57 protein-coding genes (2 of these 57 cut by a window edge) are annotated in these 55432 nt (G+C 64.2%); 35 read left to right on the forward strand and 22 right to left on the reverse strand.

Features of this window, described 5'->3' with window-relative positions; genetic code table 11:
- Together dhaL and dhaK are read left to right on the forward strand one after the other, a co-directional pair.
- Window positions 1–359 carry the 3' portion of a dihydroxyacetone kinase subunit DhaL gene (gene dhaL, locus ACZ2GY_RS03620; RefSeq protein ID WP_277356892.1) on the forward strand. The gene continues 280 nt to the left of window position 1, outside the view, so the window shows 359 of its 639 coding nt (coding positions 281–639); its start codon lies beyond the left edge, outside the window; it ends in the stop codon at window positions 357–359.
- Between the two features lie 52 nt (window positions 360–411).
- Window positions 412–1407: a dihydroxyacetone kinase subunit DhaK gene (gene dhaK, locus ACZ2GY_RS03625; RefSeq protein ID WP_277356891.1), complete on the forward strand. Its 996-nt coding sequence runs from the start codon at window positions 412–414 to the stop codon at window positions 1405–1407.
- A gap of 108 nt (window positions 1408–1515) precedes the next feature.
- On the opposite strand, the gene ACZ2GY_RS03630 is transcribed toward dhaK, so the two are convergent.
- The gene (locus ACZ2GY_RS03630) at window positions 1516–2553 is read right to left on the reverse strand and encodes an ATP-dependent 6-phosphofructokinase (RefSeq protein WP_471673028.1); all 1038 of its coding nucleotides are present in this window, start codon (window positions 2551–2553) and stop codon (window positions 1516–1518) included.
- Between the two features lie 189 nt (window positions 2554–2742).
- Between ACZ2GY_RS03630 and ACZ2GY_RS03635 the strand changes: the two genes are divergently transcribed.
- From ACZ2GY_RS03635 to ACZ2GY_RS03645, 3 genes are all read left to right on the forward strand, one after another.
- Window positions 2743–4629 carry a LuxR C-terminal-related transcriptional regulator gene (locus ACZ2GY_RS03635; protein WP_277356889.1) on the forward strand — a complete coding sequence of 629 codons (1887 nt, stop codon included), beginning with the start codon at window positions 2743–2745 and terminating at the stop codon, window positions 4627–4629.
- Window positions 4630–4768: 139 nt separating this feature from the next.
- Window positions 4769–5989 (forward strand): NRAMP family divalent metal transporter, encoded by a 1221-nt coding sequence (locus ACZ2GY_RS03640; protein WP_277356888.1) that lies wholly within the window; start codon window positions 4769–4771, stop codon window positions 5987–5989.
- On the forward strand, window positions 5986–6786 hold the full coding sequence (locus ACZ2GY_RS03645; protein ID WP_277356887.1) for a putative hydro-lyase: 801 nt from the start codon (window positions 5986–5988) through the stop codon (window positions 6784–6786). The genes ACZ2GY_RS03640 and ACZ2GY_RS03645 overlap by 4 nt, the downstream gene beginning before the upstream one ends.
- 94 nt (window positions 6787–6880) lie before the next feature.
- On the opposite strand, the gene ACZ2GY_RS03650 is transcribed toward ACZ2GY_RS03645, so the two are convergent.
- The gene (locus ACZ2GY_RS03650; protein ID WP_346028547.1) at window positions 6881–7105 is read right to left on the reverse strand and encodes a hypothetical protein; all 225 of its coding nucleotides are present in this window, start codon (window positions 7103–7105) and stop codon (window positions 6881–6883) included.
- A 200-nt stretch (window positions 7106–7305) separates the two neighbouring features.
- On the opposite strand from ACZ2GY_RS03650, the gene ACZ2GY_RS03655 reads away from it, so the two are divergent.
- Together ACZ2GY_RS03655 and ACZ2GY_RS03660 are read left to right on the forward strand one after the other, a co-directional pair.
- Window positions 7306–8361: an NAD(P)-dependent alcohol dehydrogenase gene (locus tag ACZ2GY_RS03655; protein WP_471673029.1), complete on the forward strand. Its 1056-nt coding sequence runs from the start codon at window positions 7306–7308 to the stop codon at window positions 8359–8361.
- Between the two features lie 8 nt (window positions 8362–8369).
- A complete protein-coding gene (locus ACZ2GY_RS03660) occupies window positions 8370–9230 on the forward strand; it encodes a universal stress protein (RefSeq protein ID WP_471673030.1) in 861 nt (286 codons plus the stop codon).
- Here ACZ2GY_RS03660 and ACZ2GY_RS03665 read toward each other — a convergent pair.
- Genes ACZ2GY_RS03665 through ACZ2GY_RS03680 form a run of 4 tightly spaced genes read right to left on the reverse strand, consistent with a single transcriptional unit; the run spans window position 9220 to window position 14010 of the window.
- Window positions 9220–9900 (reverse strand): GntR family transcriptional regulator, encoded by a 681-nt coding sequence (locus ACZ2GY_RS03665; protein WP_471673031.1) that lies wholly within the window; start codon window positions 9898–9900, stop codon window positions 9220–9222. The genes ACZ2GY_RS03660 and ACZ2GY_RS03665 overlap by 11 nt on opposite strands.
- Before the next feature lie 2 nt (window positions 9901–9902).
- A complete protein-coding gene (locus tag ACZ2GY_RS03670; RefSeq protein ID WP_471673032.1) occupies window positions 9903–11642 on the reverse strand; it encodes an acetyl/propionyl/methylcrotonyl-CoA carboxylase subunit alpha in 1740 nt (579 codons plus the stop codon).
- Window positions 11639–13228, reverse strand: coding sequence for a 5-oxoprolinase subunit B/C family protein (locus tag ACZ2GY_RS03675; protein WP_471673536.1), 1590 nt, complete (start codon window positions 13226–13228; stop codon window positions 11639–11641). Before ACZ2GY_RS03675 ends, ACZ2GY_RS03670 begins: the two co-directional genes overlap by 4 nt.
- A 23-nt stretch (window positions 13229–13251) precedes the next feature.
- Complete coding sequence (locus tag ACZ2GY_RS03680; RefSeq protein WP_471673033.1) at window positions 13252–14010, reverse strand: LamB/YcsF family protein; 759 nt, start codon at window positions 14008–14010, stop codon at window positions 13252–13254.
- A gap of 115 nt (window positions 14011–14125) precedes the next feature.
- Between ACZ2GY_RS03680 and ACZ2GY_RS03685 the strand changes: the two genes are divergently transcribed.
- Together ACZ2GY_RS03685 and ACZ2GY_RS03690 are read left to right on the forward strand one after the other, a co-directional pair.
- On the forward strand, window positions 14126–14494 hold the full coding sequence (locus ACZ2GY_RS03685) for a serine/threonine protein phosphatase (protein WP_471673034.1): 369 nt from the start codon (window positions 14126–14128) through the stop codon (window positions 14492–14494).
- A 47-nt stretch (window positions 14495–14541) separates the two neighbouring features.
- Window positions 14542–15237 carry an LmeA family phospholipid-binding protein gene (locus tag ACZ2GY_RS03690; protein ID WP_471673035.1) on the forward strand — a complete coding sequence of 232 codons (696 nt, stop codon included), beginning with the start codon at window positions 14542–14544 and terminating at the stop codon, window positions 15235–15237.
- Window positions 15238–15324: 87 nt separating this feature from the next.
- Here ACZ2GY_RS03690 and ACZ2GY_RS03695 read toward each other — a convergent pair whose 3' ends face one another.
- Together ACZ2GY_RS03695 and ACZ2GY_RS03700 are read right to left on the reverse strand one after the other, a co-directional pair.
- Entirely contained in the window at window positions 15325–15759 is a 435-nt protein-coding gene (locus ACZ2GY_RS03695; protein WP_277359551.1) for a DoxX family protein, read from the reverse strand.
- Between the two features lie 92 nt (window positions 15760–15851).
- Window positions 15852–16427 carry an NADPH-dependent F420 reductase gene (locus ACZ2GY_RS03700; RefSeq protein WP_471673036.1) on the reverse strand — a complete coding sequence of 192 codons (576 nt, stop codon included), beginning with the start codon at window positions 16425–16427 and terminating at the stop codon, window positions 15852–15854.
- A gap of 91 nt (window positions 16428–16518) precedes the next feature.
- Here ACZ2GY_RS03700 and ACZ2GY_RS03705 point away from each other — a divergent pair, with 91 nt between their 5' ends.
- Window positions 16519–16998 (forward strand): MarR family winged helix-turn-helix transcriptional regulator, encoded by a 480-nt coding sequence (locus tag ACZ2GY_RS03705; protein ID WP_471673037.1) that lies wholly within the window; start codon window positions 16519–16521, stop codon window positions 16996–16998.
- A gap of 165 nt (window positions 16999–17163) precedes the next feature.
- Here the strand turns inward: ACZ2GY_RS03705 and ACZ2GY_RS03710 are convergent, their stop codons facing one another.
- Window positions 17164–17940: an SDR family NAD(P)-dependent oxidoreductase gene (locus ACZ2GY_RS03710; RefSeq protein ID WP_277359554.1), complete on the reverse strand. Its 777-nt coding sequence runs from the start codon at window positions 17938–17940 to the stop codon at window positions 17164–17166.
- Window positions 17937–18524 carry a FadR/GntR family transcriptional regulator gene (locus ACZ2GY_RS03715; protein WP_471673537.1) on the reverse strand — a complete coding sequence of 196 codons (588 nt, stop codon included), beginning with the start codon at window positions 18522–18524 and terminating at the stop codon, window positions 17937–17939. Before ACZ2GY_RS03715 ends, ACZ2GY_RS03710 begins: the two co-directional genes overlap by 4 nt.
- Before the next feature lie 65 nt (window positions 18525–18589).
- Between ACZ2GY_RS03715 and ACZ2GY_RS03720 the strand changes: the two genes are divergently transcribed.
- Window positions 18590–20122 carry a GntP family permease gene (locus ACZ2GY_RS03720; RefSeq protein WP_471673038.1) on the forward strand — a complete coding sequence of 511 codons (1533 nt, stop codon included), beginning with the start codon at window positions 18590–18592 and terminating at the stop codon, window positions 20120–20122.
- A 45-nt stretch (window positions 20123–20167) separates the two neighbouring features.
- Here ACZ2GY_RS03720 and ACZ2GY_RS03725 read toward each other — a convergent pair whose 3' ends face one another.
- The gene (locus ACZ2GY_RS03725) at window positions 20168–21307 is read right to left on the reverse strand and encodes a hypothetical protein (protein WP_471673039.1); all 1140 of its coding nucleotides are present in this window, start codon (window positions 21305–21307) and stop codon (window positions 20168–20170) included.
- A 139-nt stretch (window positions 21308–21446) separates the two neighbouring features.
- On the opposite strand from ACZ2GY_RS03725, the gene ACZ2GY_RS03730 reads away from it, so the two are divergent.
- The 3 genes from ACZ2GY_RS03730 to ACZ2GY_RS03740 are packed head-to-tail and all read left to right on the forward strand — an operon-like array spanning window position 21447 to window position 23947.
- Window positions 21447–21899 carry a DoxX family protein gene (locus tag ACZ2GY_RS03730; RefSeq protein ID WP_471673040.1) on the forward strand — a complete coding sequence of 151 codons (453 nt, stop codon included), beginning with the start codon at window positions 21447–21449 and terminating at the stop codon, window positions 21897–21899.
- Window positions 21900–21920: 21 nt separating this feature from the next.
- On the forward strand, window positions 21921–22910 hold the full coding sequence (locus ACZ2GY_RS03735; RefSeq protein WP_471673041.1) for an AEC family transporter: 990 nt from the start codon (window positions 21921–21923) through the stop codon (window positions 22908–22910).
- A gap of 17 nt (window positions 22911–22927) precedes the next feature.
- On the forward strand, window positions 22928–23947 hold the full coding sequence (locus tag ACZ2GY_RS03740) for a threonine ammonia-lyase (RefSeq protein WP_471673042.1): 1020 nt from the start codon (window positions 22928–22930) through the stop codon (window positions 23945–23947).
- Window positions 23948–24024: 77 nt separating this feature from the next.
- Here the strand turns inward: ACZ2GY_RS03740 and ACZ2GY_RS03745 are convergent, their stop codons facing one another.
- Entirely contained in the window at window positions 24025–24516 is a 492-nt protein-coding gene (locus tag ACZ2GY_RS03745; protein ID WP_277359561.1) for an FBP domain-containing protein, read from the reverse strand.
- A gap of 329 nt (window positions 24517–24845) precedes the next feature.
- Here ACZ2GY_RS03745 and ACZ2GY_RS03750 point away from each other — a divergent pair, with 329 nt between their 5' ends.
- From ACZ2GY_RS03750 to ACZ2GY_RS03760, 3 genes are read left to right on the forward strand one after another with little or no spacing between them, the layout of a single operon-like run.
- Window positions 24846–26864, forward strand: coding sequence for a beta-galactosidase (locus tag ACZ2GY_RS03750; protein ID WP_471673043.1), 2019 nt, complete (start codon window positions 24846–24848; stop codon window positions 26862–26864).
- A gap of 5 nt (window positions 26865–26869) precedes the next feature.
- Complete coding sequence (locus ACZ2GY_RS03755; RefSeq protein ID WP_471673044.1) at window positions 26870–29269, forward strand: glycoside hydrolase family 95 protein; 2400 nt, start codon at window positions 26870–26872, stop codon at window positions 29267–29269.
- Complete coding sequence (locus tag ACZ2GY_RS03760) at window positions 29266–30738, forward strand: GH1 family beta-glucosidase (RefSeq protein ID WP_471673045.1); 1473 nt, start codon at window positions 29266–29268, stop codon at window positions 30736–30738. Before ACZ2GY_RS03755 ends, ACZ2GY_RS03760 begins: the two co-directional genes overlap by 4 nt.
- Before the next feature lie 184 nt (window positions 30739–30922).
- Here the strand turns inward: ACZ2GY_RS03760 and ACZ2GY_RS03765 are convergent, their stop codons facing one another.
- A complete protein-coding gene (locus ACZ2GY_RS03765; protein ID WP_471673046.1) occupies window positions 30923–31534 on the reverse strand; it encodes a TetR family transcriptional regulator in 612 nt (203 codons plus the stop codon).
- 96 nt (window positions 31535–31630) lie between these two features.
- On the opposite strand from ACZ2GY_RS03765, the gene ACZ2GY_RS03770 reads away from it, so the two are divergent.
- Together ACZ2GY_RS03770 and ACZ2GY_RS03775 are read left to right on the forward strand one after the other, a co-directional pair.
- Complete coding sequence (locus tag ACZ2GY_RS03770; protein ID WP_471673047.1) at window positions 31631–32263, forward strand: hypothetical protein; 633 nt, start codon at window positions 31631–31633, stop codon at window positions 32261–32263.
- 23 nt (window positions 32264–32286) lie between these two features.
- Window positions 32287–33228 (forward strand): lysostaphin resistance A-like protein, encoded by a 942-nt coding sequence (locus ACZ2GY_RS03775; protein WP_471673048.1) that lies wholly within the window; start codon window positions 32287–32289, stop codon window positions 33226–33228.
- A 256-nt stretch (window positions 33229–33484) separates the two neighbouring features.
- Here ACZ2GY_RS03775 and ACZ2GY_RS03780 read toward each other — a convergent pair whose 3' ends face one another.
- The 3 genes from ACZ2GY_RS03780 to ACZ2GY_RS03790 form a co-directional block, all read right to left on the reverse strand.
- On the reverse strand, window positions 33485–33763 hold the full coding sequence (locus ACZ2GY_RS03780; RefSeq protein WP_277359740.1) for a putative quinol monooxygenase: 279 nt from the start codon (window positions 33761–33763) through the stop codon (window positions 33485–33487).
- Between the two features lie 116 nt (window positions 33764–33879).
- A complete protein-coding gene (locus ACZ2GY_RS03785; RefSeq protein ID WP_056549063.1) occupies window positions 33880–34134 on the reverse strand; it encodes a DUF3072 domain-containing protein in 255 nt (84 codons plus the stop codon).
- A gap of 22 nt (window positions 34135–34156) precedes the next feature.
- Window positions 34157–34612, reverse strand: a complete 456-nt coding sequence (locus ACZ2GY_RS03790; RefSeq protein ID WP_471673049.1) for a hypothetical protein — start codon at window positions 34610–34612, stop codon at window positions 34157–34159.
- An 88-nt stretch (window positions 34613–34700) separates the two neighbouring features.
- Between ACZ2GY_RS03790 and ACZ2GY_RS03795 the strand changes: the two genes are divergently transcribed.
- Window positions 34701–35957: an MFS transporter gene (locus ACZ2GY_RS03795; protein WP_346028524.1), complete on the forward strand. Its 1257-nt coding sequence runs from the start codon at window positions 34701–34703 to the stop codon at window positions 35955–35957.
- Between the two features lie 42 nt (window positions 35958–35999).
- Here ACZ2GY_RS03795 and ACZ2GY_RS03800 read toward each other — a convergent pair whose 3' ends face one another.
- Window positions 36000–36743, reverse strand: coding sequence for a FadR/GntR family transcriptional regulator (locus ACZ2GY_RS03800; protein ID WP_346028523.1), 744 nt, complete (start codon window positions 36741–36743; stop codon window positions 36000–36002).
- Window positions 36744–36894: 151 nt separating this feature from the next.
- On the opposite strand from ACZ2GY_RS03800, the gene ACZ2GY_RS03805 reads away from it, so the two are divergent.
- From ACZ2GY_RS03805 to manD, 8 genes are all read left to right on the forward strand, one after another.
- Window positions 36895–38196 carry an ABC transporter substrate-binding protein gene (locus tag ACZ2GY_RS03805; RefSeq protein WP_235563298.1) on the forward strand — a complete coding sequence of 434 codons (1302 nt, stop codon included), beginning with the start codon at window positions 36895–36897 and terminating at the stop codon, window positions 38194–38196.
- Between the two features lie 126 nt (window positions 38197–38322).
- Window positions 38323–39246, forward strand: coding sequence for a carbohydrate ABC transporter permease (locus tag ACZ2GY_RS03810; protein WP_056549054.1), 924 nt, complete (start codon window positions 38323–38325; stop codon window positions 39244–39246).
- Entirely contained in the window at window positions 39243–40142 is a 900-nt protein-coding gene (locus tag ACZ2GY_RS03815; RefSeq protein WP_471673050.1) for a carbohydrate ABC transporter permease, read from the forward strand. The genes ACZ2GY_RS03810 and ACZ2GY_RS03815 overlap by 4 nt, the downstream gene beginning before the upstream one ends.
- A gap of 3 nt (window positions 40143–40145) precedes the next feature.
- Window positions 40146–40670, forward strand: coding sequence for a gluconokinase (locus ACZ2GY_RS03820; protein ID WP_277359754.1), 525 nt, complete (start codon window positions 40146–40148; stop codon window positions 40668–40670).
- Window positions 40660–41805, forward strand: a complete 1146-nt coding sequence (gene dgoD / locus ACZ2GY_RS03825; protein WP_471673051.1) for a galactonate dehydratase — start codon at window positions 40660–40662, stop codon at window positions 41803–41805. The genes ACZ2GY_RS03820 and dgoD overlap by 11 nt, the downstream gene beginning before the upstream one ends.
- A 43-nt stretch (window positions 41806–41848) precedes the next feature.
- Window positions 41849–42481 carry a bifunctional 4-hydroxy-2-oxoglutarate aldolase/2-dehydro-3-deoxy-phosphogluconate aldolase gene (locus tag ACZ2GY_RS03830; RefSeq protein WP_277359752.1) on the forward strand — a complete coding sequence of 211 codons (633 nt, stop codon included), beginning with the start codon at window positions 41849–41851 and terminating at the stop codon, window positions 42479–42481.
- On the forward strand, window positions 42478–43446 hold the full coding sequence (locus tag ACZ2GY_RS03835; RefSeq protein WP_471673052.1) for a sugar kinase: 969 nt from the start codon (window positions 42478–42480) through the stop codon (window positions 43444–43446). The genes ACZ2GY_RS03830 and ACZ2GY_RS03835 overlap by 4 nt, the downstream gene beginning before the upstream one ends.
- 38 nt (window positions 43447–43484) lie before the next feature.
- Window positions 43485–44714 (forward strand): D-mannonate dehydratase ManD, encoded by a 1230-nt coding sequence (gene manD, locus ACZ2GY_RS03840; protein WP_471673053.1) that lies wholly within the window; start codon window positions 43485–43487, stop codon window positions 44712–44714.
- A gap of 18 nt (window positions 44715–44732) precedes the next feature.
- Here the strand turns inward: manD and ACZ2GY_RS03845 are convergent, their stop codons facing one another.
- From ACZ2GY_RS03845 to ACZ2GY_RS03855, 3 genes are all read right to left on the reverse strand, one after another.
- Window positions 44733–45383 carry an NADPH-dependent F420 reductase gene (locus ACZ2GY_RS03845; RefSeq protein WP_471673538.1) on the reverse strand — a complete coding sequence of 217 codons (651 nt, stop codon included), beginning with the start codon at window positions 45381–45383 and terminating at the stop codon, window positions 44733–44735.
- A 68-nt stretch (window positions 45384–45451) separates the two neighbouring features.
- The gene (locus tag ACZ2GY_RS03850; RefSeq protein ID WP_471673054.1) at window positions 45452–46222 is read right to left on the reverse strand and encodes a class F sortase; all 771 of its coding nucleotides are present in this window, start codon (window positions 46220–46222) and stop codon (window positions 45452–45454) included.
- A gap of 46 nt (window positions 46223–46268) precedes the next feature.
- Complete coding sequence (locus ACZ2GY_RS03855; protein ID WP_471673055.1) at window positions 46269–46682, reverse strand: excalibur calcium-binding domain-containing protein; 414 nt, start codon at window positions 46680–46682, stop codon at window positions 46269–46271.
- A 241-nt stretch (window positions 46683–46923) separates the two neighbouring features.
- Here ACZ2GY_RS03855 and ACZ2GY_RS03860 point away from each other — a divergent pair, with 241 nt between their 5' ends.
- The 4 genes from ACZ2GY_RS03860 (at window position 46924) to ACZ2GY_RS03875 (ending at window position 51444) form a co-directional block, all read left to right on the forward strand.
- Entirely contained in the window at window positions 46924–48222 is a 1299-nt protein-coding gene (locus ACZ2GY_RS03860; RefSeq protein ID WP_471673056.1) for a GmrSD restriction endonuclease domain-containing protein, read from the forward strand.
- An 88-nt stretch (window positions 48223–48310) separates the two neighbouring features.
- Window positions 48311–49609, forward strand: a complete 1299-nt coding sequence (locus ACZ2GY_RS03865) for a plasmid pRiA4b ORF-3 family protein (RefSeq protein ID WP_471673057.1) — start codon at window positions 48311–48313, stop codon at window positions 49607–49609.
- Window positions 49610–49670: 61 nt separating this feature from the next.
- Window positions 49671–50684, forward strand: coding sequence for a GTP pyrophosphokinase (locus tag ACZ2GY_RS03870; protein WP_471673058.1), 1014 nt, complete (start codon window positions 49671–49673; stop codon window positions 50682–50684).
- Between the two features lie 136 nt (window positions 50685–50820).
- Window positions 50821–51444: a DnaJ family domain-containing protein gene (locus tag ACZ2GY_RS03875; RefSeq protein WP_471673059.1), complete on the forward strand. Its 624-nt coding sequence runs from the start codon at window positions 50821–50823 to the stop codon at window positions 51442–51444.
- A 4-nt stretch (window positions 51445–51448) separates the two neighbouring features.
- Here the strand turns inward: ACZ2GY_RS03875 and ACZ2GY_RS03880 are convergent, their stop codons facing one another.
- Together ACZ2GY_RS03880 and ACZ2GY_RS03885 are read right to left on the reverse strand one after the other, a co-directional pair.
- The gene (locus ACZ2GY_RS03880) at window positions 51449–51736 is read right to left on the reverse strand and encodes a GNAT family N-acetyltransferase (protein ID WP_471673060.1); all 288 of its coding nucleotides are present in this window, start codon (window positions 51734–51736) and stop codon (window positions 51449–51451) included.
- Window positions 51737–51739: 3 nt separating this feature from the next.
- Window positions 51740–51979, reverse strand: coding sequence for a hypothetical protein (locus ACZ2GY_RS03885; protein ID WP_277358648.1), 240 nt, complete (start codon window positions 51977–51979; stop codon window positions 51740–51742).
- A gap of 132 nt (window positions 51980–52111) precedes the next feature.
- Between ACZ2GY_RS03885 and ACZ2GY_RS03890 the strand changes: the two genes are divergently transcribed.
- The 3 genes from ACZ2GY_RS03890 to ACZ2GY_RS03900 form a co-directional block, all read left to right on the forward strand.
- A complete protein-coding gene (locus tag ACZ2GY_RS03890) occupies window positions 52112–52849 on the forward strand; it encodes a GAF and ANTAR domain-containing protein (protein WP_471673061.1) in 738 nt (245 codons plus the stop codon).
- Window positions 52850–53005: 156 nt separating this feature from the next.
- On the forward strand, window positions 53006–54817 hold the full coding sequence (locus ACZ2GY_RS03895) for a gamma-glutamyltransferase family protein (RefSeq protein WP_471673062.1): 1812 nt from the start codon (window positions 53006–53008) through the stop codon (window positions 54815–54817).
- Window positions 54801–55432: the 5' portion of a GntR family transcriptional regulator gene (locus tag ACZ2GY_RS03900; protein ID WP_277358645.1), read on the forward strand. Its footprint extends 97 nt past the window's final position; 632 of the gene's 729 nt are visible here — the first part of the coding sequence; the start codon lies at window positions 54801–54803; its stop codon lies beyond the right edge, outside the window. The genes ACZ2GY_RS03895 and ACZ2GY_RS03900 overlap by 17 nt, the downstream gene beginning before the upstream one ends.

Raw genomic sequence — 55432 nt, forward strand, 5'->3', positions numbered from 1 at the left:
TGACAGCCAAGAGCCTCGACACCATTGACGGCACTGCAGCCGTGGCAATGCTCCGGGCAGCGACCGATGGGATCAAGGCACGTGGTAATGCCGACCTGGGCGACAAGACGCTGCTCGACGCACTGGTGCCGGCCACCGATGAACTCGAGCGGCAGATCCAGTCCGGTGCAGGGGCCGCGGAGGCGCGCGCTGCCTTTGCGAAGACCGCCCGCGAATGCGCCGACGCCACGAGCAAGCTCGAGGCCAGGCGCGGCCGTGCCAGCTACAGCGGCGAGCGCAGCATCGGTTCACCGGATGCCGGTGCAGTGGCGGTTGCCATCATCATCGAGCGCATTGTCTCCGAGTGGTCGAACCGCTGATTTCTTTCGTCACACCCCTTTTCCCCAACCAGCACAACGATGTGGAGCCCCCATGAAGAAGTTCGTCAATGATCCGCAGCAGTTTGTTCCAGAGATGCTCGAAGGCCTTGCACTGGCCAACCCGGACACCCTGAAGTATGTGCCCGAGTACAACCTCATCATGCGCGCCGACGGCCCGGACGAGAACAAGGTCTCGATTGTCCAGGGCTCCGGCTCCGGCCACGAACCGGCGCACGTGATGATCGTCGGAAAGGGAATGCTCGACGCCGCGTGCCCGGGCGACGTCTTCGCCGCACCCCCGTTCGATTACGTGTATGAGACCACCAAGATGCTCGCCTCACCCAAGGGCGTCCTGCTGCTCGTCAACAACTACACCGGTGACAAGATGGTCTTCGAAATGGCCCAGGAAATGTCCTCCGCCGAAGGCATCAACGTCAAGACCCTGTTCATCAACGACGACGTATCGGTGGAGGACTCCACCTATACGATCGGCCGTCGCGGCGTGGCCGGCAACTTCTTCGTCATCAAGGCCGTCGCCGCTGCTGCCGAGCGCGGAGCGGATCTCGACGAGGTCATCCGCATCGGTGAAAAGGTCAACTCCGTCACCCGGACCATGGGTGTGGCGCTCACTGCCTGCACACCTCCCGCCAAGGGCAGTCCGCTCTTTGAGCTCGGCGAGGATGAGATCGAGATGGGCGTGGGCATCCACGGCGAGCCGGGACGCCGTCGGGCCAAGATGATGCCTGCCAACGAGATCGTCGATGAACTACTCACCCCCGTGGTCAAGGATCTTCCGTTCGGAGACGGCGACCGCGTTGCCCTCATGGTCAACGGCCTCGGCGGCACGCCCATCAGCGAGCTCTACCTGCTCTACGGCCAGGCCCACAAACGGCTCGCTGAGCAGGGCATCACGGTGGGCCGCAGCTACGTCGGTGAATACTGCACCTCCCTGGACATGGCCGGTGCCTCCATCACCCTGGTCAAGCTCGACGACGAAATCGAAGGGCTCCTGAACGACCCCGCGGAGATCCCCATCCGCGTGTTCTGACCAGCTGAAAGCCACAGCAGGGCCCGTCCAACCCCCACCGGACGGGCTCTGCTGTGTTTCTGTTTTGGTGCCGGTTCCCGCCCCGCTGCTTCCCCTCCGTGCTGCTGATCAGCCGAAAAGGAATGACGCTTCGTCGTAGCGCTCCTGCGGAACCGTCTTGAGGCGCCCGACTGACTCTTCCAGGCTCACCCGCACAATCTCTGTTCCCCGGCTGGCGACCATGGTGCCCCAGTCCCCGTTCTGGGCGGCGTCCACAGCGGCCCGGCCAAGGCGGGTGGCAAGGACCCGGTCAGCTCCGCTCGGAGCCCCGCCGCGCTGGATGTGCCCGAGGGTGGTGGACCGCGTTTCGATACCGGTCCGTTCCTCGATAATCGGAGCAAGCCGTTCGCCGATGCCGCCCAACCGCGGCCGGTTGAAAGCATCCAGCCCACGCTCCGAATGCGGCTGGGTCATCTCCGCGGAGACGAATCCCTCGGCGACCACCACCAGGGGAGTGCGGCCGCGCTCGAACGGCGTACGCACCCAGGCACAGATCTGGTCGAGCGTGGCTTCCTGTTCAGGGATCAGGATTGCGTGGGCGCTGGTGGCGATACCCGCATGCAACGCAATCCACCCGGCATGCCGGCCCATGACTTCGGCGATCATGCAGCGGTGGTGCGATTCCCCCGTCGTCTTCAGCCGGTCGATGGCCTCGGTGGCAATCTCGACCGCCGTGTGAAAGCCGAACGAGTAGTCGGTAGCGGACAGGTCATTGTCGATGGTCTTCGGCACCCCGACAATCCGGACCCCGTGCCGGCTAAGGATCTGGGCGGCGGCCAGCGTGCCCTCGCCGCCGATCACAATGAGCGCGTCGACGCCCGCCGAGCGCAGGTTCGCCTTGATATGCGCAGCTCCGCCGTCCTCACCGCGCTCGCCGAACGGGCTCGTCCGTGAGGTTCCGAGGATGGTGCCGCCCAGCTTGGCCAGCCCACGCACGCTCATCCAGTCGAGATCGATGAAATCGGCATCCACCAATCCCCGCCACCCGTCCAGGATGCCCACGAACTCCTGTCCGTGATCCCGGCTGCCACGCAGCACGCAGGCGCGGATCACCGCGTTGAGTCCGGGGCAGTCTCCGCCACTGGTCAGGATGCCGATGCGGCTCATTGAGCGTTCCACATCATCGTGTGTGTCTCCTCGATGGCGTTTGATGAGGTGCAGAACGAGTCCGCTCCACCCTTCAACCCAACCACTTGCGCCGTTCCGGCAAAATGAGGATTAACCCGAACGTTGCCATGAGGGAATACCCGCAGGGTGCCACCCGTTACGTGAGAACCGAGCGTCAGAGAGGACGTCATGGACCTAGTCGCGCAGAACCCCGTTACGCTGTACGGCGGATCGCACCGAATGACCGGTTTTCCCGAGGAACTTGATCCCATGATCGGGATCGCCAGGGACCTCGCCGGACGGTTCGAGATCCAGACGCTCCTCCAGCGGATCCTCGTCCATGCCACCTCCCTTCTCCACTGCGAGTCCGGCTCCATCGCGCTCGTCGACGAGGCCAAAGGTACGTACACCAAGAAGGTGGACATCGGCGTCGGCTGTCAGGAAGGGCAGACCTTCTCGCTTTCGGAGGGGCTTACCGGCAGGGTGGTCGGCAGCCGCTCAACTGTGGTGCTGGGAGCGTATTCTGAAATTGAGCGCGGCCACATCGCTGCCAATGATCCACGGTGGAACTGTGCGGTGATCGGTGTCCCGCTGCAGTGGGATGAGCAGATCGTCGGCGCGTTCATCCTTTTCAGTCCCGACAGCAGCCGCACCTTCACACGGGATGAGGCCCGCCTGGCGGAACTGTTCGCGGGTCACGCCGCCATTGCCTTAGGGAACTACGATCTCCATGCCCAGGCGGCCACCCGGGAACGCGAGGCCGCTGTAGCAGCAGAACGTGAACGCGCGGTGCGGGACGTGCATGAAACCCTCGGCCGATCACTCGCAGCACTGTTGCTCAGCCTTGATGATGCGGACAAGGCCCTGGCCGGGGTGAGCGAAGGCTCGGGCACTGACATCCGGAAAGCCTCCGCCCATATCAGCACGGCGAAAACCGTCGCCCACGATGCGCTGGCTGAAACGCGCCGGACGGCACTGGGGCTGGGACCGGCGTCGTTGGCTGGTAAATCGTTGGAGGAGGCCATCCGCGGGGAACTGGTGTGGGCGGAAGCGATGTCCGGTGCAGCCACCCGGTTGACCATCATCGGGGACCAGCTGCCGCTTGCCCCAGAGGTTGAGCATCAGGCGTTCAAGATCGTGCAGGAAGCCCTGAATAATGTCGTCCTCCACTCGCGTGCTGCGAGTGTGCGCGTCGGGCTGATATACGACGGCGGTTCCCTGGCCGTGGTGATTGAAGACAACGGGCGGGGATTTGACCCGGCCGCTGCGCACGGTGACCACTCGGCGCTGCCCACCAGTTGCCTTGGCCTGCACGGCATGACATCGCGGGCCATCCATCTCGGCGGAACCCTGCAGATCGACAGCGTTCCGGGATGGGGAACAACGGTCAAGGCGGTCCTGCCGCATGCCGCTCCTGGCCGTCGGGCAGTGCAGGAGCCGCGGTGGCGGATCCTCATTGCCCACGACGCCCCCGTAGTGAGCGCCGGGCTGGTGAGGCTGCTCGGCATCGCTGAGCCTGCCATCCAGGTCGGAGCCGAGGTCCACTCGGCGGACCAGCTGCTGGAAGCGTATGAACTGCTCCATCCCGATGTCGTGCTGATGGACCTGGACATGGTGCACGCGAACACCGCGCTGGTCGGCAGGATGAGGGAACTGGGTCCTGACGCCGTCGTCGTGGTGCTGACCGATAACCCGACCGTCGATCAGGTGCGCTCGGCGAAGCAGGTGGGCGTGCGCGGATTCATCAACCGCCGTGCCGGCGGCGAATCGATTGCCCGGACCATTGTGGCGGCTGGGCAGGGGCAGGCGTTGCTGGAAGGGGACGTGTTTGATCGTCTGCTGGACTCGTCCGGGGAGAAGGAGACGGACAATCTGACCACCCGCGAACGGGAGGTCTGCGCGATGGTGATCCGTGGAATGGCGGACAAGCAGATCGCGCGTGAACTTCAGATCTCGGTGAAGACAGTGGAGAAGCACGTCGGCTCTATTCTCCGCAAGACCGGTGCCCGCAACCGGACCATGCTCGTGGGGATGAGCGGGCGGACCGCCGACTCTTTGCTCCAGTTCGACGGGTGAGTTGCGAGCCGGCCGGGCTGGACCGGAAGCAATGATGAGAAGTTGTTGAACAATCTCTTGCCAATATTGTTCAACAACCTGTATCGTTCCTCGGGACGATAATTGTGACGCTAGTCACCCTGACGTACGGACGGACCCCATGGCAGAAGGCAGCACCAAACTCAATCTGAGCTCCTCAGCTCGGCGCTCAGCACTGCTGGGCGCGATGTTCCTGATGGCGACCAGCGCCATCGGCCCCGGCTTCATCACCCAGACAACGGTCTTCACCGCACAGCTCGGCGCGGCGTTCGCCTTCGCCATCCTGGCGTCCATCCTCATCGACATTGCAGTGCAAATGAACGTCTGGCGGGTCATCGGAGTTTCCGGGCTGCGGGCGCAGGAGCTCGGCAACCGGGTGGTTCCCGGCGTCGGCTGGTTCCTTGCGGGCCTGGTCTTCCTCGGTGGTGTGGTCTTCAACATCGGCAACATCGCGGGAACGGGCCTTGGCGCCAACGCGATGCTCGGCGTTGACCCGAAGATCGGCGGCGCCATTTCCGCCGTCATCGCCATTCTGATCTTCGTCAGCAAGCGGGCGGGCCTGGCGCTGGACCGCATTGTGGTTCTTCTCGGCGCCATCATGATCCTGCTGATGATCTACGTAGCCATCGTTGCGGCTCCGCCGCTGGGTGACGCGCTGAAAAATACGTTCCTGCCCGAGGAGATCGACTTCCTCATCATCACCACGCTGGTCGGCGGCACCGTTGGCGGCTACATCACCTACGCCGGCGCCCACCGCATGCTCGACTCCGGGGCCACCGGAATTGAACACGTTCAGCAGATCACGCGAAGCTCGGTGATCGGCATTATTGTCACCGGCGTCATGCGGGTACTGCTGTTCCTTGCGATCCTTGGTGTGGTTGCCGGCGGCACCGTCCTGAGCAGCAACAACATGGCAGCCGAAGCCTTCGGCGCAGCCGCCGGCGAGATCGGAATGCGGGTGTTCGGCATCGTCCTCTGGGCCGCTGCCATCACCTCCGTGATCGGTGCATCGTTCACCTCGGTCTCCTTCATCACCTCCTCGAAGACCCCTGAGCGCAAGCGAAACCTCATCACCGTCGCCTTCATCGTGGTCTGCGCCACGGTCTATCTCTTCCTCGGACAGGCACCGCAGCAGCTGCTGATCTTCGCCGGAGCGTTCAACGGTCTGATCCTGCCGGTCGGGTTCGGTGTGCTCCTGTGGGTAGCCTGGCGCCGTCGCGACCTCATGAACGGCTACAACTATCCGAAGTGGCTGCTGATCGTCGGTGTGGTGACCTGGCTGCTCACGCTCTTCCTCGGCTGGACCTCGATCATGGGGCTCGCGCAGCTGTGGTCCGCATGATCAGCTGGAGCCCGGAAGACCGCGCTGCCGCCACGCCGGCCGAAGCGCGGGAGGCCTTCCGCAACGGACTGGTGGTGCCGACGTCGGGCTGGTCCCGCGGTTACGCGCAGGCCAACGTGCTGGCCATCCCGCGTGAGCAGGCCTTCGACCTGCTCCTCTTTGCCCAGCGCAACCCGAAGTCCTGCCCCATTCTGGGCGTGCTCGAGCCGGGGCAGACCGCGGGACCGCTGCTGGCAGGCGGAGACATCCGAACCGACGTCCCGAAGTACACGGTGTACCGGAACGGCGAAAAGGTCGACGAGCCAACCGACATCGGGCGTTACTGGCGCGAGGACCTCGTTACGTTCCTGATCGGCTGTTCCTTCACTTTCGAAGCTGCGCTGCAGGACGGCGGCGTCCGGATTGCGCACATCGACCAGGGCGTCAACGTGCCGATGTATCGGACAAACCGGCAGTGCGCTCCCGCCGGCGCCATGTCCGGTCCGTTGGTGGTATCGATGCGCCCTGTCCCGGCGGCACAAGTGGCCGACGCCGTCCGGATCACGTCCCGCTACCCGGCCGTCCATGGCGCACCGGTGCACGTGGGCAATCCGGAGGAGCTTGGCATTGCTGACCTTGGCGCCCCCGACTTCGGTGAGGCTGTCCAGATCCCCGACGGACATCTGCCGGTGTTCTGGGCGTGCGGCGTGACCCCGCAGGCGGCAGTGATGCAGTCCCGTCCGCCGCTGGCCATCGGCCACGCACCCGGGCATATGCTGATCACCGACGCGAGGGACAGCGACTACCTGGTGCCGTAAGCCCCGAGTTCAGGGAACTTTTGCGCAGGTCTAGTGGCTTCCGACCCCATCGAAGCCACTGGACCTGCGCAAAAGTTCCAGGGGGTGGCGCGCTTCAGCGGCGGATTCCCCGGCTGAAGTACAGGATTGGTCCCAGGACGTTGAGGCCAATCCCTACCGCCCACAGGCTCTTACGTCCGTTGACCTGGCTCTCGGGCCGCCTGGCTAGGTCAACCCACGCGGTAGCCGCGAGCGACAACTGCACCGACGCAGCGGTCAGAACCGCTCGTTGCTGCGCGGGCGTCAGGTCGCTCCACTTTCTGGCCTTTATTGTCTTCATCACAGGTCACCGCCCGGTCTTGGTTCATTCGTCGCTGTGCAGCGATCCATCTGGTCACCCTATTTTATGGAACGGGCACAGGGCTCTACCGCGGGGCGCCCGAAGAGGGCACACTGGGGTCAACCGCTGCAATCGACGCGCTGACCCAGGAGGTATGTCATGGGAGACCCCGACCCACCCCGGCTTGTGGAGGAGTACTCGTGAGGGCGCTCCAGTACCGTGCTGTCGGCACCCCTCCGGAGGTTGTCGAGGTCGAGACGCCGGTGCCCGGGTCTGGGCAGGTGCTTCTGCGCGTCACAGCCGCGGGCGTGTGCCATTCGGACCAGTTCATCATGGACCTGCCCGAGGATCAGTACATCTATGGGCTGCCTCTTACGCTGGGTCACGAGGGAGCCGGTGTCGTTGAATCCTGGGGCGACGGGGTGAAAGGCCTTACCGTCGGCGAGCCGATGCTGGTCTACGGGCCGTGGGGGTGCGGACGCTGCTACACCTGCGCGCAGGGCAAGGAGAATTACTGTGAGGTAGCGGCAGAGCTCGAAATCAGGCCTCCCGGTCTGGGTGCGCCGGGGGCGATGGCGGAGTATCTGCTTATTGACGATCCTCGTCATCTTGTGCCGCTGGGAGATCTGGACCCTGTTGCCAGTGTGTCCCTGACCGACGCAGGATTGACCCCGTACCACGCCATCAAGCAGTCCCTGCCGACCCTGGTCCCCGGGTCGACCGCAGTGGTCATCGGTGTCGGCGGACTGGGCCATGTAGCCATCCAAATTCTGCGCACGCTGACGGCGAGCACCATCATTGCCCTTGACCAGTCAGAGCCGAAGCTGGATCTCGCCCTCGAAGTCGGCGCTGACCACGCGTTTGTGCCGGGTGAGGATGCGGAGAGGCAGATCCGGGCTCTGACCGGCGGCCGGGGCGCAACGGCGGTCTTCGACTTTGTGGGAGCACCGGCGACAACGGCCTTTGCATCACAAGTGGTGAGTGTCGGCGGTGAAATTGCAATTGTCGGCGTCGGCGTCGGAACGGTGGATGTCGGATTCTTTTCCACGCCGTGGGATGCCGCTGCACGGGCTCCCTACTGGGGATCGCGGTCCGAACTGATGGAAGTGGTGCAGCTGGCGCGGGCAGGAAAGATCTCCGTGGAGATTGAGACTTTCAGCCTTTCCGATGCGCCCGTCGCATATGAACGGCTGCGGGCCGGCACTATCCGCGGCCGCGCTGTCATCGTGCCCAAACAGCAGGAACCCGGACGGTGAGTGGTGCTGTGGGATCCGCTCACTCTCCGTCGCGCCGCATCGTCGTCGCATTCCGGGACGGGGAAAGGGGGCCGGCTATTCTACGGTGGTCAGCCGAGCGCGCCCGGCGCACCGGTCAATCCGTCACCCTGGTGCATGCGATTCCTGACCCGTCACTCGTCCTGCCGGTGGCTGCGGGAGGGACACCCTACCGCAGCCTGGTGGACGCGGCGCGGCAGTTGATGGATGACGAGGAAGCACGCGCGGAGCTGGAGTACCCGGATGTTCGGTTCGCCTCAACCGTTCACTGCGGTGAAATCGTCGACGCATTGCTGGGTATCGCGGAGAACGCGGCACTGGTGGTCGTAGGGGCTGACCGGGTAGACCGACGGACCGGGGAGTACCTGGGATCGGTCGGCCATCAGGTTGCGCTGGGAAGTGCCTGTCCCGTTGTGGTCCTTCCCCGTGATGCGCAGGCTCTTGACGGCGGCAGCGGGGGAGTAGTTGTGGGCGTCGATGGCTCGCCCGAGTCCCATGCAGCGCTTCGCGTGGCCGTCGTTGAAGCAGACCGTTCTGGTCACGCGCTGACGGTCGTCACTTCATCGAAAGGCACGGAAACCGCCGACGACGGTCCAACCGGTGATGCTGCTTCCCAGGAACTCGCGGACATGCTCGATGCCCTGCGCGCCAGTTACCCGGAGGTGCGGATCTCCCGGTTGACCGATCTGGAGCGCGCTCCAGACGAAGCGCTGAAGTACCGCGCCTCAGGCGCCTCCCTCCTTGTCATCGGGCGGCACGGCCGTGGGGCGAGGTCCGGAATCCAGTTGGGGTCCGTCACTCACAAGCTTCTGCTGGATCCGCAGTGCCCCGTTATGGTGATCACCGGTTAGGGGCCTCGCCCTCGAGGTGCCCCAGCAGCTCGGACTCGGCGGCGTCGAGGTAGGCCCGCAGGTCAGCGGCTGCACGCTCGTTCTCGCCCGCGCGTAGCTGCTCCACGAGCGCCGCATTGCGGTCCACGTAGTGCGTGTGAAAATCGGGCGCCGCGGACATGGCATGGAACACCAGCCGCATCTCCGCCAGGACCTTGTCCATCAGTTCCCGCAGCAATTCGCTGCCGGTCAGGCTGACGACAGCCTCGTGGAACGCCTGGTTCGCGTTGGCCATGTCGCGAACGGAGCCGGCATCACGTGCAGCTTTGGCCTTCCGGATGATGGCGTCCATCGCATCGAGCTGTGCAGGAGTGGGCCGGCCCCAGAGCACGGCCGAAGGTTCAATAGTCCGCCGGACCCGGTAGATTTCGCGTACTTCCTCCACACCGGGCGCTGCCACGAAAACGCCCCGGTTCGGGATGCGCGTCACGATCGACTCACCGGCGAGTGTGGCGAACGCCTGCCGCAACGTATTCCGCGAAACCCCCAGCGACTCCGACAGCGCCTGCTCCGACAACTTCGACCCCGGCGTCAATTGCCCCGCCGCAATCCGTGCGCGCAGTGTTGAGGCAATCCACGCCGTCGTATGGGCGTGCTCAGCTGCGGTTGTCGTATCCGTTGCAGTATTCATGGCTACTCAACCGTACCCAACACCTCACCACGTACGACGGCGGCACCCGGCTCCTGCCCGCCACGCCGGAAAGTGCCGGCGGACGATGCAGAGACCACGGTCTCCATCTTCATTGCCTCCACCACCACGACGGGCTGGTCCGCGCTCACCTGGGCGCCGTCGTCGGCCAGCCATTTCACGAGGTTGCCGCCCATCGGGGCGGTGATGGCGCCGTCGTCCGCTGTCTTTTCCTCCACAGCGGAAGGATGAACGACGGCGGTGCTTTCGCCGCTCATCAGCGCAGCGAACACCTGTGCCGGCAGGCCTAGTTGAACGGCCTTACCGTCGAGCTCCACCGTGAGCGTCTCCCGGCGGGCAACGGGGCCAGTGAGCCCGCTGTCGAGCGAGGCAGCGAGGCGCCCGGTGAACTCGGACTCGATCCACGTGGTGTAGACGCCGAGGCGGTCGGTCTGGGTGAAGTCCGGATCGCGGACAACCGCACGGTGGAACGGGACCACCGTGGGGAGCCCTTCGATCCGGAGCTCGTCCAGGGCGGTCCGCGCACGGCGCAGGGCCTGCGCGCGGTCCGCGCCGAGGACGATCAGCTTGGCCATGAGGGAGTCGTATTCGGCCGGAACGCTGGAACCGGAACGGACGCCGGTGTCTACGCGGATCCCGGCGCCGGTGGGGGCCTCGAAGACGTCGACCGGCCCGGGGGAGGGCAGGAACCCGCGGCCGGCGTCTTCGGCGTTGAGCCGGAATTCGATGGCGTGGCCGTGCGGTACAGGGTCCTCGGTGATGGACACGGGCAGGCCGGCGGCGATGCGGAACTGCTCACGCACGAGGTCAATCCCGGATGTCTCCTCGGTCACCGGATGCTCCACCTGTAGGCGGGTATTGACCTCAAGGAAGGAGATCACGCCGTCGGGCGCCACCAGGTACTCGACTGTTCCTGCACCGGTGTACCCGGCTTCGCGGCAGATGGCGCGGGCGGATTCGTGAATGCGGCTGCGCTCGTCATCGGTGAGGAACGGCGCGGGTGCTTCCTCCACAAGCTTCTGGTTGCGCCGCTGCAGCGAACAATCGCGGGTGCCGACAACCACGACGTTCCCGTGCGTATCCGCCAGCACCTGCGCCTCGACGTGGCGGGGTTTCTCCAGGAACCGCTCGACGAAGCACTCGCCGCGGCCGAACGCGACGGTGGCCTCGCGGACGGCGGAGTCGAAGGCATCGTCGATGTCCTCGAGCCGGTGGGCGATTTTGAGCCCACGGCCGCCTCCGCCGAAGGCCGCCTTGATCGCCACGGGCACACCGTGCTCCTCGGCGAAAGCACGGACCTCGTCGGCACTGGCAACCGGGCCGTCCGAGCCGGGGACCAGCGGTGCGCCTGCCTTCACGGCGATTTCGCGGGCGGTGACCTTGTTTCCCAAACTGCGGATAGCCTCCGGTGAGGGGCCGATCCACGTCAGTCCGGCGTCGAGCACTGCCTGCGCAAAGTCGGCGTTCTCGGAGAGGAAGCCGTAGCCGGGGTGAACGGCGTCGGCGCCGGCGCGGGCTGCAACGTCCAACAGCTTGGGGATGTTCAGGTAGGTGTCCGCGCTGGCCGAACCGCCGAGCGCATAAGCCTCGTCACTGAGGCGGACGTGCAGGGCGTCGGCGTCGGGATCGGCGTACACCGCCACGGATGTGAGCTCCGCATCGGCACACGCACGGGCAATCCGGACAGCAATCTCGCCGCGGTTGGCGATCAGGACCTTCTTCATGGCTGGGGCTCCATTTCGATGAAACGCACGGTGGTGCCCGGCGACAGTTGGGCGGCAATAGGCAAATCCTCCGGCACGACGACGCCGATCACCGGATAGCCGCCGGTGACCGGATGGTCGGCAAGAAAAAGAACGGGAAGGCCCGACGGCGGCACCTGCAGTGAGCCTGCCACCACACCTTCGCTGGGGAGCTCCTCGGTGCGTGCGCGTTCCAGGGGCCGGCCGTTAGTCGCCCCGAGGCGGACGCCGATTCGATTGGACTCAGCGGTCACCGTCCAGGGCTGTTCGGTCAGCGTCGCTTGCGACTCAGGGGTGAACCAGTCCTGCCGGGGGCCGGTGGTGATGTGCAGGGTGACCGTTTTCCGGTGCTCGAGAATGTCCGGCGGGAGAGGGGAAGTTTCGGGTGCGCCGACAGTGCGCCCATTCCCGACATCTCCCACAGGCAACACCGCCCCCTTTACGAGGACCGCCGGGCCGATGCCCGACATCAGGTCAGTCGAGCGACTGCCGAGCACCGGGGCAACGTCGATTCCACCGCGGACGCCGAGGTAGGTTCGCAGCCCCGACTCTGGGACGTCGAGGGAGAGTTGTTCGCCGTCGTGCAGGGCGAAGGGCGAGCACATCGGGACGTTGCGCTCGCCCCGCGGGCCGTCAATCTGCGCGGGCACCGATGCACCCGAAAGTGCCAGCGTCAGTTCCCCGTGAGCGCGGACGGCCAGTCCGCCGAGGACACTTTCGACGACGGCGTCCCCCGGCTGATTGCCGACCAGTCGGTTGGCCTGGCGGGCGCTCGCGGTATCGGCAGCGCCGGATGCTGACACGCCGAGGTCACCGAGTCCTGGCCGGCCGAGGTCTTGGATCAGCGACTGCGGGCCGGGGCTAAGTACCTCAAGGGCGGGGCCGGCAGCGGCAGGGAGGGTGGCGTCGTCGTCGTTCGTGTCCTGCGTGTCCGCAAGTTCGATCGCCTCCCGTACCGCGACATACTGCACCGGAGTGCCGGGGCGCAGCAGTGCGGGCTGTTCTCGGTCGAGGTTCCACATACGGGTGGAGGTGCGGCCGATCAATTGCCAGCCGCCGGGGGAGCGCCGCGGGTAGACGGCGGAGAAGTTGCCGGCCAGCGCTACTGATCCGGCGGGGACGGCGGTCCGGGGGCTGGTGCGGCGCGGGACGTTGAGGGATTCGTTTTCACCGACGAGATAAGCGAATCCCGGGGCGAATCCGCCGAAGGCAGCCGTCCAGATTTGTCCGGTGTGGGCTTCGATGACGCCATCAGCGCCGAGGCCGGTGAGGCGGCCTACCTCGGGGAGGTCATCGCCGTCGTACACCACCTCGATCCGGACCGGATCGGCGGAGGTCAGCGCGTCCTTCGTCTGGGCGACATCGAGCGCGGAGACGGCAGTGCGGGCAGCACGGGCGTTACCGCTCGAGTCGAAGACCGCGAGAACCGTGCGGGCTGCGGCGAGGACATCGACCTGGCCGCGCAGTGGATGGTCGACCAGTTGCGCATGAAGGGCCAGGACGGCGTCGAGCGATTCGAGTTCGATGAGCAGGGCGCGCGGCCCGGCCCAGTGAATTTCCGTCAGCATGCTGCTGTGAGGGGCGCCAGCGCTCACACGAAGCTCCGGATACCGACGCCGGCAGCCTCCAGTTCGCGGCGGACGGCGGCGGACATCGCTACTGCGCCGTCGGTGTCGCCGTGGAGGCAGATGCTTTCGGCGCTGGTGCGGATAGCGGAGCCGTCGCGGGCGATGATGGTGCCTTCGGTGGCGAGCCGGACCATGTTGGCGGCGACGGTGTCTTCATCGTGGAGGACGGCGTCGGGTTCCCGGCGGGAGACCAGGGTGCCGTCCGGGTTGTAGGCGCGGTCGGCGAAGGCTTCGGAGACTCCGCGGAGTCCGGCGGCTTCAGCGGTCTTGAGCGCGACCGAGCCCGGCAGGAGCAGCATCGGGAGGTCGCCGCCGAAGGCCTTGACGGCGTCGACTACTGCCTTGGCCTGGACCTCGTGGGTGACGATCGTGTTGTAGAGGGCGCCGTGTGGCTTGACGTAGCGGATGATGCCGCCGGCTGCGCGGGTAATCGCGTCGAGGGCGCCGATCTGGTACAGGACGTCGTCGGCCAGTTCTGTGGGGGAGCAGTCGAGAAAGCGCCGTCCGAAGCCGGCCAGGTCCCGGTAACCGACGTGGGCGCCGATGGTGACGCCGGCGGCAACTGCGTCGCGGCAGGTCTGGGCGATGGTGGACGGGTCACCGGCGTGGAAGCCGCACGCAACGTTGGCGCTGGAGACGGAGCGGAAGATGGCGGCGTCGTCGCCCATGGTCCAGTTGCCGAAGGACTCGCCGACGTCGCTGTTGAGGTCGATGAAAGCCATAGTGATCCTCGTCTCGTTTGTGGTCCACCCAGCATGCACGAGATTTGCGGATTGTTCAACAATATCCGCTCACTTTGGTGTCGGCTCTGGCTACGAGCGAACCTATAGTGGCCATATGACCAGCGCGCTACCTACTGAGAACACTTTCGACCACCGGCGGTCGTCCGACGGCGAGCATGTTGGCTACATCCATCTCACCGACGATGGCCTGTTCGCTCCGTTCGACCTTTTGCACCGTCCGGCCGGCGAAGCGACGGAGCTCGAGGAGGCGGAGAACCTCCTGGACGAACTCGGTCTTCGAATGTTCACCGACGACTGGTGGCTGGACCTTGATGGGCGGCGCGTCAAGGTGCTGATTCAGGAGGTTCGGCGGGACACCATTTCGGTTGCTCAAGCGATGGATGGACCGATCGCCAAGTCGGTCGATCTCCTGGCAGTGATCGAACTACCCCTTCCAACCGATCGACTGAGTCAGACCGCCTGACCGACGGGGTTCACCCATCCCGCGCTCGGAACCACCACACTGTTCATATGGAGTGGACGCGTGCAAAGGACTGGCTGATCGGTGCCGTTGGGATGATTCTTGTCCTGGGCATCACGATTGCCATCCTCTGGTGGGTGGTGAGCAGCCCAGCGGGTGGGTCCGGCGCGGAGCCAACGCCGTCGTCGACCGCGGATATGCCCGGCGACCTTCCGCTGCCTGCAGCTCCCGGCGATCTTGGCGAAGACGAGACGTGGCTCGCCGATCTTGAGCTGGACGCCGGAACAGTGGTGACCGCCGGCTCGACGCTTCGCGACGTACAGGCTGTCGGTCAGGATGTGGTCACGGGGCCGAACGGTTTGGTCGCGGCCCGGCTCTCCGTGGACGCCACGGTGCCGTTCGAGGTTGTCGCCGACGAATTGGGGGAGGGAACCGTGGTCCGTGCAGCGGAGGGGGGCCAGGCCGCCGTCGTTCGCACAGTGGAGGTGCTGGGTCGCGAACTTCGCGTCGTGGCCACCGGCACTGTCGAGGTCGAGGGTGGCAGTCTCGTGGTCGAACCCCGCTCGATCGACATTGGCGGCCCGGACTTCCTCTCGAACGCAATCGGCACCGTGGTGCGCAGCCTCGTGACCATCGAGCACGAGATTGAAGGTCTACCCGAGGGGCTTGTGCTGCAGGACGTCACCGTTCAGGAGGACGGTTTCCGGGCCAACCTGACGGGTGCGGACGTTCGTTTGGGTCCTTAGTGCCACCCGCTGCTGCGGGGAGCACTCCGGGCACGCAAAAGGGGAGGAAGCCAGTGCAGGCTTCCTCCCCTTTTCAGGTTTAAGTGCTTACGCGAGCACACTCACGCGTGAGTCGCGGCGGCCGAACAGCGCGTAGTCAGCCGAGGCGCGGCCCGGACCAACCAGTGCGAGGGTCAGCGCGGCGGCACCGAGCAGCAGCACTAGCTCGTAGCCGTTGTTCGCTACGAAGACGCCGGCGGAGACGTGCACCAGGATCAGCGCGCCCAGCATGTCGAGGGTCAGCAGCACCGCGACGGGGCGGGTGAGTAGGCCGAGGATCAGGGCGATTCCACCGACCAGCTCGAGCGTGGCAATCACGGGGGCGGCGATCTCGGCCATGGGGATGCCCATGTCACCGAACGCGGCGGTGGTGCCGGCAATGGTCCACTCGTTGAACTTCTGCCAGCCGTGTGCGGCGAAAAGGAAGCCGACGACGACGCGAAGCACGGTACGGGCAGTGGTGGTCAGGGTGGCGTTGTTCATGAAAGTCCGTTTCGGGGTTTGGGGCTGGGTAGAACGAGCGACGCCGGTGCGCAGTGGCTGAGCACCGGCGTCGTGCTGGTGATTGTGGCTGATTAGCGGACGAGAGCGAATCCGCTGGTCCACTGGATCTTCTCGCCGGCGGCGAGGGTCAGCTGCAGGAAGCCGATAGCTTCGAGCTCGCGGGCGCGGGCGAGGGAGCCGGCGTCGACGGCGTCCACCCCGCCAGCTTTGACGGCATCGGCGAGGGTGTTCTTGGCATCGGTGTCGTCGCCGGCAATGAGCACGGTTGTCTGGTTGGAGCCGACAGTCTTCGAACCGAGAGTGGCCGCAAAGTTGGTGTTGAAAGCCTTGACGATCTTCGACGACGGCAGTGCCGACGCGAGCTCAGCGGCGGCGGAGCTGTCAGCGGCAACCACGAGGGAATCGAAGGTTTCGAAGTTCAGCGGGTTGGTGATGTCGACGACGACCTTACCGGCCAGCTGATCGCCGTACTGCGCCACGATGTCCTTGAGTGCGGGGTAGGGGACTGCGAGAACGACGACGTCGCCGTTGACGGTGGCGCCGGTGCTGGAGGAGTCGATGTGCTCGACGGACGAGCCGCCTGCTGCGACAACGCTTGCGATGGCGCTGCCCATGTTGCCCTTGCCGAAGATGGTGAACGAAGTCATGTGGAGCTCCTTGTGAAAGAATTGCTTGCGGGTACAACTAATAAGTTAGCAGCGATTAGTTGTAGATGCAAGCATTACGTAGAATGGAGGCATGACGCGATGGCTCAGCAAGGATGAACAGGAAGTATGGAAGCGCATGGCGGCGGTGCTCGAGCTGCTGCCGGCGGCACTCGATGGGCAGTTGACGCGTGATGAGGATCTGACGCACTTCGAATACTTCGTTCTTGCGTCTCTGTCTGAGGTGCCCGGGCGTACCTTGCGCATCACAGCGTTGGCGTCGCAGACCAACGCCACACTTCCGAGGCTTTCCCGGGTGCTGACGGGGCTGGAAAAAAAGGCGCTGGTGGAGCGGAGCGAGTGCAGCGAAGACCGGCGTGCCAAGAACGTGACGCTCACCGAAACGGGGTGGGCCAAGTTGGTAGGCGCTGCTCCGGGTCACGTTGAGCATGTGCGCGGGATGGTTTTTGATCAGCTCACGCGTGAGCAGGTGTCGGAGCTGTCCGACATCACCACGCAGTTGTTGAAGAAGCTCGACCCCGAGGGGCGGATGTTCGCTTCGCTGGGCAAGTAGTTTTGGGGCGCTTCGGAACGGCCAGCGCTGATAGCATTCCCGCTTTCGGATAGCGTTCCAGCCATCGGATGGCGGTAAACGGCTATCCGATGGCTAAAGCGCTATCGGCGTGCATGTCAGCTAACCAGTCCGAGCGGTGGCTACGGCGGTTTTTGGGCAAGTTCGTCACGAAACCTGCAGGCCACCATTGATGTCGTAGGTAGCGGCCGTGATGAACCCGGCATCAGGACCCACCAGGAACGAGATGAGGGCGGCCATCTCATCGACGGTGCCCACGCGACCCACCAGGATGTCCTTCGACATATCCCGCTTGCGTTCCTCCGTCAGGGTTCCGCCCATGATGTCGGTGTCAACCGGACCCGGCGCAATGCTATTGACCGTGATGCCGTGCTCGCCCATCTCCCGTGCAAGAGCGCGGGTGAATCCGATGATGCCTGCCTTCGACGCACTGTAGGCCACCTTGGAATAGGTACCTCCACCACGCTGGGCGGAGATCGACGAAATGCTCACTACGCGCCCGAGCTTCCGCTCGATCATCCCGTGCAGCACCCGCTGCGTCACCAGGAAGGTGCCGGTCATGTTGACCGCGAAAACCCGCTCCCAGGCTTCCTTGGTTTCCTGCATGAACTCGGTGGGGGAGCTGATCCCCGCGAGGTTCGCCAGTGCCACAATGGGCGGCAGCTCGGCTTCAATCCGGCTGATCGCTGCATCAACGGAAGCCTCATCGGACACGTCGGTCGCCACACCGATTGCCTGAACGCCATGCCGTTGCGCGATGTCCGCCGCTGCCTCTTCGGCGGCGGCCCCGTCGATATCGAGAATCCCGATGTTCCAGCCCTCGCCGGCCAACCGATTGGCTGTTGCGCGACCGATTCCGCGCGCGGAAGCCGCGCCTGTGAGTACCGCTGTACGGCTTGAGGGGAATTCTGCTGGTTCGGTCACCTTTGCTCCTGATGCTGATCGTTGTGATGGATGAAGTGCTCGTAGTCGTCATAGGTCTGGTTGATGTGGGCCTGCATCGCTTTTCCGGCCACCTCGGCATCGCCAGTCCGGATAGCGTCAAGCACCAGCGCATGGTGCTCAAGCGCGTGCTTCTGAACTTCAAGGAACGACGACGTCTCCCGCCGCATGCTGTACAGCAGCTTGCCGAGGGGGCCCAGAATGACCGGAATGAACGGGTTCGCGGACGCCCGGAAAACTGCTTCGTGGAAGGCAAGGTCAGCGGTGGTCACAGCGTCGAGGTCTCCTGCCTGATGCGCAGCCTGCAGCGCCGCGTTTGCGTCTTCCATGCGGGCAAGGTCCTCGTCGGTGGCATGCAGTGCAGCGAGTTCAGCAGCCCCGATCTCCACCATGCGGCGGATTTCCAGGAGCCGGAGTGAGACGTCGGGCGGAGCGGACGCCGCGGTCGCGGAACGCAGGATCGCCTGCAGGTCCGTCCATTGGGCGCTCGGGTTCACGTACGTGCCGAGTCCGCGCCGAACCTGAACCACATTCTGGGCCTGAAGCTTCTTCAGTGCCTCCCGCACGGTCAACCGGCTCACCTCCGTCGCGGCCGCCAGTTCGCCCTCAGACGGAAGGAAGTACCAATCACGTGGACATACAACTTCTTTTGGCGCTGGTTCTTGGAATAGCGACCATCATCATCCTTGTGCTGAGAACGCGCCTCGACGCGTTTGTGGCACTGCTTATTGCCGCTCTGGTCACCGGTCTGGTAGCCGGTCAGGCACCGCTCGAGATCGTTTCGGCCATCACCACCGGATTCGGCAACACCCTCGCATCCATCGGGATCGTGATTGGTCTGGGCGTGGGAATCGGCAAGATTCTCGAGGTGTCAGGTGCCGCCAACTCGCTGGCTCTCGCCTTCCTGAAACTGTTCGGCAAAGGGCGCGAACCCTGGGCAATGGGAAGCGTCGGAGCGCTCGTCTCCATTCCCGTGTTCTGTGACTCCGGCTACGTCATCATGAATCCGCTGGCACGCTCCATCGCCAGAGTGAAACGCGCCGGTTACATCACGCTGGCTCTGGCATTGGGCTGCGGCATGACGCTGACGCACCATATGGTTCCGCCGACGCCGGGTCCCCTCGCTGTTGCCGGTATTCTCGGCACAGATCTTGGAGCTCTCATCCTTGCCGGGCTTGCGTTCACCATCATCCTGTTGCCGGTGGTCGTGTTCTACGCGAAATGGATCGGGCCGAAGATCGAGCCCGGCATGTCGGAGACCATCCGTGAGACCGTGTACGGCCGCGCCGCCACGCACCAGCATGGCCGGACAACCACCGCGCTCGCAGACCATGACGATCGTTCGTCAGGCGACACCGCTGCCCGGGCCATCGGTGCAACCGGGCCGACGGAGGATTCCGAGTACGGCTCCACCATCGACTTCGACAGTTCCGAACTGGGCACGCCCCCCGCAGGAGCCAAGCCGCACAAGGTTGGAGCCTTTGTTGCTTCCCTGCCGCTGGTGGTCCCGCTGATCCTCATCATTCTCAACACGGTGAGCGGTGCAATCGACCAGAGCAACCAGGGAGTTGTCGGTACCGGCGAGTACGAGCCCTCCGCGTGGGCCGTCCCACTGGCCTTCATCGGTAACCCCGTGGTTGCCCTCGTGATTGGCGTCATCCTCGCCGTGTATGTGCTGCTGCCCCGTTGGACTCCGCGTTCCAAGGTGCAGGGCTGGTTCGCTGATGCTGCTGCGTCAGCCGGGCTCATTCTCCTCATCACCGGTGCAGGCGGTGCCCTCGGTCAGGTTCTGCGTAGTTCAGGCGTCGGCGATGCCCTCGCTGAAGCCATCGCAGCGACAGCCCTTCCAGCCTTCCTGGTTCCGTTCCTGATCGCGACCCTGGTGCGCATCGCGCAGGGCTCCGGCACTGTCGCCATGATTACCGCGGCTTCGGTCACGGCTCCGCTGGTCACCTCGATTGGCGTTGACCCCCTGATCGCGGCGCTTGCCTGCACCGCTGGATCCATGGTGTTCAGCTACTTCAATGATTCCTACTTCTGGGTGGTCACCCGCTTCTCAGGGCTGGAAGGGACCGCGGCGCTCAAGGGATGGTCAGGAATTACGACGGCGGTGTGGGCCGGCTCGATCCCGCTCCTGTTCATCGCCAACGCAATTCTTGGCTGACCGCCTATCTCTGCCCAACTAGTGCTGTGCTGAGACGTGCCGGCGCTAACGGACTCTGATGTTGGATGGTTTTCCCGCAACGTCCCTGGGCTTCAGCCCGGCCTGTTCCGCCTGCAGCATGCACCACTTGCGCGGCTGCATGCCCACGAGTTTCTGAAGGGACCCGTGCTGGTTTTTGACTAGCGGAGACGCGAGACTGCCGAACAACGAGACATTGATTCCCGCAGGGCCGTGCAGTTGGGGGTCGGCGAGCGCCGCTAACCACGCTTGGGCGAGTGCCTTTGTGGCTTTCTCCCTGCTGCCATTCACATGCGCCAGCCGCGGAGCAAGATGCGTGCGCATACGCTCATGGTCGGTGACCTTCACGACCGGCTTCTTAGGGGCAGCAACTGCCGGCTGAACCTTTGAAAGGCTCCCCGCCGAGAGCATGGTCGGTGATCCCAACGCGGGTTTTGCCTCGGCGGCTCCCTCCGCAGCAAGCATCAGGTGTGCCAACTCGCGGTGAAGCTTCGCCATCTCACGATGGATCTCACTGATCCGGATGATGACGGCGGCGCGAGAGGCGGGTGGCTTCGCCGGGGTTGGCCGCAGCTTTGCCTCCACTTCAGCTGACATACTGCAGCGGAAGAGCGCGCATAGCGCGCGCGCCAGCTCCAGCCGCGCGCCGTCGTCGTTCAGTAGTAGGGGCGAGGGGCTCGGCAGAGTCTGCACTGCCGATGCGAGTGCAGAAAGCGCTCCGTGAACGCGACCGAATTGCAGCCGCTCTATGTCGGTGGCTTCGCCTATCTGCGGCGAGTAAACGCATTGAGCGATCTTGGCCTGTGCATGCCCGGTGAAGTGCTTAGGAAGGATCGATCGTTCAATCACCCTGCGCAGCGCCCGTTGTTGTTTGGTGACCTGCTCGATTGCATTGGGCACAGCGGAGCCGTCTGCGAGTACCCACGGCTCCCCAACGTCCGCCGCTACCGCCACCGACTTCGGATACCTCTTCCACTCGCTCAGAATCAGGCAGCCGGTGCGGGTGTTGTAGAAGAACCAGTCGACCTCGGCGACCGGGTACCCCGGCGCATCGACCCGGCAGTTGGCGAACGCCCAGACGTCATCGTCAAGCAGGGAATGCAGTCGGGTGACATCACGGTCGGCAGGACGATGCGCGGCCGAATTGGTGGAAGGAAAGTACAGCAACGTCTGGCCTTCGTGGGATCAGGGATGGTGAAGGCACCCCACCGCCCCCAACCAGCCGCGCAAATGCGCTGCGCTCATCCTAATCGAGGAGAACGCGTATCGACACGAACACGGTGCCGGTCCCGTTAGGCTGGACCGAATGGCCGCAACCCCAACCCCAGCGCGCACATCACTCCCCAGAACCATTGCGCGCATACTGCTCGGAGCAATCCTCCTGGCAGCAGGCACCGCCCACCTGACGGTCGCCCGCTCCGAATTCGCCGCGCAGGTGCCGTCCTGGTTTCCCCTGCCCACCGACGTCGTTGTGGTGGGGTCAGGCATCGTCGAGATTCTCCTCGGCGCTGCACTGATTCTCCTTCCGCGGTACAGGGTTCTCGTCGGTTGGATCGTCGCTGCGTTCTTCATTGCCATCTTCCCCGGCAATATCGCCCAGTACGTTGAGGGTGTAGACGCCTTCGGTCTGGACACCGACCGCGCACGGCTCATCCGCCTCTTCTTCCAGCCGCTGCTGGTCTTATGGGCGCTGTGGTCCACCGGTGCATGGCGCTACCGCCGATTGCTACGCTCCTCAGGTGAGCACCAACGCCACTAACGGCATGAGGCAAAGACCGCGATGGGACGTGGCGTCATCGACATAGACGTGGTCATCGCGCTCATCGGGGCCGTCATTCTCATCGGCCTGGGCTCGATCTTCCGACACTCCTTCATCACCGGCCCGGAGTTCTGGTCCGGACTGGAAAAGCTCGTCTACTTCGTGTTGCTGCCGGCACTGCTGGTGACCGGCCTTGCCGGAGCCGACTTCGCATCCATTGAACCCGGTCCCATGGTGCTTGTCCTGACAGCATCTGCGACCTTCTCTGCACTGCTCGCCTATGCTGCCCGCCGGCCTGCCACCGGAAGGGACGGCCCGGCCTTCACCTCGGTGTTCCAGGGAACCGTCCGCTTCAACACCTATATAGGAGTGACGACGGCGGCAGCCCTCTTTGGATCCAACGGCATCGCTATCGCAGCGCTCGCCAACGCGGTCCTCATTCCGTTCGGGAACCTCGCATCAACCATCGCGCTCGCACACTACGGACACCACAGGCTCCGCGGCTCCGCATTGATCCTGGCGGTATTCGGCAACCCGCTGATTCTCGCGTGCGCCGTAGGACTCGCCGCAAACCTCATCGGTTCCGCACCGGGTATGGGGGACTTCCTGAGCGCACCGGGGCCGGCCGTCGTCGTACAGCTCATTGCCGCGGTGCTGGGACTGCTCGGGGGAGCGGCACTTCCCATCGGCCTCTTCTGTGTTGGAGCAGGGCTGCGGGGGCGTGCTTTTTCCCGCGAATCCCTGCGGCCCGTGGCTGCCGCCCTCCTGCTTCGCTTCGTTCCGGTTCCGGCAGCCACCCTGGGACTGTGTGTCCTGCTGGAATTCTCCGGGCCGGCCGCCGTCGTCTGTGTGGTTTTTCAGTCACTCCCGACGGCAACGAGTTCCTACGTCTTTGCCCGGCGCCTGGGCGGAGACGCCGCGCTCATGGCCCAGATCACCGCCGCCCAGACCGTCCTCTCCGGCGTAGTGCTACCGGCCTGGATCCTCATCGCGCTGACGGTACTGCTGTAGGTCGCTAGGATCGATCCATGAGTATCAGCGAAGCCGCAACAAGCGAAGCGGCAGAGACCACGCTCGTCACCCTCAGCGACATCGAAGCCGCTGCTGAACGCATCAGTGACCTGGTTCTCCGTACACCGATCATCCAGCTGCCGCACCCGCAGCGCCCGGATGAGGTACTCCACTGCAAGGCCGAGTCCCTCCAGCCCACCAGTGCCTTCAAGCTGCGCGGCGCCTACAACACCATTGCTCAGGTGCTGGATCATGCCCGCGAACACGGCATCGTCGCCCAATCCTCCGGCAACCACGCCCGCGCCGTCGCCTGGCTGGCGCACCGGCTCAACCTGCGCGCGGTGATCGTCATGCCGGACGCCGCGCCGCTCCCCAAGATCGAGGCCGTCCGCGCGCTCGGCGCCGAGGTGGAAATAGTGCCTTCCGCCCTGCGTGACGTCCGCGCCCACGAGCTCGTCGCCCAACACGGGTACGTCCACGTGCCGCCCTACGATGATCCCCGGATCATCGCCGGACAGGGAACGGTGGGCCTCGAGATCATGCAGCAGCTGCCCAACGTCGACACCGTCCTGGTCCCCATTTCCGGCGGCGGACTCATTTCCGGTATTGCGACGGCGGTCAAGGCTCTCAATCCCGGAACCCGCGTGATCGGAGTGGAGCCTGAACTGGCCGCCGACGCCGCCCAGAGCTTCCGCGAAGGACGCCGCATCACCTGGGAGCAGGAACTCACGTACCGCACCGTTGCCGACGGCCTCCGCACACCCGCGCTCGGTGTCCACCCGTGGGAGCACGTCAAGCGCTACGTCGACGACGTCATCACCGTCACCGAAGAACAAATCCTCGCCGCTATGCGCCACCTCACCCTCGCCGGCAGGCTCGTGGTTGAACCGTCCGGCGCCGTGGCCACTGCCGCCTGGATGCATGACCTCGTGCCGTCCGGAAACACCCAGAACGACGGCGGCACAACGGCCGCCGTCGTCTCCGGCGGATCAGTGGATCCAGCCCTCCTGGCCAAGGTACTGCAGCAGGCGGGCTAGAGCCGTTCGAGGAATCTGGCGAGGATATCCACCCAGACCCGGCGGGCGGCGTCGTTCGCTTCTCCACGCACCGCCGACTATTCGGCCACTCGCGCCAGAAACTTCCGGATTCTCACGTTCAGCTCCGCTACCTGCCGCTTCACGACGACGGCGGGATCCGGGTTGATCTCATTGACCGGCGGCGCCTTGCGTACGTTGGCAGAACAGATGAAGTCGGCGCAGATCAGCGTGCCGACCGTGTTGCCATTCCTGCCTGACTGGCCGGCACGTTTGGCCACCCAGAGCAGGACGTCCTCCTTGGAGAACACATCGCGGCAGATCTCGCACAGTACCGAACGGTTTTTCTTAGGTCCGCCCTCCGGCGCTCGCAGGAGGACGCCGGTGATCCCGGTTTCATTCGGCACGATGAGATAACCGCGGAGCGGCATCTTCCCGTCACGCCAACCGAGGAAGTCGAGCTTGTCCCACTCGAGCGAGTCGAAGTTCGCTGGGAGATTGAGTTTGGCGGTTTCGGAGCGGGTGGCATTGATGAACGATGACCGGATGTCGCGGTCGCCGATTTTCTGCATGATGGATCGCCTTACAGATGGGTGTTCGAGGGCATGACACAGTGGCCCTCCACCTGCACAGGTTCGGCAGGGAAGGGCTAGTCGCGTTCCTCACAGCTGGCCACAGCGGCCGCCTCGCTTCCAATGGCCGCGCTGACCGGAGCGGTTAGCAGCATGTCCATTCCCTTGGATCCGTCGTCGAATGTCTCAATTTCCTACCGTTGCATCTTCGCAAAGTGACGCGCCAGGGGCAACGCAGACGCAAGGGTGTTGCGCGTCACGTCACTGGACCATACAGTTGTCGAAGCGCTTCGACAATATCGCATCCACATCGCTCAAGGACCGCCTCCATGCCCACTGATCAGCCCTTCCCGAAAACCGATGAGCTCGTCTTCGGCGGCGACTACAACCCGGAACAGTGGCCTGAATCGGTGTGGCAGGAAGACGTTCGCCTGATGCGGAAGGCACGCGTTAACCGAGTGACGGTCGGCGTCTTCTCGTGGTCTTCCATCGAACCGCGGGAAGGTCACTACGAGTTCGGCTGGCTGGACAAGGTCATGGATCTGATGGCGGAAAACGGCATCGGCGTTGTCCTTGCCACACCGACCGCCTCGCCGCCGCCCTGGTTCTCCCTGGCACACCCGGAAGCCCTGCCGGTCACTGCGGACGGTGTGCGGCTGATCCATGGAAGCCGGGACACCTACAACCCGGCGGCTCCTGCCTACCGTGCCGCAGCCAAACGCGTCACCACAGCCCTCGCCGAGCGCTACTCTTCCCACCCGGCGCTGAGGATGTGGCACCTCCACAACGAGTACGGCACGGTCTCCTACGGGCCTGAGACGGACACGGCGTTTCGTGGATGGCTCCGCGCGAAGTACGGAACCCTGACGCAACTGAACGCCACCTGGAACACCGCGTTCTGGTCCCAGGGCTACGGCGAATGGGACGAGATCTTCGCTCCCCAGGCTACCCAATACCTGCCCAATCCGTCCCACCTGCTCGATTTCAAACGCTTCTCAGCCGACCTGCTGAGGGATTGCCTGCGGGACCAGGTGGACATAGTCCGAGGCGTCCGCGCCGACGTTCCCGTCACCACCAACTTCATGCTTCCGAGCTGGAACCACTACGACCAGTGGGACTTCGCAGCCGAGATAGACGACGTCTCCGTAGACCACTATCCGGACACTCCGGGCATCGAAGGGAACATCCAGGTTGCCTTCGGCAGCGACCTCGCCCGCTCCTTCAACTGCGGCCGCCCGTGGGTGCTCATGGAACAGGCCACCACCATGGTCTACAACTACGACCAGGGCCGCATCCTCGCACGGGACCCGGGCACGCTGCTTTTCAGCACCCTCCAATACCTTGCACGCGGCTCCACCGGTTCCCTGTTCTTCCAGTGGCGGTCGCCGCGGGCCGGAGCCGAGTTCTTCCACTCGCCGATGGTTCCGCACGTCGGTGAAAACTCCCGGACCTTCCGCGAGATCGTCGAACTCGGCACCACGCTGTCCGCCCTGCCCGAACTTGCACCGGCCCCGGCCGAGGGGAGCCGCGTCAACCGGAACAGGGTGGCCATCGTCTGGGACTCCGCCGCGTGGTGGTCGACCGACACCAGCGCTCTGCCGTCCACCGACGTCGCTTTCCTCCCTGCTGTGAAGGCGGTCCACCGTGCGCTGTGGCTGCTGGGAATCAACGTTGACTTTGTCCGGCTCGATCAGGACCTCAGCGGCTACAACCTCGTCCTGGTGCCCAGCAAACTTGCCGCTTCGGACGCTGAAGCCGAAGCACTCCGGCGGTACGTCGCGGACGGCGGACACACCGCTATCTGGTACTTCTCCGGTAGCACGGATGAGAACCTCAATGTTCGGTCAGGCGGCTTCTCAGGAGCGTTTGCGGAGCTCCTCGGCATTCGCGTTGAGGAACACTTCCCGCAGCTCGCCGCCACCGCACTGAAACTCAGTGACGGATCCTCCGCAGACTGTTGGGCCGAAGCGGTGGAGCTCGCCGGTGCCGCCAGCATCGCAGACTTCACGGAGTACCCGCTCGCTGGACGTCCCGCAGTCACACAGCATGCGTGGGGCTCCGGCACCGCCCACTACATCGCTACCCGGCTGGGCGACGACGCGCTGCGCGACCACCTGCACCGCATCCTGAACGACGCCGGCGTCCACCCCGATCATCCGGCCGCCGGTTACGGTCTTGAGGCGGTCCGCCGTTACGCCGGCGACTTCAGCTACCTGTTCCTCCTCAACCACTCAGCGGAGACGGTCGAGGTTGACGTGCACGGTCATGACCTCCTCAGCGATACGCCGTTGAACGAGACCACCACCCTCGCCCCGGCAGCCGCACTGATTGTCCGGGAAGTCGGCTGACCACGGTGACCTCCCTCTTCTACACCAGCCCTGCGACCACCTGGCTGGAGGGCCTGCCTCTGGGGAACGGCAGGCTCGGAGCGATGGTGCTTGCGGGCGATTCGACCACCCGCCTGCAGATCAATGACAGCACCGCCTGGTCAGGCAGCACGGCCAGCGAACACCGGCATGGTCGCACCTCCGCCGAATCCGCCGCCACCGCGCTCGCCGACGCCCGGAGCGCCATCCTGGACGGGCGGCCGGTTGACGCCGAGCGGATTCTCGAGCAGCTGCAGTCCGGCTACTCCCAGTCATACCTGCCGTTCGCTGACATCACCCTCCAGCTGCACGACGGCTTACGGCTGCAGGAGCGCAGACTGTCCCTGGCCGACGCTACCCACCGCACTCTCGCGGATGGACCCGGCGGCAGCGTCACACAGGACACCTTCATCAGCGCCGTTGATGGAGTACTCGTGCACCGGTTGAGCTCCGGCAGCCCTGTGAGCGTCACCATCGCCGTCTCCACCCCGCTTCGGGAAACCGGCCGTACCAACCGGAGCAACGGCGTCGTACTGGAACTGAAGCTGCCCGCCGATGTGGCGCCCGGCCACGAACCCGACGAGCCGGCACTGCAATGGGAAATAGACGGCGTCGGTCCGCTGGAGGGGACGCTGTGCCTGGCGGCTCGCCACGATGGCTCAACTGCCCAGAACGACGACGGAGCAACAGTATTCACGGCGGTCACCGAGTTGCTCCTCGTGGTTGCCACCGGGACCACCTTCACGGCCATCGGCCGGGAGCCGGAAGGCTCGGCTGCGACGTGCGCAGAAGCGGCACACCGCTGTGCGTATACAGCGATCGAGAAGGGCTGGGACGCACTGCTCGCCGACCACATACGTGCGCACCGGAAGCTGTTCGATCGGGTGTCCGTCACGCTCACTCCCGGCCCGGACGCACTGCCGGATCGCGAGCACGTCCCCACCGACGTACGGCTGCGGGACGCGAACGCGCACGCAGCGGGCGTGCTGACCGCCGACCCGCAACTGGTTGCCCTGCTCTTCGACTACGGGCGGTACCTGCTCATCGCATCGTCCCGGCCGGGCACCCTCCCGGCCACCCTGCAGGGGATCTGGAATGAGGACCTGCGCCCGCCGTGGTCGTCCAACTACACGCTGAATATCAACGCCCAAATGAATTACTGGGGAGCGGAAGTCGCCGGGCTGTCCGAGTGCCACGAGCCGCTCCTGGACCTTGCGGAAGCGTTGGCCGAACGAGGGTGGAACACCGCCGCGACCCTCTACGGTGCCCGCGGCTGGGTAGCGCACCACAACTCAGATGCGTGGGCGTTCAGTTCCCCGACCGCCGGCCAGGCGAGCTGGTCCCAGTGGCCTCTGGCTGGCGCATGGCTGATCCGCCACCTCGATGAGATGCGCCGTTTCGGGTCCGCAAACCCGGAGCAGCTGGAGCGGCTTTGGCTCCTTGCGGTCGGTGCCGCCGAATTCGCCTGTGACTGGTTGGTTGACGACGGCGGCGCCCACCTGAATACCCGACCGTCCACATCACCTGAAAACTGCTACCTCAGCGCCCAAGGCAGGGCGGCGGTAGCAACCTCCAGCGCGATGGACCGAACGCTCATCATTGAACTCTTCGAGACGGTGCTGGCCCTGGCTGACGCGGTTGGCCAGCCGCACCACCCGATTGTGGCGGAAGTACAGGCGGCACTACCGCGCATCGCACCACCCACCGTGGGCACGGACGGCCGGATCCTCGAGTGGGGCGCGCAGGAGGAGGAGGCTGAGCCTACGCACCGGCACCTGTCGCACCTGTTCTTTGCCTATCCCGGAAACGGTCCCACGCCGGAACTGACGTACTCGCTCACCCTCTCCCTCGATCGCCGTGGTGATGATTCCACGGGGTGGTCGCTCATCTGGAAGGCATGCCTCCGGGCGCGACTGAAACAGGCAGAAAAGGTGGGAGCCCTCCTCCGCCTGGTGTTCCGCCCGGCAGCCGAAGCAAACCGCCCGCACGCCGGCGGGCTCTACGCCAATCTGTTCGCCGCCCATCCGCCGTTCCAGCTCGACGGGAACCTCGGCTTCGTGGGGGCGCTGGCCGAGGTGCTCGTGCAGAGTCATGCGGGAATCATCGAACTCCTGCCTGCCCTGCCGGCTGAGTTGCGCACCGGCAGCGTCCGGGGCCTCATCGCCAGGCCGGGAATCGCCGTCGACCTGGACTGGGAGGACGGCGTGATCCGCGAAGCCGCCTTGACGCCCCGGCGTGCCGTGGCCGCAGGGGAGTATCTGGTCCAGCTGGGGGACCGCATGGAACTTGTCACGCTCGCTTTCGGCCAGCGAACTGTCCTCACCGACCTCGATTCACCAAACACGACTAGCATTCCAATCAAAGGAAAGGCATCGCTGACGCCATGACCCAACACCTCGAGGAAAGAGACACCCGCACCATGGGAGATCCCGACTACCGCGACACCGATCTCGAATTCCCGGCGGGGTTCGTCTTCGGTTCAGCCACAGCCTCGTACCAGATCGAGGGCGCACACGACGCCGACGGCCGCGGGCCCTCCATCTGGGACACCTTCAGCCACACCGAGGGCAAGGTCTTCAACGGTGACACCGGTGACGTCGCCTGCGACCACTACAACCGGTTGGACGAGGACCTCGATCTCATGCAGGACCTCGGCCTCGAGTCCTACCGCTTCTCGATCGCCTGGCCGCGGATTCAGCCCACCGGCCGGGGACCGGCCAACGAGGCGGGTCTGGCCTTCTATGAACGCCTGGTCGACGGGCTGCTGGCCCGCGGTATCAAGCCCATCGTCACCCTCTACCACTGGGACCTGCCGCAGGCACTCGAGGACGACGGCGGTTGGACCAGCCGCGCAACGGCCCTCGCCTTCGGAGACTACGCCCGCATCGTAGGTGAGCGGTTCGGGAACAGGGTCGCCTTGTGGACCACCCTGAACGAACCGTGGTGCAGCGCCTATCTCGGTTACGGCTCCGGCGCGCATGCACCGGGACGGACGGAATCCGCCGCTGCACTCGCCGCCGTGCACCATCTCAACCTGGCCCACGGTCTCGCCGTCTCGGCTCTGCGTGAGGTGGTGACCAACAATCCCGACTTCGCGATTACCCTCAACCTCCATGTGTTCCGCCCGGACGGCGAGACCGGCCCCGAGGCAGTACGCCGCGTGGACGGCCTGGCGAACCGGCTCTTCCTTGACCCCGTGCTGAACGGCTCCTACCCCCAGGACGTTCTGGACGACACAGCGGAGATCACTGACTGGTCCTTCGTTCAGGATGGCGACCTGGAGCTGATCCAGCAGCCGCTGGACGTCCTCGGGGTCAACTACTACTCCACCAACCGGGTGCGGATGTGGGACGGGGAGGGCCAGAAGGAATCCTCCGATGGCCACGGTGCCGCCACCGGAACGGCCTGGCCCGGTGCGGAAAACGTGGAGTTCCTGCAGCAGCCCGGACCGTACACGGACATGGGGTGGAACATCGACCCCTCCGGACTCGAGGACCTGCTCGTCTCACTCCATGAGCAGTTCCCTGAGCTGCCGCTGATGATCACCGAAAACGGTGCGGCTTTCCCCGACACGGTGGAAGTTGACGCGGACGGAGCGAGGCGAATCCACGACGTCGACCGCATCGATTACCTACGCCGCCACTTCACTGCCGCTCACCGTGCAGTGGCCCGCGGCGTGGATCTGCGCGGCTACCAGGTGTGGTCGCTGATGGACAACTTCGAGTGGGGCTACGGCTACTCCAAACGCTTCGGGATTGTGCACGTCGATTACGACACTTTGGAGCGGACGCCGAAAGACAGTTCGCGCTGGTATGCACAGTTGATCCGCGAGCGGCGCATCCCACCGGTGGACTGATCCACGAAGAAGAGGCAGGTTCCGGCGAATCTGCCTTCCTTTCGAGCTCGGGTTTAGGCGCTGGCGGTTCCGGCTTGCCGGGATGCGTGGGTGCGGAGAGCGCCGGTTTCTAACCCTCAAGCACTGAGGACTAGGCGCCTCGACCCTGAACCGACCTGCACGGCGGCCCTCTAGGGGAGATTGTTCAGGCCGTGGTCCATGCGGTCGTCGCGGCGTGAATGGCTAGGCGGAGAGTTTCCGTTTCCGTCTCAATCCGCATCGCTTCGGCGGGCAGAGCGCGCTCCGTCATGAGCCCGGTGAGAACGGTAGCAAGGAACCTTGCCCTCTGCTCAATCCCACCTGCAGGGATGGCTCCATCCTCGACCAGAACGGCTAGCCACCGTTCGATGCGGTAGCGACCCATCCGCTCAAGAGCGCGGTACGTGGCCGCTTCGTCATCGGACGGGGGTGATACCACGTATGCGTCGTAGAGAGCACCCCACTGCTGTCGGGCGCGCTCGCCGACGCCCACTTGCGCGAGCATCAATCGTAAGCACGCGAGAAGGCGCTCAGCCGGTGTCAGCGCTTGATCGTTTATCGGGTCGTCCGGAATATCGAGGGCGTTCATGCCCGCGACGACGGTATCGATGAGCTCGCGCTGCGTCGGAAAAAAGTGCCGTAGCGACCCGGTGCTCACCTGTGCGCGAGCCGCTACCGCACGCACACTCAGCCGAGCGGTTGGATCCTCGCCGAGCATCGTCGCCGCGGCGATCAAGATCTTGTCGCGCGTGCCTGGTTCTTTCGCCTGATCGTTCATGTCTGCTCCTTAGCGAGACAGTTTTCTATTACAGTGTGCTAGCTTATCTCTTGGCGGACTATTACGCTGTACTAGTCCTGAGTGAGGAGTGGAGAAATGGATATCAGACACCGTCGGGTTCGAACAGGATCCGGTGAACCGCTGCGCCGTTACCGCTGGTGGCAGATGTTCGGCAGATCCCTGCGTTCGATCACGTTGGACTTGTCCGATGGCACGAGGTTGACCTACTCCGTTGATGTTCGCCATGCCGGAGATATGACCGACGGCGAGATCCGCGCGCGACTCTACGTTGACGGCTCGCTGCGGTCATACGCGAAGCTGCCGACCCGGTTTGGGGTGCCGGACGGTCATATCGAGGTCGCAATCAACGGTTTCGGACTCAAACGCTGCCACTATGTGCGCGCAGACGGAACCGAGCAGCAACTCACTCCTGACCCCGCTTCCGCAGAAGGACGTCGCGCCCGGTTCCATCACCGATACCCCGGTACGAGTCGCGTCATCGGGGCCGTCTCCACCGCGCTCGTCATCGTCGGCTTGGGCGTCGAAGTGCCGCAAATCATCGGATCGCTTTCCCAGATCCCTCTCGTCGCCGACTCCATCGGAACCTTCACTTCACCGATACAACTCCCCATCCAAGCCAACCTGTTCATCGGACTTGCCGCTGTCATCGGGAGTGCGGAGCGAGCGCTGCGGATGCGATCGAGCTGGATCGACGAACTTGCCAGCTGAAACCCCCCCGAAAGGAACCTACTGTGCAGCACACCACCCTGAATTGGCTTGGCGAGCAGGATGCTCCCGCGACGATTCCTCGCGTTCCGCCCACCGTCGAATATCACCGCGTCTATGCGGGAGAAAAACGCCGAATTCTCCGCGGCATCTTTGCCATCATCCTGCTACTCGTCGGGCTCGTCTGCTTCGCGCAACTGTCCTTGACGGGGGCACGCCTCATCGACACGGAACTCCTTGGGCGGACGGGCTCCTCGCCCCTTCAGCACGCCGCCGGCGCCCTCTCCCTTGCCGCGCTCATCCCCTATAGCATGCTGCTACAGCGCCTGCTCTACGGAATTCCGTTCCGCTCGCTGCACTCCGTGACCGGGCGCTTCCGATTCGGCATCTTCAGTCGGGCGTTGCTCGTCTTCGGCCCCCTGGTGGTCATCACTGTGTCGTTGGCATCCCTCATGATGCCCAGTCCGCCGGTCGCTTGGACGATGATCGATCTCATCGCTTACTTCGTGATCGGTACGCTCCTCACACCACTTGCAGCGGCAGGCGAAGAATACGGCTTCCGTGGCTTTATGTTCCGCGTCGTGGGTGGGTGGTCCCGCAGCGCACGCCTCGGAACCGTCATCGGCATCATCATCCCGACCGTCTTGTTCTCCCTTTTTCACGGCTCACTTGACCCCTACATCCTTACCTCGTACCTGGTCCTGTTCGGATCGATGGCGGTGATCACCTGGCGCACCGGAGGACTTGAGACAGCTGTCGTCCTTCACGGCCTCTACAACATCACCGGACTCGTTCTCGCCACAACGCTTCACGTCGATGTGGCCGGTCAACTTAACAGCCGGGCAGATGCCACAGGCTCGATAACCCTCCTCATTCCAAGCGCGGCATTCGTTCTCATCACCGGCATCATCTGGTGGAAAACACGCGAACCAGGGCCCGCCCGCACGCCCGGTGGCCCGGCGAGGTGAGCACGAGCCATCGCCTCATCCATTGATCAAAATCCGGCAAGCTAGAGGAATGGATCTTCCACTCGTTGTGCGTCAGTGTACGGACCAAGACCTGCTCGCGCTCACGGAAGAAGAACCGGCCGGCGCGGGGGTTGCCTGCAGATTGGCTTGAGCCAAAGGCCAGAACTGTTGGATTCGATCACATCTACCTGCAATCCTCCTGCGGGTCGACTTCACAGGAGCCGAAGTTCAGTGATCGGAGCCGAGTTGTGCTCGGTTACAAACCCACAATCTCGTACCGTCGAGCAATATCACCGGTTGCCCTGCCCCAGGCGCTCCCGCTGACTCTTTGCTGGTGAGCGCGGAATGAGGCGGCGTCTTCGAATTGTTCGTCAACCTGCCACACCAACGGGTTCTCAGTAACGTTCACTTCGAAGGAAAGACAGCCTTGCTCAGCGCGCGTGAGTTCGATGTGCAGAGGAAGGAACTGCGCAACGATCGCCGCCTCATGTCGGTCCCTGCAGACGAGTTGACCGCTCAGGAAGACGTTGCTCATACCGCCATCATCGCACCGCTGAATACATGGTCTACTCGGGAAAGCAGCCAACGTCGAGAGAATGACAAAGGAGGGCGAAACCGCCCTCCTTTGCGTCGTTCAAGCCCGAGGCGGCACTACCCGCCGGTCTGCGCCTCGTCAGATCCGCCACCGACGCGTCCGCTGGATTTCTGCAGCCGGTCGATGTGCTCGGATGCCTGCGCCTTGGTGATGTCCGCGGGGATTTCCTCCCCGGCTTCCCGCGCCAGCGTGTCCAGGTAGCTGCGCTGAGCGTCAGTCATCGGTTCATCTCCGGTCACCCACTCTTCAGGGTCACGTGCAAAACCGCCCTGCGGCTCCGGCGTCGGGCTTCCCAAAGTTTCGTCAGACATAAGTGCTCCTTCAGTGTTGGTTCTACTGGTTGGCTTCCGGGGGCAGCGCCTCATGGTGAGCGCGGCCATGCGTCCGGCGGTCTTCCTTCATTTCCGCCTCAAACAGGTGCCGTTTCCCCTCCACAAGCTCATCGCGCGCACGCTTTTCGATCGCCTTGAACTCTGCGTAATAGTTGTCGTCATAGTCCTCCACGATCTGGAACGTCCACCGCCCCTCAATGACATTCCTCCCCAGGACATCCCGGTTCACTTCCTCGGCGAAGCTCTCATGTCCCGCCTTCCGCAGCAGGTCAACTGCCTCGCCCAAAGCGAGATCCGCCGTCCCCGTCAACCGATGGAATCCATACAGAAGCCCCCGCGCATGTTCCACTACTTCAAGCGCTTCCGAGAGCTTCCCGAGCGCCTCCACTGTCTTGTCTGTTGCCGATCCGGGCCGCTGGTGATTGCTGTCCGGCCCATCCGATCCTGAGATAGTCATACTGCTTACCATATACAGCAGCACCCCCGGTTGGGCAGATCCCAGCCTTCCACTATGCTCACGGCCGACACGCGAATACCCTGAGTCCATGCCCACCTCCAGCAGGACTCCGGCCGGCAACAGTACGACGACGGCGCCTGATCTCCCTGCCATCCAGCGCCACACCGTCCGGGTCCTTATTGCGGCGCAAATCCTCGGCGGAATCGGCATGGGCTCCGTTCTCTCGATCGGCGCCGTCATGGCCGCCGAACTGTCCGGCTCAGAGGCGCTCTCCGGCACGGCTGCGACCTTGAGCACCCTCGGCGCGGCAGCCAGCGCCATCCCGCTGGCACGGCTGGCGCAGCGGCTCGGCCGGCGTGCAGCCCTGACCACCGGAGCGTTCATCGCTGCCTCGGGATCACTCACCGTTATCGGTGCGGCCGCCCTCGGATCGTTTCCGCTGCTGCTCCTGGCCTTCGCGCTGCTCGGGGTCGGCACCGCAGTCAACCTGCAGTCCCGCTTCGCTGCGACCGACGTGGCAAGTCCCGAGCACCGCGGGCGGGACCTGTCGCTGGTGGTCTGGTTCACCACCGTCGGAGCAGTGCTGGGCCCCAACCTCATCGGACCAGGCGAGGTGGTCGCCGAAACGCTTGGCATGCCCGAGCTGACGGGACCATTCCTCATCGCCGTTGGTGCGCAGCTTGCAGCAGCGATCGTCTATCTGATCGCCCTGCGGCCGGATCCTTACCTCATCAGCCGGGCAACGCCGTCGGACCCGAAAGACGACGCGCCCGGCATGGTGCGCGGCAGGGGAGCCCTGATCTTCGCCATCGGATCGATTGCGGCCAGCCACGCAGTCATGGTCTCCGTGATGTCAATGACGCCGGTCCACCTGGTGAACCACGGCGTGACGCTCACCATTGTCGGGCTCACCATCAGTCTCCATATCGCCGGCATGTACGCACTTTCACCGGTGTTCGGCTGGCTGAGCGACCGGGTTGGCCGCGTGGGTACCATCCTGATCGGCCAGGCACTGTTCGCGGTTGCGCTGGTCACCGTGGCCTTCGGCGAAGATGACCCTGTGCTCGTGACCATCGGCCTGATTCTGCTCGGCCTAGGCTGGAGCGCCTCCACAGTCTCCGGCTCGGCACTGGTCGCGGACCTCGTCACCGGAGCGGCCCGCGCACGCATCCAGGGCCGCACCGATCTCAGCATGAATCTCGCCGGTGCGTTCGGGGGAGCGGCGTCCGGTCTGGTGCTGTCGATGGTCGGCTACTCCGGACTTGCGTGGTCAGCGGGGTTGCTGGTGCTGCTCATCGTTGCCGGAGCAACGACGATGCGAACCGCCCGCCCGCTCTCCGCCTGAGCGGCAAATAACATCCGGTGAAGCAGGAGCAACAAACAGCCTCTACGTGTGCGCGGCCTCATCCCACAGGGTGCTCATCTCGGTCATGGCGCGCTCCATGATGGCGAGCATGGCTGCGTGCGCGTCAACGGCATTGCCGCGCTGAATGGCGCTGGCCACATCGACGTGCATCTGCAGTGCTTCCTCATGCGGATGGTCCGGCATCATTCCGTAGTGCGTCCGCCCGGTCAGCACTTCCGCAACCAGCGAGTTGAGCTTGCCGAACATCTCATTACCTGAACTTGAGAGCACCAGGTGGTGGAACTGGATATCTAGTTTCAGGAACAGTTCCGTGTCGCCATCCTGGCCCGCCGCCCACAGCTTCCCGGCGAGGCCCATCAGCTCGCTGGCATCCGCCAGCGGCGCGCGCATCGCTGCGAGGCGCGCGGCCTGGGGCTCGACGGCGGTACGCAGCTCGGTCAGCGACCGCAACTGCGCCACCCGGCCGGGTGAGGCTAGGCGCCAGCGGATCACCTGGGGATCGTAGAGATTCCATTCGGTGGCCGGGAGGACCTGCACGCCGACCCGGCGGCGGGATTGCACCATGCCCATTGAGGCCAGCACTCGCAGCACCTCCCGGATCACCGAGCGGGAGACGCCGTAGCGTTCCTCCAGCTCTTCGATCCGCATGATGCTGCCGCTCTGCCACTCGCCTGCGCCGATCGCCAGTCCCATCTGATCGATCACCGAGGCGTGCAGGCCTGAGAATACTGCGACATCGGGAGACTCGGTTTCGGCGGGTGGCATGGAGGAAGCGTACCAACAGCATCCCAATCACTCAGATAGGTTGCATAAGTATGATCTTTCTCACTACACTCGAGCTATACAGCAGATGTTTCAGCATCTACTCCAGCCCGCGTACAGCGGACGTCCCTCAATGAAGAGAAGTGGAGACACAGTGCAGCGCACAATCCTGCGAAAAGCCGGTATTACGGCAGCAATCGCAATGTTCGCCGGCGGATCACTGGCCGCCTGCGGCGGCAGCGGCGGAGACGCGGAGGCGGGTTCGGACACCCTGCGGGTCACTCTCGCCAACCACGTCTGGACCGAGCAAATCATCGAGGCCATCCCCGAGTTCGAGGAAGAGACCGGACTGACGGTCGAGGTCACCCAGTTGGGTGAGGATCAGCTCTCAGCCCAGTACAACGTTCAGCTCAATGCCGGTACTGACGAAATCGACGTCATGATGTACCGACCCCTCCAGGAGGGCAAGCTGTTCGCCCAGAACGGCTACCTCGCGGACCTGACCGACCGCGTGCAGTCCAACCCTGAGTGGGAGTGGTCCGACTTCCAGCAGGGCCCGGTGGATTCCACCACGTTCGAAGACAAGGTTGTCGGTGTCCCCACCATCACCGAGCGTGAGGTGCTCTACTACCGCACCGACCTCCTGGAGCAGGCCGGCCTGGAAGTTCCGCAGACCCTCGAGGAGCTTGAGGCCGCTGCCAAGAAAATCAACGAAGAGAACCCCGACGTCGCAGGCTTCGTTGCCCGTACCGGCAAGTCCCCGGCCGTCACCCAGTTCTCCAGCTTCCTGTACGGCTTCGGCGGCGACTTCATCGATGATGAGGGTAACTCCGCCGTCGCCAGCCCCGAAGCCAAAGAGGCCTACGCCTACTACGGCCGCATGATCAACGAATACGGACCGGAGAATGTCAGCACCGACATGAGCTGGCCCGAGGCAATGGCCATCTTCACCCAGGGTGGTGCCGCGTTCTACACCGAGGCTGACAGCCTCTACCAGAACGCCACTGACCCGGCCAACTCGCAGGTTGCGGACAAGGTCGGCTTCGCGCCGATGCCCGCCGGCCCCGCCGGCTCGAAGCCCTACAACGTTCCTTCGTGGGGCCTCGGCATCAATGAAGCATCGAAGAACCAGGACAACGCCTGGAAGTTCGTCGAGTGGGCCACCAGCAAGGACATGGTCCTGCAGATTCAGAAGGAAGGCGTTCCGGGCCCCCGCAAGTCGGTCTGGTCAAACCCTGAAGGTACCGCGACCTACCCTGAGGATCTGGCAGCAGCCATCGAGGTCAGCGCCGAGAACGGCGTAGGCCACGACCGCCCGCTGGTCATCAATGTCGGTGAAGCCCGCGAGATCGTCGGCGACCCGATCGTCGTCGGAATCACCGGTGGCGAGGTGGACGCGGCTGCCGACTCGGCAGACGAAGCGTTCCAGCAGTTCCTCGATGACGAACGCGAGTAACTGATTTCCTGAATCACCCGCCGTCGTGCCCGGGTCCAAACCCCGGGCACGACGGCGGCACCACCTGACAGCGCGGCCCGGCCGCCGCTTTGAAGACTTTTCCTTTCATCCCCAAGGACGTGGACAATGACCGTCGCCTCCCTGCCGCAAAAATCCGCGTGGAAGGCCTACTCCGACTGGGCCAACGACCACCGGAAGTGGCTTTTCGCAGCACCGGCCATGGCCTTTGTTGCCATCCTCATCATCTTCCCGCTCGCGTGGACCCTCTACCTCAGCCTTACCGACGCATCGGGTTCGGTGCGCGCCGAATCGGAATTCATCGGTTTCGCCAACTACGCCGAAGTCCTCACTGACACCGAGCGCTTCTGGCCCGCGGTAGCCCGGACCTTCATCTTCACCGGTGCAGCCCTGCTCGTTCAGATGGTCCTCGGCATGTGCATCGCGCTCCTGCTCTGGCGTCCGTTCAAGGGCGAAAAGTGGGTGCGCGTCGCGATTCTTCTGCCGCTGGTGGCGACCCCTGTTGCAGTCGGCATGATGTGGCGGCTGATCTTCGACCCGAACATCGGCTTCGCCAACCAGGCCCTCGCCTGGTTCGGCATTCCAGCCCAACCCTGGCTCTCGGGACAGGACACCGCGCTGGCCACCGTCATTTTCATCGACATCTGGCAGTGGACCCCCATGGTGGTCATCATCCTGCTGGCCGGGCTGACCTCGCTTTCGGAGGAACCTGACGAGGCCGCTCGCATTGACGGTGCCAACGCCTGGCAGCGCTTCAAATTCATCACGGTTCCGCTCATGATGCCCACCATCATTGTGGCCATCCTCCTGCGCAGTATCGACGCCCTGAAGACGTTCGACCTGCTGTACGCCACCAAGGGACGCGGCGGCGGGTCCTTCCACGAGGTCGAGACGCTCAACGTCTACGCCTACGGGCTCAGCTTCGACTACAACGACTACGGGTTGTCTTCCACCGTCCTCATCATCTTCTTCCTCATCATCATTGGTTGCATGTGGGTTCTGACCCGCCGCCGGAAGGACGTCCAGAAATGAGCAGCGTCGTAACCCCCAAGATGCTCCGCCCCGGCGCTGAAACGGCTGCCCGCCCGCAGCAGCAGCCACGCCGGAAGAAGCCATTCAAGAGCCGCGCATATAAGATCTTCCGCGTCGTCGCGCTGATCGTCATCGTGGTGTCCTTCCTCGCCCCGCTGGCATGGATGCTGCTCGCCTCGCTGAAGACCAACGTCGACATCTACGACGCCAGCAAGACGCTCATCTTCGAACCCACCACAGCGAACTACGAGACGGTGCTGGGCAGGAACAACTACCTGTCCTTCGTCTTCAACAGCTTCTGGGTGGCCTTCGCCTCCACCGCGCTGTCCTTGATCATCGGTGTCCCTGCGGCCTACTCGATGAGCCGGTTTGCGATGCGCCGCTCGGCCCTGGTGGTGCTCATGGCCCGCATCATTCCGGGCGTCAGCCTGCTGGTGCCCTGGTACTACGTCTTCTCCAACATGTCGATGGTGGGCGGGTACAGCGTCCTCATCCTCTCCCACATGTTCGTCGCGCTGCCGCTGATCGTCTACATCCTGATGTCCTACTACGACTCCATGCCGCTGGAACTGGAAGAAGCCGCACGTGTGGACGGACTGACCCATATCGGTGCGTTCCTGCGGGTCACCCTTCCGCTCTCGATGGCGGGAATCGCCACCGCGAGCATCCTGGCGTTCATCTTCTCCTGGAACAACTTCATGTTCGCCCTGGTGCTCTCCGGAGCTGACACCAAGACCCTGCCGGTGGCGATCTTCAACTTCGTGGCCTACGCAAGCATCGACTGGGGAGGCCTCATGGCGGCCTCCGTGGTGGTCACCATCCCCATCATGGTCATTGCCCTGTTCACCCAGAAGTACATCGTCTCCGGCCTCACCGCCGGTGCCACCAAGGGCTAGGCCATGGCGCAGCAACCAACCCCGCCGATTGTGGTCATGGGGGTGCAGGGCTCTGGTAAAAGTACGCTCGGGGCCCTCCTCGCAGCGCGGCTCGGCGCGCGCTTTGTCGACGGCGATGACCTCCACCCGGAGCAGAACAAGCAACTTATGGCTGCGGGAACTCCACTGACTGACGAGAACCGGCTGCCCTGGCTCCACGATGTCGGCGAGGAGCTGGCACGCGGCACGGAAGCCGGCGTCGTCGTCGCCTGTTCAGCACTGAAGCGGTCCTACCGCGACCTGCTGCGCGGGCACGCGCCGCACCTGTTCGTCCTGCATCCCTACGGAGCACGGGAACTGGTCGCGGCGCGGCTTACCGCCCGCGAGCACGAGTACATGCCGCCGTCGCTGCTGGACTCGCAGTACAACACCCTCGAACCCCTGTCCGACGGCGAGCGCGGGTTGACCGTCGACCTCGCCCTTTCACCGGACGCAATTGTTGACCGCGTCTGCGCCCGCCTTACCGAAAGCACCGTCCATGCGCATTAGCAGAATCGAAACCTTTCTCGTCCCGCCGCGCTGGCTCTTTGTCCGGGTGGAAACCGATGACGGCATCGTGGGGTGGGGCGAGCCGGTGGTGGAGGGCCGCTCCGAGACGGTGCGCACCGCCGTCGAGCAGCTGTCCGAGCTGCTGATCGGGCAGGATCCACTGCGCATCGAGGACCTCTGGCAGGTCATGACCAAGGGCTCGTTCTACCGGGGAGGCGCGATCCTCGCCAGCGCGGTTGCCGGTCTCGACCAGGCGTTGTGGGATATCCACGGGAAGTCGCTCGGCGTTCCGGTGCACCAGCTACTCGGCGGGCATGTCCGTGACCGGATCCGGATGTATGGGTGGATCGGTGGGGATGAGCCCGCGGAAATCGCTGACGCCGTCGAAGCCCAGCTTTCCGTCGGCCTCACCGCGGTGAAGATGAACGCGAGCGGGCGGATGAAAGCGCTTGGCAGCGTGGCCGCGATCAACGAGGTGGTGGAGCGCGTTGCTGCCGCGCGTGAGGTGCTTGGTCCGCACCGCGACGTGGCCGTCGATTTCCATGGCCGGTTCACCCTTGCGGACACCCGCCGGATTGCACCGCTGCTGGAACCGTTGCACCCGTTCTTCCTTGAGGAACCCACGGTGCCGGAGAACTCACACCTGATTGGCGGGCTCACCCGCTCGACCACCATCCCGGTGGCCACCGGAGAACGGCTGTACAATCGGCAGGAGTTCCTCCCGGTGCTGCAGGCAGGCATCGCTGTTGCGCAACCGGACCTTTCCCACGCCGGTGGGATCACAGAGGTGCGGAAAATCGCCTCGCTCGCGGAAGTCTACGATGTGCAGCTCGCTCCGCACTGTCCGCTTGGGCCGCTCGCGCTCGCGGCCTGCCTGCAGGTCGGCTTCGCGACGCCGAACTTCCTAATCCAGGAACAGAGCATCGGCATTCACTACAACCAGGGCGCCGAAGTGCTGGATTACGTGCTGGACAAGACGCCGCTGAAGTTCGTTGACGGGTACGTTGAGCGGCTGACTGCCCCTGGGCTCGGTATCGAGATTGATGAGTCGGCGGTCCGGATAGCGGACAAGACCGGCCACAGCTGGCGCTCGCCGGTGTGGAGGCACGACGACGGCGCGTACGCCGAGTGGTGAGCGCGACTGCGCCGCTGGATTCCACTGAGATAAGGAGAAGACCATGACGAGCCTTCTGGACGGACTGAAGCGGGCGCGCCTCCTGGCGATTATTCGGGGGAGCGAGCGTACCGCTTCGGTGCGCACCGCCGTCGCACTCGTGGAGGAAGGCATCACGTACCTGGAGGTTTCGCTCAACACTCCGGAGGCGATCGAGGTCATCGCGGCGGTCCGTCGCGAAGTGGGCGATCGTGCGGCGGTGGGTGCCGGAACCGTGCTGACGGGGGAGGACGCGGCCCGCGTCGCGGACGCCGGCGGGCAGTTCCTCGTCACGCCTGCTGTCACCGCAGCCGTGGACTCCGGCGTGCTCCTCGGGTTGCCGGTCCTCGCCGGCGCTATGACTCCAACGGAAGCGTTCTCCGCAATGGACCGGGGCGCCACTGCCATCAAGCTGTTCCCCGCCTCCCTCGGCGGTCCGGCGTATCTCTCGGCGCTTCGCGATCCCTTCCCCAATATCCCGTTCATTCCAGTGGGCGGCGTGAGTGCAGAAGCGGCGGCGGAATACCTCGCTCGCGGCGCCGTCGCCGTGGGAGTCGGATCGCCGTTGATCGGCGACGCCGCCGGCGGCGGGGATCTGGACGCCCTTCGGCGGCGCGCACAGGAATTGCTGCGGCTCGGAGCCGGAGCAGCCGGATGAGCGGGGAACCGCTTCCGAAGGCCCAGGTCCTCACATTCGGCGAGACCATGGGGTCGATCCGCGCCGCAGGCCTGCTGCGGCACGGGGGAGCGATGTCCATGTCTCTCGGCGGAGCGGAATCGAACGTCGCCATCGGTCTGGCGCGCCTGGGCCACAGCGTGCGCTGGGTCGGCAGGCTCGGCAAGGACGAGGTCGGAAAGTTCGCCCTGCGCACCCTGTGCGCAGAGGGAGTGCTGACCGACGCCGTCGTTCATGATGCGCACCGGCCCACCGGACTGATGCTGCTCGAAAAGCGGATTGCCGATGTGTCCCGGGCTGCCTATTACCGCGCAGGTTCGGCCGGCTCTGCGCTCAGTTTTGAAGACCTCGCACCGGCCCTGGACGCAGAGCCGTCGATCCTCCATTTCACGGGCATCACCCCGGCGCTCTCCGCGAGTGCGTCAAAGGCAGCCGTGCAGGCTGCGGAAACCGCACGGGAACGGGGAATCACCGTCAGTTTTGACGTGAATTATCGTGCCAAGCTGTGGGACCGGGAGGATGCAGCGGAGGCTCTAAGCGTGCTGGCCGGGCTCGCGGACATCGTCATCGCTTCCGAAGACGAGATCGATCTCCTGGGTAGCTCCTCCGCCCATGCGCCTGAGGCCGAGCTGGTGGACGGGTTGCACGCTCGCGGCGTTCGGGACGTCATCATCAAGCGCGGAGCTGAGGGAGCCACGGCCTACACAGCGGACGGAGCCTGCCACTGCGATGCGATCAAGGTTCCGGTAGTCGACACCGTCGGTGCGGGCGATGCGTTCACGGCCGGCTACCTCTCCGCAGTGCTCGACTGGGAAACCCTGGAAGAGCGACTGCACCGCGGTGTCACCCTCGGTGCCTTCGCCGTTGCTGCAACCGGCGACTGGGAAAACCTCCCGGCACGGAACGAACTTTCCCTGATCAGTTCCGCCGGAACCACCATCCGTTAGTTACTCCACCATCCGCTCCACAGCAGAAGGAATTATCCGTGAAGATCCGTAGCGCAGAAGTGATCGTCTCCAGCCCCGACCGCAATTTCGTCACGCTGAAGATCACCACCGAGGAGGGAATCACCGGCCTCGGCGACGCTACGCTCAATGGTCGCGAACTGGCCGTTTCGGCGTACCTCGAGCACCACGTGGTCCCGCTGCTGATCGGACGGGATGCGCACCGGATTGAGGACACCTGGCAGTTCCTCTACCGCGGTGCCTACTGGCGGCGGGGACCGGTGACCATGGCCGCTATTGCCGCCGTCGACGTCGCGCTCTGGGATATCAAGGCAAAAGCGGCCGGTATGCCGCTCTACCAGTTGCTGGGGGGTGCAAGCCGCACATCCGTACGGACCTATGGCCACGCAAGCGGCCGCGACATCCCCGAGATTCTGGACTCCGTCCGCGAACACCTGGAACTGGGCTACAAATCCATCCGCATCCAGACCGCGGTGCCGGGCATCAACGCGGTCTACGGTGTGGCCGCCCAGCCCACAGCCGGCGGCGTCCGCTACGACTACGAGCCCGCGCAGAGGGCGGCGCTGCCCGCGGAGGAGGACTGGGATTCGAGGGCCTACCTGCGCCACATCCCCACCGTTTTCGAGGCCGTCCGCAACGAGTTCGGCTCCGAATTGCCGCTGCTCCACGACGGGCACCACCGGATGACGCCGATCCAGGCGGCCCGCCTCGGAAAGTCACTGGAACCGTATGACCTGTTCTGGCTCGAGGACTGCACCCCTGCCGAGAACCAGGACGCACTGCGTCTGGTGCGCCAGCACACCACCACGCCGCTGGCCATCGGCGAAGTGTTCAATACTGTGTGGGATTACCAGACGCTGATCCGCGAACAGCTGATCGACTACGTGCGCTCGGCTGTCACCCATACCGGCGGTATCAGCGCCATGAAGAAGATCCTCGACTACGCCGCGCAGTATCAGATTAAGTCCGGGATCCATGGGCCTACCGATATCTCACCTGTCGGTATGGCGGCCGCCTTGCACCTGGATCTCGCAATTCACAACTTCGGCATCCAGGAGTACATGCGGCACGGAGACCTGACCAACCAGGTGTTTGAGCAGTCCTTCAGCTTCGTGGACGGCTACCTACACCCGGGTGACCAGCCGGGCCTCGGCGTCGAACTGAACCTTGAGGCCGCGGCCGCCCACCCCTACGAACCCGCGTACCTGCCGTTCAACCGGTTGAAGGACGGCACGATTCACGACTGGTGACGGAAGAACGCCCCGGCGTCAGTCCATCTCCGCGTAGCGCTTCGCCTGGGGAAGTCCTTCGCGTACCTGGTCGGCGTCGAATTCCGGCCCGTACACCGGTGTATCCCGCTGGAACCGCCATCCTTCAGCGAGGGGACCGGCGTCGACTACATCGAACCCGAACTGGTCGATCAGCGACGCAACCGTCTGCTTCGCGTCGTCGTCATTCCCGGCGATGGGGAGCGCCCGGCGGCCTGGCGTGCCCGGTGCGGTTGTCTTGCTGGTGAGGTGAGCGGCGTAGATATTGTTGAACGCCTTGACGATATGCGCGTCCGGTAGGCGCTGCTGGAGGAGTTCGCTGGTGGTGGTCGATTCGTCGTCGAGTTCTTGAATGTTCCCGTCCCGCTCCGGGTAGTAGTTGTTGGTGTCGATTACCGTCTTGCCCTTGAGCTGGGCAGCCGGCACCGCATCGATCGCCTTGAGAGGAACGCTCACGACGACGACGTCCCCCGCTTCCGCTGCCTCCTCCGGCGTTGCCGCCCGGGCGCGGTCGCCCAGCTCGTCGATGAGGTCGATCAGCGTCTCCGGCCCCCGCGAGTTGCTCATCACAACGCCGTATCCGTTTTGGATGGCAAGACGGGCAAGTTGTGAGCCGATGTTGCCGCTACCGATGAAGCCGATGGTTGTCAGGTTATTTTCCATGGCGAGTACAACCGATCTGTGAGGCGAGTATTCCCTTAGCGGTCTTCCATGGACCTTCAGGAGGAACCCTGGGGAATGAGTTTCGCGTACACGACGTAGTTGTCATTGAACGTGCCGGTAGCGGGATCGTAGCCGTCACACGTGATGAGGCGGAGCTCAGGACCTTCGGTATTTCCGTAGACAGCCTGCGTTGGGAAAGCGTCCTTCGAATACTGCTCACCGCGTTCGACGGCGAATGTCGCCACGGTGCCGTCCTCGCGTGCAATCTCAATGGTGTCGCCCGGATTCAGCTGCTTGATCCAGGCGAAGACTCCGGGCCCGCCATCGCTGGCGTTCACGTGCCCGAGAAAGATTGACGGCCCGGTTTCGCCCGGTGTGGGAGAGTTCCGGTACCACGATGCGGGCGCCCCAGGATGGCCCGGAGGCACCTCGAGAGACCCGTTCGGTTGAAGCCCCAGGTGCAGCAGGCCCGACTTGACTCCGTGCGTGGGCATCGAGAGTGAAACCGGCAACGAACGGCCGAATACCTGTGGAGTTGCATCAACGGGCGCACCGGAAGCGGCGGCTGACGCTTTTTCCGCGGGCGCACCGGGTGCGGCGGGACTGGCCGGTGCCGGACCCGCGGGGGCTGCCGGGATTTTTGCCGGAGTCGCGCGTACCGTCGTCGGATCTTCCGCCGGAAGTAACGAGGGTGCCGCCACGGTGAAAGTGGGCTGCGTGCCACCAGCGTTGGACGGGCTCGGTGCAGCACAACCAGTGAGGAGCAGCAGTGGGACCGTTGCAGCAGCCAGAAGGCTCCTGCAACGGTCCCGGAAACGGCTAGTCATGTGGAGGAAAGTATCCGATCACTCGATGCTTTCGACGACTTGCTCCTTACTCCGCGCAACGACGGACCACGTACGTTCCGCCCGCTGCCAAGGCGAGGACAAGTCCGCCCCCGAGTGCGAAAACCGCCGTGTTGTCGGTACCCGTCACTTCGACACCGGTAGCTGCGCCGCCTGTGGGCATCTGCGTAACCTGCTGGGTAGTGCCCTGCTGACCCATCAGGCCCACAACGATACTCGCGTCATAGGGTGGCGTACCGGCAGCGTCACAGCCGAATCCGTCACTGTCCGCGTCCAACCGGGGCGCGTAGCCGGGCGTGTTGATCGGTATGTTGTAGACCCCGATGGACGCCGCCTCGGAGCAATTCTGGAACGGGAGAGTCACCGCCGACGCCGGCGTCGCTGACAGGGCGACAAACCCGGCCGTTGCTGCAACTGCAAGACCTGCTGTTGATTTCTTCATTGTTTCCCCTCATGTTGATACCGCGAGTGATGAGACGCGGATCACACGAGATTAGACAGCCAGCTTATGAGTCGTCAAGGTTATCCACATTTTTTTCCCGAGGACTGCGCTAATTCAGCCCGGTGTGATATTCGGTCGCCGATACGATGGTTGAACCGTCACTCACTGTTCAACCATTACTCGTACTTTTGGGGCTCTCTTGAATCTTCCTGCGCTACCTCCTGCTCAAAATCCTGCCCGTATGCAGACTCGGACCAGGAGCAAGGCAAGGGCATCGACGCTCATTGTTGCGGGGTTTGGTCTGTTCCTTCTGGCTATCGGTCTGATCTCGGGCGGAATTGGGGGAGCTCTTGTCATGGCGGGTCTCCTCGCGCTCCTCACCGGGCTCTACACGGTGCTCACGGGGCGCGGCTCCTGGGCACGGCTCGCTGGCCGCAAGGCAGGATTCATCGTCGCGGCGGCAAGCGTTGTTGCGCTCCTGGTCGGCGGGTCCATCACGCCCTCCGCGGAGGATACGGTTCCCGCGGCCTTGGCCGAGCAAACCGAGACCGCCACTGTTGAACCGTCACAGACTGCGACAGCGACGCCAACAGCGACGCCAACCGTATCTTCCACGCCGAAGCCATCACCTACCCCGAGTCCCGATGTTGCGCCGATAGACGGGGACACCGTTGTCGACGCTCAAGGAGACCCGAATGCTCCCAGCGATCAGCCCCAATATGGCGTTAAGGCGCTCGCGCTGCTTGAGACGCTGCCGATCAAGGGGCGCGCACCGAAGACGGGTTATGACCGGGATGAGTTTGGTCAGGCCTGGCTCGATGTCGACCGCAACGGCTGCGACGCCCGCAATGACATGCTGAACCGCGACCTTCGGGACATCGTGCACGCGAACTCAGTTCCCTGCAAAGTCCGTTCCGGCACCCTGGATGACCCCTACACGGCAACGACGATCCCCTTCCTCCGCGGGCAGGAGACCAGCATTGACGTGCAGATCGATCACATGGTTGCGCTCGCCGACGCGTGGCAGAAGGGCGCCCAGCAACTCACTTACGAACAACGGGTGGCCTTCGCCAACGACCCGCTGAACCTGCAGTCCACGGACGGCCCGACCAACGCACAGAAGGGTGCGGGTGACGCCGCAACCTGGCTTCCGCCGAACCGCGGATACCGCTGCGAATACGTCGCCCGGCAGATCTCCGTGAAGGCAACCTACAACCTGTGGGTCACGCAGGCCGAGCATGACGCAATGGCGCGGGTTCTGTCGGATTGCGCAGACACCATGGCGCCTACCAACGAGCTTTCGCCCACACCTACCCCTGAGCCGGAACCGGCTGTCGAGCAGGCGGTCCCAGCACCCGCGCCCGCGCCAGCCCCGGCGCCGGCACCCGCCCCTGCGCCGGCCCCCGCACCTGCGCCGGCGAACGTGTACTACAAGAACTGTGATGCAGCCCGAGCCGCCGGCGCTGCCCCCGTCTACGCGTGGCAGCCGGGGTACGCTGCTCACCTCGACCGAAACGGCGACGGCGTCGGCTGCGAATAAGCGGCACTGCGCCGTTTGGCTCGTCCGACTGTCGCAGCTCGGCGCGGAACGGATTGGTGATTGCCGCCGTCGTCGTTCGTGAGGAGGAATGCCACGCGCCGCCCAAAGCAGGAAGACGCCCGGCGAGGATGAGATGATCACGGCTATGACCGATCGTGTGCCCGGCCTGCAACTGCACGTTGTGATCGACGAATCGTCGCCACCAATCGAACGAACCCTGTCCGTCCCGGCGGACATCCTCCTGAGCGACCTGCACCAAGTCATTCAGACAGCTTTCGGCTGGCAGGATCGTCACCTTTACCAGTTCTCTGTGAGTGACACCTTCCGGGGCCAACGAGACTTCACTGCAGCTGAGTCGGCTGCTGAGCTCGAGGCAGAAGACGCATCCCACACAGAGCTCGTGGCGGTTGCCGGCTGGACGGGCGCAGTGCTGGCATACGAGTACGACTTCGGCGATGCCTGGGACCATCTCGTCACCGTCGTCGGCAACGATCCGGTGCTGCCTGCCCACCTCGAGTGCATTGCGGCCAATAGGAGAGGTCCGGTAGAGGATTGCGGCGGCATCCACGGCTACTACAAGCTGATCGAGGCGCTGAAGGGTCAGCAGCAGGACTCCGCCGATGCCGTCGATTGGTTGGAGTCGGTGTCGGGGGAGGCCGCAACCGCGTTTGATGCGGCACACGTCGACGTGAAGGCGATTAATCAGCAGCTCACGGAGCTCGCAAGGTTCTTCTGGCGCCCGGCGTTGTCACCCGAGGTGATTGCCGCCGTCGTCCATCCTGTCCAGTGGCTTCTGCAGCGGGTTGGCGCCGAAGGCATTGAACTCACCAAGGACGGGTATCTGAAACCGTCCGTTGTGCAGGAAGCCATGCAGGAGCTGGGATGGACCGACCGCTGGTACGGCAAGTTCAATCGTGAGGCGCAGACACTCCCTATCCTGGATCTTCGCCACCAGGTGCAGGAGTGGAAGTTGGTGCGCAAGTACAAGGGAAAACTTGTACTCACACCCAACGGCAGACGGCTCGTGACCAACGATGCCGCGCTGTGGGAGTACCTCTCCGACCGTCTTGCGCACCCGCCGGCGGCGGCGATGGAGCTGGTGCACGCCGTCGTCGTGCGGTGGCTGGTGAAGGGCTCCCTCCCGTCCTATGACCTGCGCGGAAGAATAATGGCCGAAATCCTGACAGCCCGCGGCTTCGCTTACGACCACGGTCCCATCACCGAAAGGGAAGGGCGGGCTCTGGTGCGTGACGTCATTCGGACACTGGAGTGCCTGAACGTTCTGGCGAAGTCCGAAGACGTCCTATCCGGAGACAAAAAGGTGACCGATACCGGCCGGGAATTCCTGATCGAAATTCAGCGAAAGCAACATGGTCGCCCGTCCTGACCTGATGGTGAGCCGGTAAAGGGAGTAGCTTGGGTTCACCCGGCGCAGCGTAGGGAGGCGTATGGACCCGGATCTCACCCATGACCGGCTCATCGAACAGTGGCTCGAGGAATATGCTGCGTCCCAGCACGAGAAGCGCGCAGCCGCCAACGCTATCCAGGATGCCATCGCCGCCCGCCTCGACGACGACGGCCTCAACTATCACGCGATCGAATACCGGGTGAAGGATCACCAGTCCCTGGAGCAGAAACTGAGGCGCTGTAATCCGGATGGAAACCTGAAGTACGCGGACGGACTGCGCGGCATCGATGACATCATCGGCATCCGGGTCATCACCTTCCTTCAGCTCGACGTAGAGCGGGCAATGACGGCCCTGCGCAACTCCTTCGACGTTATTGCCCACGTCGACAAGACCGCCGAACAGCGGGAAAAGGGGGAGTTCGGCTACTCGGGTCAGCACCTCGTCCTGAGGATCAGTGAGCTAACCGCACCGAACGGGTGCCGCAACCACATCGGCGAACGCTTCGAAGTGCAGTTTCGGACCATTCTGCAGCACGCCTGGGCGGAGTTTGAGCATGACATCCGCTACAAAAGCGCAGGCCCGGTGCCTCCTGAGGTCAACCGGGCGTTCACTCTGGCATCCGGTCTGATCGAACTGGCGGATAACCAGTTCAGCACGATCAGCAGTGTGGTCGCGGCCGAAAAGGCCAACCCCGGCGAAGCGGTCAGGTTCCTTCCGGTGGCCCTCACGGGTGAGGCCCTCGAAAGCATTCTCGAACAGGCGCTGCCAAGCAATCCGCGAAGCCGCGTCGAACAGTACGAGTGGTTACGCGAACTGCTTGAAATTCACGGCGTCACAACGGTACAGCAAGCCTCCGAACTGGTCGCCTCCGCCGATTGGGATGCCATCTCCCGCAAAGTGCAGTACAAGTTCGCTCCCGGCCACGTCCGCGCCGCCGATGATCTGCTGCTTGTCCGCTACGGCCAGGCGCACATCGAAAAGACGCAAGCCCTGGGCCACGACCGCAACAGACGCGCCAAACTGACCTACCGTCTCAGGAAGCTCCGAGACTGAGGGGCCGAAGCCGGATGAAGTTCCCTGCGCCGCGCCAGCCCAGTCCGTACCTAGGGCAGGAGCCGCGGCTCCGGCGGCTTGCCCCGCATTCCGCACTGCCGGAATACTTGGAGGGAATCAGCGGAAGCGGGTGACGATGAACGACAGAAATGAACACACCAGACGCATGCAGCGCGTTTCGGAATATCGGGCCGCGCGCCGCTCCGGAAGCAGCGGCGCGGAGGCCATCGAGCAGGTCGACGACGACGAAGAAGAGCAAGCGCCGATCACGGACTTCGCTGCCAAGGCGGATTTCGAGATCCGGCAGGCAACCGCGCGCGGTGATTTCGACAATCTGAAGTGCGCCGGCAAGCCGATTCCCGGCCTCGGCACAACCCTTGACCCAGACTGGTGGGTCAAAGGATTGATCGAGAGGGAGCAGCTTTCCGGCCTTGCACCCGCGCCGTTTCGCCTGCGCACAGAGGACGCTGAACTCGACGGAAAGCTGGATCAGCAGTACATGGAGAGCAAGGTCCGCGAGCTACTCGAGGACTTCAACCGGCAGGTCGTTGATGCCCGCAGACAGCTCCTGGGTGGACCGCCCGTGGTGACCAGGATGCGGGACGTTGAGCAGGAAATTGAACGCTGGCGTGAACGTCGAGCAGCACGCCATACGCAGGTTGAGCAGAACGAAACGGCCGCGCAAAAGGGAGGGGTTGATCGGGAAGCAGCCCAACAGAAGGCAGCGAAGCGTTCACCGTGGTGGCGCCGTCGTCGTTAGCTTCTCAGCTGGCCACCAGGTCCTGATACTCGGGATGCCGCTCAATGTACGCAGCGGTGAACGGGCAGCGGGGCACGGCGTGTAACCCGCGTTCCCGGACATCGTCCAGGGCAAACCGTGCGAGGGCGCTTCCGAGTCCGTGACCCTCGAAGGCCGAATCCACCTCGGTGTGGGTGAAAATGACCTGCTGGTCCTGGAGGCGGTACGCCGCGAAACCGGCCGGTTTGCCGTCGAGAGTGACCTCATATTTCCCGGCGTCGGAATTATTCTCTACCTGCACCTCAGCAGCCATGAGCTACTCCTCGTTGAACTCGCCGTTGGCAATTGCGTCCGCGTATTCGCTGAGGTCCGGCCCCGGCTCGAAGTCAACGAACTGGGGCTGCAGCTTCTCGAACAGGAACTTGTACACCTGATCCCGGTCACCGCCGGAGTGCGCAGCCGCCGCCTCCTTCACCGCTTCCTGTAGTGCTTTGTCCGCATCGACAAGAATTTTCTCCCGGGCCTGTTCGTTCCAGGTGACATCGCTGATCTTCACAACCGGCCTCCGATAGTAAGTAGACTGTTTATTGAATTCAGGCTACGGGTGTCCATTCAGCCCCACAACCCCCCCCCGAGCCGTCCTGCTATCGTGCAGGTGCATCACCATTGAGTAGAGGCGGGTTTGAACGTGACGGGTGAAGTTGAGGAAAATTCGATCCGCGGCGAGCTGCAGGACCTCGTGCTGGAGAGCGCGCAGATCGACGAATTTCTTGATGGGATGGTGAAGATCGCCGCTCGTGAACTCGGGGAGATCACCGGTAAGACGATGTACTCGGCCGTAACCCTCCTGCGCCCGAAGCGCGCGGCGACGGTGGCCAGCAGCAGCGCGGAAGCCCGCAACATGGACGAGGTCCAATACGCCTTCGATGACGGCCCCTGTTTGCGCGCGGCGCGTGAGCACACCACGGTCGTTGTTCAGGACTTCAAGGAAGAGGAACGTTTTGGCGAGTACACGGGAGCTGTTGCGGGGCATGGCATCCGCTCAGCGCTCGGAGTGCCGATCCTCCTTGAGGGCGACGCCAATGCAGGCCTGGATCTGTATTGCCGTGAACCGCTCGCGTTCAATGCCGAAAGCATCGACGCCGCAGAGCAGTTCGCGCGCAGGGCTTCCCGTTCACTGCAGATAGCTGTCCGGGTGGCCACTTTAATGGAGCACAGTCAGCACATGAGTGTCGCAATGGAGAACCGCACCACCATAGACCTTGCAGTGGGCATCATTATGGGCCAGAACCGCTGCAGCCAGGATGAAGCGGTGAATATTTTGAAAGCCGCCTCCAACGCACGAAACGTGAAGCTTCATGCGGTTGCTGCGGCTGTTGTCGAGTCGGTGAACAACGCGAGCGCAACCACCCACTTTGAGGCCTAGGACACCGTAGCCGGTTCTTCGCCGCGGGACGCGGCCTCAGCACCGGCAGGCTGTTCCCGCCAGCAACCGCGGTTCCCCAAAAAGGTATACGAACGTCGGTCAACACGGTAGTTTGTATACGAAACTACCCAAGAACGCCTCCCCGAACGGACAACGATGCCCGCTTTTGTCGCCCCGGATTCCTTCACTACCCGCCCCACGCTCCAAGGCAACTTCGGCATGAGCGCCTCAACGCATTGGCTGGCAACGGCATCTGCGCAGGCCGTCCTGGAACGCGGCGGCAATGCTTTCGATGCTGCTGTCGCCGGAGCCTTCGTGCTCCATGTCGTTGAACCGCACCTCAACGGTCCCGGCGGCGACATGACCGGGGTCTTCGCCACCGCGGAAGACCCCTCAAAGCCCGTGGTCCTGATGGGACAGGGACCCGCTCCCGCCGGTGCAACCCGGGAGCACTACCTCTCCGAAGGACTCGAGCTGGTTCCAGGCGCCGGAGCGCTCGCAGCCGCCGTCCCGGCCGCCGTCGACGCCTGGTTCCTGCTGCTCCGGGACCATGGCAGCTGGGAACTTGCCGACGTCCTGGCTTTCGCCTGCCGCTACGCCCGTCACGGGCACCCGGTGCTGGGCAGGGTCGGTGCAACGATCAACGCCGTCAAGGAGCTTTTCACCGAACACTGGCCCACTTCCGCAGCGCTCTGGATGCCGGAAGGGAAGATCCCGGCAGAAGGGGACATCGTGAAAAACGAGGCTTACGCCTCAGTCCTTGACCGACTCATTGCTGCAGGGAGCGGTGCAGGCTCCCGCGAGGAACGCATCGACGCCGCCCGGCGCGAGTGGAGCGAAGGTTTCGTCGCCCGGGCTGCAGTCGACTTCATCAGTACACCGCACCGCCACTCGTCGGGTCAGGATCACGCGGGAGTGATGAGCCTTGAGGACTTCGCGAACTTCCAGGCCGGCTACGAGGAGCCCACCACTCTCGACTTCCGCGGCTACACCATTGCCAAGACCGGGCCCTGGGGCCAGGGTCCGGCCCTGCTGCAGACCCTCGCCATCCTGAACGGATTCGGGGACGATCACCTGGACCCGTCCACAGCCCTCGGCGCGCACACCATCCTGGAAACGCAGAAGCTGGCCATCGCAGACCGCGAGGCATACTACGGTGATTCCGACGTGCCGATGGAATACCTGCTATCAGAAGAATATGCAGCCGAGCGCAGGGCGCTTATCACCGATCAGGCTTCCACCGAGTTCCGCCCCGGGACTGTCCCCGGGCATACGCCGTTCACACCGCCGCTGCGGACGGAATACACCCCGCCGGCGCTCACGGGTAAGGACGGCTTCGCGGGGGTAGGGGAGCCCACAGTCTCCCGCGACGGCGAGACACGCGGCGACACCTGCCACATCGACGTGGTTGACCAGTGGGGGAACATGATTTCCGCGACGCCGTCGGGCGGCTGGCTGCAATCATCTCCTACCATCCCCGAACTAGGATTCTGCCTGGGATCCCGACTGCAGATGACCTGGCTCGAGGAGGGCGCACCGTCCTCGTTGGAGCCGGGAAAGCGGCCGCGCACCACGCTGACACCAACCTTGATCCTCAAAGACGGCAAGCCCGTTGTTGCACTCGGCTCGCCCGGCGGCGACCAGCAGGACCAGTGGCAGCTGGTCTATATCCTGCGCACGATTGTCGGCGCCTACTCACCGCAGCAGGCCATCGACGCGCCGTCCCTGCATACGACGTCGATACCCGGCTCATTCTTCCCACGCACCTGGGAGCCTGGCGGCGCCGTGGTCGAAGACCGGCTGGGTGAGGAGGTCATCGCCGACCTGGAACAACGCGGTCACGTCGTCACCCGTGCTGGAGAGTGGGCGCTCGGCCGGCTGTCCGCTGTTGTCTGCGACCCGGCGACCGGAGTTTTGATGGCTGCGGCCAACCCGCGCGGAGCGCAGGGCTATGCAGCCGGCCGATAGCGAAGACGCCGCACCGAAGCAGCGAATTCAGGACGAAATCCGGAGGGATATCATCTTCGGCGCGTTGCCGCCGGGCACCCGCGTGACTGAGGCAGCGCTCGCCAGCAAGTATGGGATCTCGCGGGTTCCGGTACGGGAAGCGCTCCGCACGTTGGAGGCCGAGGGTTTCGTCGAGTCCAAGCCCTATGCCGGCTCCACAGTGTCGAAGATCCCGGCTGACGACGCCGAGGACCTGTTTTTTGTCCGCGAAGCGCTAGAGTCAGCGACGGCTCGGCGCGCAGCGCACCGGGCTGCTGCGCAGTTCGATTCAGGTGCGCCCAGCGTTGAGTGGTGGCAGGCCCGGAAAGCACTGGCAGCAGTGCTCGATGAGGGGGATGCCGCCGTCGCGCAGAACCGGCTCGAACTTCTGCCCGAACTCAACATCCGGTTCCACCTGGGTGTGGCGGAATTGAGCGGCAGCGCCTCGCTGACGGCGCTGCTGCGCCAGATCGCAGGCAAGATCGAATGGCTCTACGCAACGGACGTCGACCACCGCGGCAAGGAGTCCTGGAGCGAGCACAGGAGCATTCTTGCGGCGATCGACTCCGGCAACTCCGCGGATGCACAGCAGCTGAT

The sequence above is a fragment of the Arthrobacter sp. KKT183 genome (assembly GCF_055657625.1).

Bases quoted from the DNA above. Each gene is read 5' to 3' on its own strand.
- dhaK (WP_277356891.1), top strand. From the start codon at position 412: ATGAAGAAGTTCGTCAATGATCCGCAGCAGTTTGTTCCAGAGATGCTC.
- ACZ2GY_RS03630 (WP_471673028.1), bottom strand. From the start codon at position 2,553: ATGAGCCGCATCGGCATCCTGACCAGTGGCGGAGACTGCCCCGGACTC.
- ACZ2GY_RS03635 (WP_277356889.1), top strand. From the start codon at position 2,743: ATGGACCTAGTCGCGCAGAACCCCGTTACGCTGTACGGCGGATCGCAC.
- ACZ2GY_RS03640 (WP_277356888.1), top strand. From the start codon at position 4,769: ATGGCAGAAGGCAGCACCAAACTCAATCTGAGCTCCTCAGCTCGGCGC.
- ACZ2GY_RS03645 (WP_277356887.1), top strand. From the start codon at position 5,986: ATGATCAGCTGGAGCCCGGAAGACCGCGCTGCCGCCACGCCGGCCGAA.
- ACZ2GY_RS03650 (WP_346028547.1), bottom strand. From the start codon at position 7,105: ATGAAGACAATAAAGGCCAGAAAGTGGAGCGACCTGACGCCCGCGCAG.
- ACZ2GY_RS03665 (WP_471673031.1), bottom strand. From the start codon at position 9,900: ATGAATACTGCAACGGATACGACAACCGCAGCTGAGCACGCCCATACG.
- ACZ2GY_RS03670 (WP_471673032.1), bottom strand. From the start codon at position 11,642: ATGAAGAAGGTCCTGATCGCCAACCGCGGCGAGATTGCTGTCCGGATT.
- ACZ2GY_RS03675 (WP_471673536.1), bottom strand. From the start codon at position 13,228: ATGCTGACGGAAATTCACTGGGCCGGGCCGCGCGCCCTGCTCATCGAA.
- ACZ2GY_RS03680 (WP_471673033.1), bottom strand. From the start codon at position 14,010: ATGGCTTTCATCGACCTCAACAGCGACGTCGGCGAGTCCTTCGGCAAC.
- ACZ2GY_RS03685 (WP_471673034.1), top strand. From the start codon at position 14,126: ATGACCAGCGCGCTACCTACTGAGAACACTTTCGACCACCGGCGGTCG.
- ACZ2GY_RS03690 (WP_471673035.1), top strand. From the start codon at position 14,542: ATGGAGTGGACGCGTGCAAAGGACTGGCTGATCGGTGCCGTTGGGATG.
- ACZ2GY_RS03695 (WP_277359551.1), bottom strand. From the start codon at position 15,759: ATGAACAACGCCACCCTGACCACCACTGCCCGTACCGTGCTTCGCGTC.
- ACZ2GY_RS03700 (WP_471673036.1), bottom strand. From the start codon at position 16,427: ATGACTTCGTTCACCATCTTCGGCAAGGGCAACATGGGCAGCGCCATC.
- ACZ2GY_RS03705 (WP_471673037.1), top strand. From the start codon at position 16,519: ATGACGCGATGGCTCAGCAAGGATGAACAGGAAGTATGGAAGCGCATG.
- ACZ2GY_RS03730 (WP_471673040.1), top strand. From the start codon at position 21,447: ATGGCCGCAACCCCAACCCCAGCGCGCACATCACTCCCCAGAACCATT.
- ACZ2GY_RS03735 (WP_471673041.1), top strand. From the start codon at position 21,921: ATGGGACGTGGCGTCATCGACATAGACGTGGTCATCGCGCTCATCGGG.
- ACZ2GY_RS03740 (WP_471673042.1), top strand. From the start codon at position 22,928: ATGAGTATCAGCGAAGCCGCAACAAGCGAAGCGGCAGAGACCACGCTC.
- ACZ2GY_RS03745 (WP_277359561.1), bottom strand. From the start codon at position 24,516: ATGCAGAAAATCGGCGACCGCGACATCCGGTCATCGTTCATCAATGCC.
- ACZ2GY_RS03750 (WP_471673043.1), top strand. From the start codon at position 24,846: ATGCCCACTGATCAGCCCTTCCCGAAAACCGATGAGCTCGTCTTCGGC.
- ACZ2GY_RS03760 (WP_471673045.1), top strand. From the start codon at position 29,266: ATGACCCAACACCTCGAGGAAAGAGACACCCGCACCATGGGAGATCCC.
- ACZ2GY_RS03765 (WP_471673046.1), bottom strand. From the start codon at position 31,534: ATGAACGATCAGGCGAAAGAACCAGGCACGCGCGACAAGATCTTGATC.
- ACZ2GY_RS03770 (WP_471673047.1), top strand. From the start codon at position 31,631: ATGGATATCAGACACCGTCGGGTTCGAACAGGATCCGGTGAACCGCTG.
- ACZ2GY_RS03780 (WP_277359740.1), bottom strand. From the start codon at position 33,763: ATGAGCAACGTCTTCCTGAGCGGTCAACTCGTCTGCAGGGACCGACAT.
- ACZ2GY_RS03785 (WP_056549063.1), bottom strand. From the start codon at position 34,134: ATGTCTGACGAAACTTTGGGAAGCCCGACGCCGGAGCCGCAGGGCGGT.
- ACZ2GY_RS03790 (WP_471673049.1), bottom strand. From the start codon at position 34,612: ATGACTATCTCAGGATCGGATGGGCCGGACAGCAATCACCAGCGGCCC.
- ACZ2GY_RS03795 (WP_346028524.1), top strand. From the start codon at position 34,701: ATGCCCACCTCCAGCAGGACTCCGGCCGGCAACAGTACGACGACGGCG.
- ACZ2GY_RS03800 (WP_346028523.1), bottom strand. From the start codon at position 36,743: ATGCCACCCGCCGAAACCGAGTCTCCCGATGTCGCAGTATTCTCAGGC.
- ACZ2GY_RS03810 (WP_056549054.1), top strand. From the start codon at position 38,323: ATGACCGTCGCCTCCCTGCCGCAAAAATCCGCGTGGAAGGCCTACTCC.
- ACZ2GY_RS03815 (WP_471673050.1), top strand. From the start codon at position 39,243: ATGAGCAGCGTCGTAACCCCCAAGATGCTCCGCCCCGGCGCTGAAACG.
- ACZ2GY_RS03820 (WP_277359754.1), top strand. From the start codon at position 40,146: ATGGCGCAGCAACCAACCCCGCCGATTGTGGTCATGGGGGTGCAGGGC.
- dgoD (WP_471673051.1), top strand. From the start codon at position 40,660: ATGCGCATTAGCAGAATCGAAACCTTTCTCGTCCCGCCGCGCTGGCTC.
- ACZ2GY_RS03830 (WP_277359752.1), top strand. From the start codon at position 41,849: ATGACGAGCCTTCTGGACGGACTGAAGCGGGCGCGCCTCCTGGCGATT.
- ACZ2GY_RS03835 (WP_471673052.1), top strand. From the start codon at position 42,478: ATGAGCGGGGAACCGCTTCCGAAGGCCCAGGTCCTCACATTCGGCGAG.
- ACZ2GY_RS03850 (WP_471673054.1), bottom strand. From the start codon at position 46,222: ATGACTAGCCGTTTCCGGGACCGTTGCAGGAGCCTTCTGGCTGCTGCA.
- ACZ2GY_RS03855 (WP_471673055.1), bottom strand. From the start codon at position 46,682: ATGAAGAAATCAACAGCAGGTCTTGCAGTTGCAGCAACGGCCGGGTTT.
- ACZ2GY_RS03860 (WP_471673056.1), top strand. From the start codon at position 46,924: ATGCAGACTCGGACCAGGAGCAAGGCAAGGGCATCGACGCTCATTGTT.
- ACZ2GY_RS03865 (WP_471673057.1), top strand. From the start codon at position 48,311: ATGCCACGCGCCGCCCAAAGCAGGAAGACGCCCGGCGAGGATGAGATG.
- ACZ2GY_RS03870 (WP_471673058.1), top strand. From the start codon at position 49,671: ATGGACCCGGATCTCACCCATGACCGGCTCATCGAACAGTGGCTCGAG.
- ACZ2GY_RS03875 (WP_471673059.1), top strand. From the start codon at position 50,821: ATGAACGACAGAAATGAACACACCAGACGCATGCAGCGCGTTTCGGAA.
- ACZ2GY_RS03880 (WP_471673060.1), bottom strand. From the start codon at position 51,736: ATGGCTGCTGAGGTGCAGGTAGAGAATAATTCCGACGCCGGGAAATAT.
- ACZ2GY_RS03895 (WP_471673062.1), top strand. From the start codon at position 53,006: ATGCCCGCTTTTGTCGCCCCGGATTCCTTCACTACCCGCCCCACGCTC.